This window comes from Mesorhizobium ventifaucium, from assembly GCF_935822925.1.
GTDB classification, from domain to species: domain Bacteria; phylum Pseudomonadota; class Alphaproteobacteria; order Rhizobiales; family Rhizobiaceae; genus Mesorhizobium; species Mesorhizobium ventifaucium.
Genome location: NZ_CAKXZS010000012.1, coordinates 1 through 55,556 on the forward strand (window position 1 = coordinate 1; position 55,556 = coordinate 55,556).

Sequence of the window (55,556 nt, forward strand, 5' to 3'; positions counted from 1 at the left end):
ACCTATGTGTCCAGAATGGACCGTGGAAATTTGGCGCGCCCGAAGAGATTCGAACTCCTGACCCCCAGATTCGTAGTCTGGTGCTCTATCCAGCTGAGCTACGGGCGCGCAACAGGCCATGCTTTGCACGGCCCCGCGATCCGATCCTTAAACGACCGGCCGCGATGTGAGGTGTTCCCTAGCGACTGCATTTCCGAAAAGCAAGCCGATCGGCAAAAGTTTTGTTGTTCGTGCCTTTGTGAGGATCGGACGGGGCGAGGATCGGGCGGGCGAGGATCAGGCGGGACGGCGCAGGCCGTTGCGGGCCTGGTCGAGCCGGACCGGCTGGTCGGGAATGGTGACCGCGAATGTGGTGCGGCCGCCTCTGCTTTCGACAAGCTCCACCGTGCCGCCATGGGCGCGGATCAGTTCATGGGCGATGGCCAGGCCAAGGCCGGTGCCACCGCTGCGGGCCGAGCCGCGGAACGCCGCGAACAAATTCTCGCGCGCCTTCGGCGGCAGGCCGGGGCCGGTGTCGGTGACGGTGATGCGGCTGACGCTGCCGACGCGCTCGGCCGACACCTCCAGCCGGCGCACCACCGCGCTTTCCGCGTCCGCCGCCATCGCCTGGACGGCGTTGCGGCAAAGATTGGTGAGCACGCGAAAAAGCTGATCGGAATCGGCATCCACCTCGAAAGCCAGATCGACGGCGTTGACGAATTCTATGCCGCCTTCGGTGTCGAGCAGGCCGTGGACGTCGTCGACCAGCTGGCGCAGCCTGAGCCTGCGGCGCGAGGGCGGCGGCTCCTGGGTGCGGCCATAGGCGAGCACACCTTCCGAATAGGATACGGCACGATCGAGCGCGCGCAGCAGTTTTGGCGCGAAGGCCTGCACGGTCGGGTCCTTGACCTGGCGCAGGCGGTCCGACATCAGCTGCGCCGACGCCAGGATATTGCGCATGTCATGGTTGATCTTCGACACGGCGAGGCCAAGGTCGGCGAGATGCTTCTGCTCGGAGAGCATCTTTTGCAGCCGCTCCTGCATCTGCGAGAGCTCGCGCTCGGCAACGCCGATCTCGTCGGCGCGGGCAGCAGGGCGGATGATCCGCCCGGGGTCGTCGGGAGCCTCGGAGAAGGCCAGCATCGAGCGCGTCATCGTCCGTATCGGACCGATCATGATCAGGTCTATGGCGGCATAGACCAGCATGGCGGTGAACAGCGAGATCAGCAGCGAGACGAAGGCGACATTGCGCGAATAGATGAGCATGGCATTGCGCAGGGAGTAGTCGGGCATGATCAGCTCGAATTCCTTGTCGCTGTCGCCGACCGGCCCGAAAACGCGCAGCATCCGCTCGCCGCCGAAAAGCAGCGTGTCCAAAGCGCCGGTCATGCCCTCGATCAGGCCGACATTGGCAATGTCGATATGCTCGTCGACATGCGGCGGCATCTCAGCCACGACCAGAAGCCGCGAGACACCGCCGTCGCGCACGGCGATCGCCTTGGCGCCGATGGCCATCAGCACGTCGTTCTGGGCGGCGCGCGACAGCGAGGCGGGCTCTCCCTGCACCAGCACGATCGAGACGGCCGCGGCGGTGCTCAGCCTCTCTTTAAGCCAGCTCAGCCGGTAGCTGGCGATCCAGGGCAGAAAGATGAGGATCTCGGCCAGGAGCACGAAGACGATGGTGAGCAGCAGGAGCTTTGTCGACAATCCACGCGACAAGGGCACCCTGCGGGCGGCTGCGGTCGCCCGATCGGTCCTTTCCTCCGCGGATGGGATTTCAGTCATGCTGCTTTTTCTTCACGATCACTTGATCAGCCAAGATTAGGCCATTGCGGCTTTTTTGCCAATTTCATCCTTCGTCCCAATACTGGGCAAGACCGCCCAGACTTCGGCCATCACTCCCGCGTTGGCCAGAGGCGCTGGAATGTCGAGGCCGGATATCGGGGCCGGATTGACTTCCAAAACCCTTCTTTCTATAAGCCCGCTCACGCTCGGGCCATTCGTCCCGGCGCGGTTTCGATCGCGCCAAAGCCGGCCGGGCAAAGCTCCTGTTACAGAGTGACAGAATCAAGAAGGGCCGCACCCCGCGGTATTAAAACAAATGAAGCGTACCTACCAACCGTCCAAACTCGTCCGCAAACGCCGGCACGGTTTTCGTGCCCGCATGGCCACCAACGGTGGTCGTGGCGTCGTCGCAGCCCGCCGCAACCGCGGCCGCAAGCGGCTCAGCGCCTGAACGGAAGACGAGATCGTTGCCCGCAACCGGCAAGCCAGTGGGAGCACATCCCAAGCGGCTTCTGAAGCGCGCGGAATTCCTGGCCGTCCGGCGTGGCGAAAAGCGGCGCGGGCGGCTTTTTCTCGTCGAGGTTCTAGACCGCAGCGACGCAGAGGCGCCTCGCGTCGGCTACACGGTCACCAAGAAGGTCGGCAACGCAGTCATCCGCAACCGCATCCGGCGGCGGCTGAGAGAAGCCGTGCGCACGCATGCCGCGGGTGACATGAAGCCAGGCAATGACTATGTCATCGTCGGGCGCGAAGATGTGCTTGCCATTCCGTTCGGTCAGTTGAAGGCCGAACTCTCACGCCGACTGCGCGGAACACGATAGGCCAAGGCTTTCGATGGAAAACAACCGGAACTTCTTCATCACCATCGCGCTGTCGGTGCTGATCCTGTCGCTTTGGCAGTATTTTTACGTGCTGCCGCACAGCGAGGCGCAACGCGAGGCGGCCCGTATAGAAGAGCAGCGGCTAGCGGAGCAGAAGAAGGCGGCCGAAGCCGCCAGTCCGGGCGGCAGCGAAACGCCGGTGCCGCAGCAAGGCGCCATTCCTAATGCACCGGGAACCGAAGGCACGACCCCGGCCGGCCGCGAGCAGGCGGTGGCGTCGACGAAGCGCGTCAGGATCGATACGCCAAGCCTGGAGGGCTCGATCAACCTCACCGGCGCGCGTCTCGACGACCTCAAGCTCAAGCACTACACGCTGACGGTCGACAAGAACTCGCCCGAGATCGAGCTGCTCAACCCGGCGGCGCTGCCTACCGGCTACTATGCCGAGATCGGCTTTGTCGGCAGCGACAAGACCGGCACGGTGCCAGGCCCGGAAACCGTATGGACCTTCGACGGTAATGCGACGCTGACGCCGGCGACCCCGGTCACGCTGAGCTTCACCAACGACAAGGGCCTGACGTTCAAGCGCACCTTCTCCGTCGACAGCGACTACATGTTCACGGTCTCGGACACGGTGCAGAATTCGGGTTCGACCGCTGTTACGCTGTCGAACTACGGCCGTGTCACCCGCTTCGACAAGCCTGCCGTTGCCAGCATCTATGTGCTGCATGAGGGGCTGATCGGCGTCTCCGGCACGGAGGGCCTGCAGGAACACACATATTCGTCGGTCGAGGAGGACAAGCAATACACGCCGAGCAAGTCGACCGATGGCTGGCTGGGTATCACCGACAAATATTGGGCGGTGACGCTGGTGCCGACCGAGAAGCAGCCGTTCCAGCCGCGTTACGCCTATTTCGAGGATGGCCGCCCCCGCTACCAGGCCGACTTCCTCACCGACCCGATCACCGTTGATGCCGGCCAGTCGGCAACGGTAGAGACGGAGATCTTCGCCGGCGCCAAGGAAGTCGCCAAGGTCAACGCCTATGCGGAAGACCGCAACATCAGGCTGTTCGATCGTTTGATCGACTGGGGATGGTTCATCTGGATCACCAAGCCGATGTTCTATCTGATCGACACGATGTACAAATTCTTCGGCAATTTCGGCCTGGCCATCCTGGCCACCACCGTCGTCGTCAAGGCCGTCTTCTATCCGCTCGCCAACAAGTCCTACGCGTCGATGGCGAACATGAAGAAGGTGCAGCCCAAGATGCTCGAGATCCGCGAGAAATACGCGGACGACAAGATGAAGCAGCAACAGGCGATGATGGAGCTCTACAAGACCGAGAAGATCAATCCGCTCGCCGGCTGCTGGCCGGTGGCGCTGCAGATCCCGGTCTTCTTTGCGCTCTACAAGGTGCTCTACATCACCATCGAGATGCGGCACGCACCGTTCTTCGGGTGGATTCAGGATCTGGCGGCGCCTGATCCGACCTCGATCTTCAACCTGTTCGGCCTCATTCCGATCGCTTTGCCGGATATGTTGATGATCGGCGTTTGGCCGCTGATCATGGGCCTGACCATGTTCCTGCAGATGCGCATGAACCCGACGCCGCCGGACCCGACGCAGGCCATGATCTTCACCTGGATGCCGGTGGTCTTCACGTTCATGATGGCCGGTTTTCCGGCCGGCCTCGTCATCTACTGGGCCTGGAACAATTTGCTTTCGATCATCCAGCAAGGCGTGATCATGAAGCGGCAGGGCGCCAAGATCGAATTGTGGGACAATCTGGTCGCGCTGTTCCGGAAGAAACCGTCGCCGGCGGAATAGACGGAGCCCCTTTCCGCCGAATCCAGGAAGCCCTGGCGCGGCGGTAGACGCCGCCGCGACCTATAAGCTCCGCTGTCGTTTCAGGAGCGCTCCCGTCGATGAACAGGTAAGGATGGTCCGCTGCGCACGCGGTTGGTGCTGCCGGGCGGATCGCGCTATTTTGGCCTGTTATTTCGTCGCTGGAGCCAGACCATGATCGGACCCAACCCCAACATCAAGCACCCGATCCCGATGCATGCCCGCGTCGGCTTCCTGAAGGGGCTGGTCACGGCACCGAACATCGAGATCGGCGATTTCACCTATTATGACGATCCGGAGGGGCCGGACAAATTCGCCGAGCGATGCGTGCTGCATCACTACCCATTCATCGGCGACCGGCTGATCATCGGCAAGTTCTGCGCCATCGCCGAGGGCGCGCGCTTCATCATGAACGGCGCCAATCATGCCATGTCCGGCTTTTCGACCTATCCGTTCAACATCTTCGGTCATAGCTGGGAAGAGGGTTTCGATCCGGCGACCTGGTCGAGAGAATTGCGCGGCGACACAGTGATCGGCAGTGATGTATGGATCGGCATGGAAGCGGCGATCCTGCCCGGCGTGGCGATCGGCCACGGCGCCATCGTTGCGGCAAAATCGGTGGTGACGCATGATGTGGCGCCCTATGCGATCGTTGCCGGCAATGCGGCCAAGGTGGTGAAGATGCGTTTCGACGACAGGACCATCCGGCGGCTTTTGGCAGCGGCGTGGTGGGATTGGCCGGTGGAAAAGATCAGCCGCAACCTCAATGCCATTCGTGGCGCCGATATTTCTGTTCTGGAGGCAGCGGTTTGAACGCGTTGAACAAGTCCGTGATCGGCATCGAGCTGTTCACGCGGCCGTGGATCTTCATCCGCGGCGTGCCGGCGATGAAGTTCCTGCCGCCGGAAGGACCGCCGGAGATCGCCTTTGCCGGCCGCTCGAATGTCGGCAAATCGTCGCTGATCAACGCGCTGGTCAATCAGAAGGGACTGGCGCGCACGTCCAATACGCCGGGGCGGACGCAGGAACTCAACTATTTCGTTCCGGGCGGGTTTTCCGGCGAAGGCGCCGACCTGCCGCCGATGGCGCTGGTCGACATGCCGGGCTACGGCTACGCCACCGCGCCCAAGGAAAAGGTCGACGACTGGACGAAACTCGTCTTCGACTATCTCAAGGGCCGCGTCACACTGAAGCGCGTCTACGTGCTGATCGACGCCCGCCATGGCATCAAGGCCAAGGATGACGAAGTGCTGTCGCTGCTCGACAAGGCGGCGGTGTCCTATCAAATCGTGCTGACCAAGACCGACAAGATCAAGGCGGCCAGCGTGCAGCGATTGATCGAAGAGACACTGCAGAAGATCAAGAAGCGGCCGGCTGCGTTTCCGTTCGTTCTCGCCACGTCTTCGGAAAAGAGCGAGGGCCTCGAGGACTTGCGCACGGCGATCGTGCTGGCGGCCAATGGCGGCTAAACGCGTCGCGCAAAAAAGTGCAGCGGTTTTGCGAACATGCATTGCAAACCGGTCAAACGCGACGCGCTTTAGGACTTTGCCTCCAGCGCAATCGTTTGGGTGCTTTCTTCCGTGGCAAGCCTTTCGGTGCCGTAAGCCTTCAGGAACATGCCGACGCCCGACCTGACGATGTGGTCGATTTCATCCTGGCTTGGCGCCTTGGTGCGGTAGGCGAATATGCACTGACGGAAAAGACCCGCCAGGCACAGTTCGGTGAACTGATAGGCGGCAAGATCGACATCATCGATCTTGAGCAGGCCGCGCTCGATGGCGGCATTGAGAAAAGCAACGACCTTGTCGTGACCGCGTTTCGGGCCGCGTTCGTAAAAACGCGCGCCAAGTTCGGGCATCCTGTCGGACGCGCCGATTACGGTGCGCTGCGCCTGGACGACCTTGGCCGAGGTGATCTTGAGGGACAGCACCTTGCCGAACTTCACCAGCGTCTCGCGAAGGTCGTCGGCGCGGTCGAGCATATCGTACATGTTCTTGAAGATCGTGCCGCGCTCTTCCTCGATCAGCGCCTCGAACAGCTCTTCCTTGTTGGCGAAGTAGACATAGATCGTGCCCTTGGAAACGCCGGCCTCGCGGGTGATGTCATTCATCGACGCCGCTTCGAAGCCCTTGTCGATGAAGACACGACGCGCGCCCTCGATGATCTGGCTGCGCTTGACCGGGTCCTGTCCCGCCGCCGGGCGGCCGCGACGCAGGCCATCCAGCAGATCGCACTGGTCCTTGTCGGGCTCGGTCATAACGTCACACCTCGTAAAAAGTCGAACCGATCGGTTCGATCGTCCTTGATATGGCCCTCTCTCCGCGCTAAGTCAACATAAGCATCGAACCGAACGGTTCAGTCTGACCGATTTCCCGAGAGATGCCCAGTTTCCAGCGCGATGCCAAGAGAGATGCCATGTCCTCGAACGCGACCCCCACCGCCGAAGTCCGCCCCTTCCCCAACGCCAAGGTCGCGCCGGCAGCCGAAGTGCCGAACGCACCGACTGAGCCCGCAATAAGTCCTCCGGCCGAGGCGCCGGCCAAAAAGAAACGCTCGGCACGCTCCTTTCTGTTGCCGATCATTGCGCTTGGCTTGCTGGGCGCTGGCGCCTGGTATGGCTACGATTACTGGACCGACGGGCGTTTCATGATCTCCACCGACGACGCCTATGTCCAGGCCGACATGGCGTTCATTTCACCGAAAATTTCCGGCTATGTCGATCAGGTCAAGGTGACCGAGAACCAGCAGGTCAAGGCCGGCGACCCGTTGCTGGTCGTCGACAATGGCGACTACAAAATAGCGGTCGCCCAGGCCGAGGCGCAGATCGCCACCTTGAGCAAGACGCTTGACCGGATCGACGCCCAGACCGAGGCGGCGCGCGCATCGCTTGAGCAGGCGCAGGCGCAGAAGACCGCCGACCAGGCCGCCGCCGCCAATGCGGCGCGTGTCCAAGCGCGCGCCGCCCAATTGCTCAAGACACATGTCGGCACCCAGGCCCAACTGGACGATGCCCAGACCGCGGTCGAGCAGGCCAATGCCGCCCTTGTCGGTGCCGACGCCCAGATCGCGGCGGCTGAGGCCAATATCGGTGTGCTTCAGGCGCAGCGCGCGGAGACGGCAAGCACGCTGGCGTCGCTGCAGCTTGGCAGGGACAAGGCCGCGCGGGACCTGTCCTTCACCGTGCTGCGCGCCCCCTATGACGGTGTCGTCGGCAACCGCTCGGTCGAGCAGGGCGACCTGATCAGCCCGGGACAGAAGCTCGCGGTCATCGTGCCGATGGACAAGCTCTATATCGTCGCCAATTTCAAGGAGACCCAGCTTGCCCGGCTGGTGCCTGGTGAAAAGGTCAGGATTTCGGTCGACGCGATCGACGGCCAGGATTTCGAAGGCACCGTCTCGTCGCTGGCGCCGGCATCCGGCGCGGTGTTCTCGCTGCTGCCGCCGGAAAACGCCACCGGCAACTTCACCAAGGTCGTGCAGCGCGTCCCGGTTCGCATCGACGTGCCGGCGGATGTGCTGAAGACAGGCAAGCTGCGCGCCGGCCTCAGCGTCGTCGTCGCCATCGACAGCCGCACCGCACCTTCGGCATCGAAATAAGCAGGCGCCTGGAGCAACGTCATGGCGACCGCAACCCTGACCGCGGGATCGGCGACGGCCAAGCCGGTCGATTACATCGAGCCGCGCCGCATCATCGCCTTCCTGGCGATGGTGTTCGGCATGTTCATGGCGATCCTCGACATCCAGATCGTTTCGGCCTCCCTGGCCGAGATCCAGGCGGGCTTGAGCGCCAGCTCCGACGAAATTCCGTGGGTGCAGACCGCCTATCTGATCGCCGAAGTCATCATGATCCCGCTCTCCGGTTTTCTCAGCCGGATGCTGTCGACGCGTGTGCTGTTCATCGTCTCCGCGGCCGGCTTCACCGCCGCGAGCGCGCTGGCGGCGACCGCCACCAACATCGACCAGATGATCGTCTACCGCGCCGTCCAGGGCTTCATCGGCGGCGGCATGATTCCGAGCGTGTTCGCTGCCGCCTTCACCATCTTCGCGCCGTCGCGCCGCGCCATGGTGTCGCCGATGATCGGCCTGGTGGCGACGCTGGCGCCGACCATCGGCCCGACTGTCGGCGGCTATATCAGCCATGCCACGTCCTGGCACTGGCTGTTCCTGATCAATGTGGTGCCCGGCATCCTGGTGACCGCCGCGGCATGGTCGCTGATCGACTTCGACAAGCCCAATCTCAGTCTGTTCCGCAAATTCGACTGGTGGGGCCTTGCCGGCATGGCGGCCTTCCTCGGCTCCCTGGAATATGTGCTCGAGGAAGGTCCCAACAACGACTGGCTCCAAGACCAGGCCGTGTTCGTCTGCGCCATCCTGATGACGGCCGGCGCGGTGCTGTTCTTCTGGCGCGCCTTCACCGCAGAGGAGCCGATCGTCGACCTGAAAGCCTTCACCAACGCGAACTTCGCTTTCGGCTCGCTGTTCTCCTTCGTCATCGGCATCGGCCTCTATGGCCTGACCTATCTCTATCCGGTGTATCTCGGGCGCATCCGCGGCTACGACTCGCTGATGATCGGCGAGGCGCTGTTCGTCAGCGGTTTGGCGATGTTCGTCACCGCGCCGATTTCCGGCATCCTGTCGCGCAAGATGGATCCGCGGCTGATGATGATGATCGGCTTCTTCGGCTTCGCTGCCGGCACCTGGCGGATGACCTATCTGACCGCCGACTGGGATTTCTGGGAGCTTTTGGTGCCGCAGATCCTGCGCGGCGCCTCGATGATGCTGTGCATGGTGCCGATCAATAACATCGCGCTGGGAACGCTGCCGCCTGACCGGCTTAAGAATGCATCCGGCCTGTTCAACCTCACCCGCAATCTCGGTGGAGCCGTCGGCCTTGCCGTCATCAACACCGTGCTGATCGATCGCAGCGCCTTCCACTACGCAAGGCTGGCCGAGCACGTGCAATGGGGCAGCGCCGAGGCGCAGACCACGCTGCAGAACATGACGCTCGACTTCCAGCAGAATGCCGGCCTCGACGCCTCCAAGGCGGCGATCTCCAAACTGTCTGGCATGGTCCAGCAGCAGGCTTCGCTGCTGTCCTTCATGGACGTGTTCTATCTGTTGACGGCGCTGTTCGCGACGCTGGCGATCTTCACCATGGTCATCCGCAAGCCGGCCGAGCAGGCTGGCGGAGATGGCGGACACTGATCGCGCAACTTTTGCGTGTAAAAAGGGACGCGGCGCTGTGGGTCAGGCCGGGGCCGGCTTAAAAGTCAAGGCGACGCCGTTGATGCAATGACGCAAGCCGGTCGGCGGCGGGCCGTCGTCGAAGACATGGCCGAGATGACCGCCGCAACGGCGGCAATGGACCTCGGTCCGGGTCATGCCGAGCGACCTGTCCACGGTCATGCCGACGGCATTGGGAATCTCCTGCCAGAAGCTCGGCCAGCCGGTGCCGGAATCGAACTTCGTCTCGGAAGGATAGAGCGGCAGGTCGCAGCCGGCGCAGACGAAGATGCCCTTGCGGTGTTCGTTCAGCAGCGGACTGGTGCCGGGATATTCGGTGCCTTCCTTGCGCAGCACGTTGAAAGCCGCGTCGGACAGGACGGCGCGCCACTCGGCCTCGGTCTTGGTGACCTCGAAGGTTTCGGTCGCGTGTGCGTCCTGCGGCCGGCCCATGCGCAGCGCTGCTGCCGTGCCTGCCAACAATGCCACAGCAGCACCGTTCCAAAGAAAGTCGCGTCGGATCATCACCATTCCTCCTTCTGTCCGTTTGCCCAATTCGACCGTCACATGGAAATCAAAAGCCGGTGACGGCCAGTTCCCGACAACGGGCACTCCGCACCTGCCCCACGCCTACAGCGGACGGCGGACGGTGCGGAGTGTACGCCTGTCGATTGCGCGGGTCACGCCAGCAGAAATCCGCGCACTCGGCATGGGGCCTCAGCCATATCTTCGCTGGCGACGACCACTTCGTTACATCTTCGGCAGGAGAACCTTGTCGATGACGTGGATAACGCCGTTCGACTGCTCGACATCGGCGACGGTCACATTGGCGACGTTGCCGTTCTCGTCGGTCGCGGTGACCTTGCCGCCGTCGGCCTTGAGCGTCAACTCGCAGCCGCCAACCGTCTTGACCTTGTGCGCGCCACCATCGTCCATGGCCATCTTGGCGACGTCGGCGGCCATTGCCTTGGCACCGATGACGTGGCAGGTCAGGATCTTGACCAGCTTGTCCTTGTTTTCGGGCTTGAGCAGCGTGTCGACGGTGCCGGCCGGAAGTGCGGCAAAGGCCTCGTTGGTCGGCGCGAACACGGTGAAGGGGCCGGCACTCTGCAGCGTGTCGACGAGACCACCGGCCTTGACGGCCGCGACCAGCGTGGTGTGATCCTTCGAATTGACGGCGTTCTCGACGATGTTCCTGGTGGCATACATGGCGGCGCCGCCGACCATCGGATTCTGGGCATAGGCGAAGGTAGCGAGCGCGGAGACGGCGACCGTTCCGGCAAGCAAAAGGGTGGCGAATTTACGCATGATTTCAATCTCCTCAGTTTATCTTTCCCCCCTTGGGGGCGCAAGGAGATACGGGAGATAAATGCGTGAGTTTCGTCGTTCAGGAAAAATTTTGTTTTTCATAACGGCGGTTCAGAGCAGAGACCCTTCTCGGGTGCTACTCCTAAACTCACTCCACTAGAGGAGATCGATTCAAAATGTTCTCGAAAAGTGAAAAGACAGGGCGATCAGATGCTCTTCAAGTCGCCCGCAGCGACCACAGGGCCGGTCGGCTGACCGGTCGGTGAACCGCCGGCCGGCTCGAGGCTGACCGCAAGAACGGCGCCCTGCGCAAGCTTTTCCTGCACGGCCGGGGAGATAGTCATATGCGCGGTCTGACCGGCCGGGATGACGCCCATCGAGACCGGCGGGTTCTTGCCCACGATCATCCACAGCTCGAAATCCTTGCCGGCGGCGCGCTCGCCGGAGACATGCGACAGGCCGACCTCGCGACGGGCGGCGTCATAGACGGCAAGATATCTGACGTCGCTGCCGCCGGCGCTTAGCGAGGCGATGAGCCGCGGCTGTTCGACCGGCGGGTTGAGATAAGGCGCGGCGATGGTGATCGCCAGCGCCGCGACAGAAGCTGCGGCAAGACCACGCCAGAAGGCAAGGCTCGACCATAGGCCGGCGCGAGGCTCTGCCACGAACAGCCGGCGATCAATTGCCTCCTTGACCCTGATCGGCGGCTCTGTCTCGGGATAGGCGTCGGCCATCGGCGAAAGACGCACCTCCCAGGCATCAACAAGGCGCGCGAAAGCGGCGTCCGCTTCGATGCGGCGTGACGCGATCTCGCGTTCGTCCGCGGCCAGGACGCCAAGAACGTATTCGGCGGCGAACAGGTCGTCGCCTCCAGATTCCGGTCCGTCATCCTGCGCCAGCGTCATCTTTCCAGACACTCCCTGAGCTTCAACAGGCTGCGCCGCAGCCAGGTCCGCATCGTGTTGAGCGGCACGTCATGGCGCACCGCCAGTTCGGCATAGCTTTCGCCTTTCAGATAAGCGCCCCGGACGGCCGCCGCCCTGTCCTTTTCCAATTCATCGAGACAGCGATAGATGCGCTCCGATTCACCGCCCGCTACAGCCGCAGCCTCCGGTCCCGGCGCCGGATCGGCGACCTCGAGCGCAGCGTCGATATAGGCGGCAGGCTCTCGCCGCGCCCTTATCCGATCGATCGCGTGATTGCGCGCAATGGCCACCAGCCAGGAAATCGGGCTTAGCTCCGAGACGGCGAAACGGTCAGCCTTCGTCCATATCTTGACGAAGACCTCCTGCAGCGCCTCTTCCGCCTCTCCCCGGTCTTTCAGTACACGAAGGCAGGCGCCGAAAAGTTTCGCACTGGTCTGCCGGTAGAGCAGATCGAATGCAGCCCGGTCCTTCATCGAAGTCCGGACGATCAGGTTGCTGATGTCCTGCGGCGTCATCGGCTGCCAAATTAAGCAATTGCCGAAATTAGGCAATTGCCCCAAATTATTCCACTGCAATGTATTGCAACGGCGGAAGCGTTCCTTTGCACCGGGAGCGCCGTGGGCTTCCATTGACGAGCAATAGCCGACCTTTTTGAGCATCGGATTTTCCCAAAACCGGGTTTCCACTTTTGGATCCGATGCTCTAGCTTGCCGATAGTTGGGGGAGCAAGAATGTCGGTCGAACGGGCCCTGTGGGAACATGACGCTACCGGCCTGGCCGGCCTGGTGCGCAGTGGAGAAATCTCGCCGCAAGAGCTCGTCGATGCGGCGATTGCGCGGGCCGAGGCCACTCGCCCGGACATCAATGCCATCGCCGAGCCGCTTTACGAGGCGGCGCGGACGCGGGCGAAAACCATCGACCGGAACCTGCCGCTGGCCGGTGTGCCCTTTGCGCTGAAGGATCTCGGCATCGCCATGAAAGGCGTGCCGACGTACGGCGGCAGCCGCATTCCGGCTTTCGTTGCCGATTTCGACTCGGTGATGACCGAACGCCATCTGGCCGCCGGCCTTGTCCCGATCGCCACCAGCACCTCGCCCGAACATGGGCTGAGGCTGATGACCGAATCCACCGCTTTCGGCATCACCCGCAATCCGTGGAATACAGCCCATACCAGCGGCGGCTCGTCTGGAGGTGCAGCGGCGCTGGTCGCGGCCGGCGTCGTGCCGGTGGCACATGCTTCGGACGGCGGCGGCTCGATTCGCGTTCCCTCCGCCTGCACCGGGCTGGTCGGGCTGAAAACCTCGCGCGGCCGTGTACCGCTGTCGCCGCTCGTCACCGAAAGCTGGCACGGCATGGTCGTCGGCCACGCCGTTTCCCGCTCGGTCCGGGATTCGGCCTTGCTGCTCGACTTGACCCATGGACCCGATCCGCTGTCGCCCTATGCGGCGCCGCTGCCGAAAGGAACTTTCGCCGCCGCGGCAGTGCGTGACCCCGGCAAGCTGAAACTGGCCGTCTACCGGAAATCGCCGCTCGGCCTGCCGATATCGGCCGAGACGCTGGCGGCGCTGGACACTGCGACAGCATTGGCGCGCCAAGGCGGCCATACGATAGAGGAGATCGACCTGCCCTATATCGATCGCGATTTCATCGCTGATTTCGCCAGAACCGTCGCCGCAGCGGTGGCCGGCACGATGCGCGGCGAGGTCTTGCGCGTCGGCCGCTCCATTTCAGGTGATATCGAACGCGCCACACGTGTGATGAGCCGCTTCGGCGAAATCCTTTCGGCCGGCGAGATCTATGCCAGCCTGCAGCGGCTGCACGCCACGTCGCGCCGGCTTATTGCCGAAACCGCGCACTTTGATGCCGTGCTGATGCCAATTATTGCGCATCCGCCGCTCGCCTGCGGCGCGATGGACCCGAAAGGCGCAGAAGCGTTCCTGGAAGAAATGCTCGACAGGCTGCGGCTTGCCCGCCTGCTGAAATTCAAGCCGCTGTTCGGGCAGTTGATGGACAAGAGCCTGTGGTTCACCCACTGGCCGGCGATCCAGAACGTCAGCGGCCAGCCGTCGATCGCGCTGCCTGTTTATGTCACCGACGCCGGCCTGCCGCTCGGCATCCAGGCCGCCGGCCGCCCCGGCGACGAGGAGACCTTGTTGGCCCTCGCCGCGCAAATGGAAAAGATTTCGGGATGGCTGACGCGGCGGGCGCCGCTGCAGATGCCGGTATAAAAGCGGGCCGATTTCACCTGATATGACAGCAAAGCCGTTTGCCCCCTGCTCCAATTCCCGCTAAGACGCCGCCGTTCATGCCACGCTGGGAACCAAGCCGAATGACGGACGTCGCCGCCACCGCCGAAATGCAGGCCGCGCTGCTTTCGAGGGCGCTGCCCTATATGCAGCGCTACGAGAACAAGACGGTCGTGGTGAAATATGGCGGCCATGCCATGGGCGATATTGCGCTCGGCAAGGCCTTCGCGCGCGACATCGCGCTGCTCAAACAATCCGGCGTCAACCCGATCGTCGTGCATGGCGGCGGGCCGCAGATCGGCGCCATGCTGAGCAAGATGGGCATCGAATCGAAGTTCGAAGGCGGATTGCGCGTCACCGACCAGAAGACGGTCGAGATCGTCGAGATGGTGCTGGCCGGCTCGATCAACAAGGAGATCGTCGCGCTGATCAATGCCGAGGGCGAATGGGCGATCGGCCTGTGCGGCAAGGACGGCAATATGGTTTTCGCCGAAAAGGCGCGCAAGACCATGATCGACCCGGACTCCAACATCGAGCGCGTGCTCGATCTCGGCTTCGTCGGCGAGCCGGTCGAGGTAGACCGCACCCTGCTCGACCTTCTGGCGCGGTCCGAAATGATCCCGGTGCTGGCGCCGGTGGCGCCGGGCCGCGACGGCCACACCTACAACATCAATGCCGACACCTTCGCCGGCGCCATCGCCGGCGCCTGCCAGGCGACTCGCCTTCTGTTCCTCACCGACGTGCCCGGCGTGCTCGACAGGAACAAGAAGCTCATCGACGAGCTGACCGTCGCCGAGGCCAAGGCCTTGATCAAGGATGGCACGGTGTCGGGCGGCATGATCCCCAAGGTCGAGACCTGCATCGAGGCGATCGAGCGCGGCGTCGAAGGCGTCGTCATCCTCAATGGCAAGACGCCGCATTCGGTGCTGCTCGAACTGTTTACCGAACACGGCGCCGGCACACTGATCGTGCGCTAAGCGCAGGCTGCAACTTATCGGCGAGAAACCCAGGGTTGAGCAGGCCCCAGGGCGAACTTATCGCCTGAGGTGCCCAAGCGGCACGTGGCCCGGCCCCTTGATGTTCTGCAGCACGAGCTGCGTGTGGACGTCGCGCACGCCGTCGAGCCGCATCAGCCGGTGCATGACAAAGGCGTTGAGCTCGTCCACCGACGGCACCATCACATGCAGCAGGAAATCGTAGTCGCCGGTCATCGTCCAGCACGACGACACCTCGTCCATGCGCTGCACGGCAGCGATAAAGGTTTCGGGCGAACCGTCGCTGTGGGTTACCAGGCGCACCTGAATGAACACTTCGACCATCAGGCCGATGGCGCGGCGGCTGAGCACAGCGGCAAAGCCCTTGATGATGCCGGCGCTCTGAAGAGCCTCGAAGCGGCGCGCGCATGGCGTCGTCGAAAGGCCGATATCCTGGGCCAGTTCGGAAACGGGCTTGCGTCCGTCACGCTGCAAGATATCGAGCATCTTGATCTCAAAATCGTCAAACTGAGGCACTTTCACTCTCCTGCCCCTTTGCTGTGGTGTCTTTTACCTCAAATCGCCTGTTCGGGCCATCATCAAAGCGGATTCGCCTCACCGAGCCCGGCTAAACTTTTATAATGTTAGTCGTGATTTCCAGGGAGAACAGCCATGACGATGAGCGTTGCCGATTACGCCCGCGAATGCGCGGCGCAAGGCCTTCGCGGCGACTATTCGGTCTGCCGCGCCGATTTCACCGTTGAGCAGACCTACAACTACACTGCTGACGAGCAGGCGGTGTGGCGTACACTGTGCGACCGCCAGACGAAGCTGACTAAAAAGTTGGCACACCGGTCCTATCTCGACGGCGTCGCCACGCTGGGCCTGCTCGACAGGATTCCGGATTTCGGTGTGGTCAGCGAGAAGCTGCGCAAGCTTACCGGTTGGGAAATCGTCGCCGTGCCAGGCCTCATTCCCGCACCAGCCTTCTTCGTCCACCTAGCCGCCCGGCGCTTCCCGGTGACCAACTGGCTGCGGGCGAAACAAGAGCTCGACTACATCGTCGAGCCGGATATGTTCCACGACTTCTTCGGCCATGTGCCGGTGCTGACCCAGCCGGTCTTTGCCGATTTCATGCAGATGTATGGCGAGAAGGCCGAGCATCTGATCGCGCTCGGCGGCGACGAGATGATCAGCCGCCTCTACTGGTACACCGTCGAATACGGGCTGATCCAGGAAGCCGGGCAACCGTTGGAGGCTTTCGGGGCCGGGCTGATGTCGTCCTTTGCGGAACTTCAATTCGCGGTTGCAAGCAAGGACGCGCATCATGTTCCCTTCGATCTGGAAACGGTAATGCGCACCAGCTATGAGATCGACAAGTTCCAGCGCGCCTATTTCGTGCTGCCGTCATTCGACGTTTTGCGCGATGCCTTCCAGAACGTCGCCGACATGGCAGCGATCATCGGACGCCACAAGGGCAAGCCGGCGCTCGACCCGGCGAAACTTTAGACGCTGGCCAGACTCGGACGATTGCAGCCGATCGGCGCGGGCGTTATTGGGGATGGCGCGCTGTGATGACGATCCGTCGGCGGCCGGGTGAGCCGGCTTCTAGACGCCTGATGGTCGCTCGGCAGGCCGGAAGCCGAGAAGATGGGACCGCTCAGGCCGCTTCGGAAACGTCCCTGTCCAGGATGGTCCGATTGCGGCCGCGATCCTTGGCCTGGTAAAGGCGGCGGTCGGCGGCACGCATCAGATCCGATACGCCGGCATCCTCGCCGCAAGTGACACCGCCGATGCTGACGGTGAGAGGTATGACCCGCTCATCGACGGGACGGAAGCGGATCAGCTCGACTTCACGGCGAATGCGTTCAGCGACGCGTTTGGCTTCCTGTTCGGTGGCGCCGACCAGAAACGCACCGAATTCCTCGCCGCCGATGCGGCCGATCACGTCGCCGCTGCGCACGCCGCGCTCGATCGCGCTGGCAATCAGGAGCAGCGCGTCGTCGCCGGTCAGATGGCCGTAGCTGTCATTGATGAGCTTGAAGTGGTCGGCATCGATGATCAGCAAAGCACCGCGATCGGATTTACGCCGGGAGGCCTCGAGCGCCGCAAAGAAGCTCTCGCGGTTGAGCATGCCGGTCATGTCGTCGCGGCTTGCCTTCTCCGACAGACGCCGATGCGCTTCGGCGAGCTGGGCATGAGCGCGGGCGAGGTCGCGATGGGCACTTTTCAACCTCTCGCCCTGCCAGAACGTGTAGGCGCTGGCGATCCAGGCGAGCGCCAGCGGGCAGACCGTGGATGTCAGCCAGATCGTGCGGTTGATCGGAAAGCCCATTGCCGGAACGACGATCAGCGTCAACAAAAGCGAGACTGCGAGGGAGGCGAAAGCGACGGCGGCAGACTTCAGAAATATGCGGCTCATCGCTGGTTCCCCCTGGACCGTCTGTTTGCCAGCAAGCCCTGAATGGCACCTTTCGGCGATGCCTAAAACTTGAATCATCGCGCCATTTTCGCCACTCGTGACGCGCATAAGTTGTGGATAAAGCCTCTGCCAAAAGCATTGTTTCGTGCCATAAGAGGTTGCATGACCACGTTCCCGGATCCCGCCCGCTTTGCCCATGTCACCGACTGGGTGTTCGACCTCGACAACACGCTCTATCCGCACCATTCGAACCTGTTCTCGCAGATCGACGTAAAGATGACCGCCTATGTCGGAGAACTGCTGACGCTGCCACGCGACGATGCCCGCAAGCTGCAGAAGGAACTCTACCGGGAATATGGCACGACGCTGAACGGCCTGATGGCGCGCCACGGCATCGATCCCGACGACTTTCTCGAGAAGGTCCATGATATCGACTATTCCTGGCTGGTCCCCGATCCCGTTCTCGGCACTGCCATACGCCAGCTTCCCGGCCGCAAGTTCATCTTCACCAATGGCGACCGCAGGCATGCCGAACGCACCGCGCGCCAACTCGGCATCCTCGATCATTTCGACGACATCTTCGATATCGTCGCTGCCGGGCTGAACCCCAAGCCGGCGCGCCGCACCTACGAAAAGTTCGCGGAACTCCACGCGGTCACCGGCCACAATGCGGTGATGTTCGAGGATCTGGCCCGCAACCTGTCCGTGCCGAAATCGCTGGGCATGACCACGGTGCTGGTCGTGCCGCGCAACTTCGAGCCAACCTTCTCGGAAATCTGGGAACGTGACCCGGCCAACGAGGACGCTGTGGATTTCGTCACCGACAATCTTGCCGAATTCCTCACCGCGATCGTCGACGTCACCGCTTGAGCCGTTGCTTCGTAGAGCCGGACCGATACCGCAGTCCGCGGCCTAAAGCTGATAGAAGCGGCTGATGATCCCCCAGGCTTCATCGGCGGTGTCGACGAAATCGATGATGTCCTGGTCGCCGGGGGTGATCGTGCCTTGCTCGGCGAGGAAATCGAGATCGATCGCCCGTTTCCAGAACGCCTTGCCGAACAGGATCACCGGCACGCGCTCCATGCGGCCGGTCTGGATCAGGGTCAGCGTCTCGAAGAATTCGTCCATCGTGCCGAAGCCGCCCGGAAACACCGCGACAGCCTTGGCGCGCATGACGAAATGCATCTTGCGGACCGCGAAATAGTGGAAGTTGAAACAGAGCTCCGGCGTCACGTAGGCATTCGGCGCCTGCTCGTGCGGCAACACGATGTTGAGGCCGATCGACGGGGCGCCGACATCGTCGGCGCCCCGGTTGCCGGCTTCCATCACGCCGGGCCCGCCGCCTGTCACCACGACGAATTCGCGATAATATGAGGTGGCCGACTGCTGCGAGCAGAGGCGGGCGAATTTTCGTGCTTCCTCGTAATATTTACTGTTTTTCTCGAGGTTCTTCTTCTGCGTCTCGTTCTTGGCCGCCCAGGCTTCACCGCCCGGCTCGGGGATGCGCGCCCCGCCGAACAGGATGACGGTCGAGCGGATGCCGCGCTCGGCCAGGATCATCTCCGGCTTCAACAGTTCCAGCTGCAGCCTGACCGCGCGCAATTCGCGCCGTGTCATGAAGTCGGGATCGTTCCAGGCCAACCGGTAGGTCTCGGCACGCGTCTGTGGCGTGTCCGGCACGCTTTTCGACCGCTCCAGATCCTCGTCCGAATGCGGCAGCGGCGTCCACCCCGCCTTTTCCATAGGAGTCATATTGCCTACCCGTCCAATTATTCACTTGCCCAATTATTCACTTGCCCAATTATTCACTTGCGCCGTCCCGTGACGCAGCCGCGATTGACCCTCACCAAGCCTTCACATAGGGTCCGGCGACTTTCAAAACAGGTTAAGGTGCGGCCCCTTAACAGCTTGGTAATGGAGCGAATTCATGTCGAAGCCCGATCTGGCGAGCCTCGAAAAGACCATCGAAACCGCCTTCGAGGAACGCGAGACGATTTCGACGGCAACCCGCGGCGCGACCCGCGACGCCATCCAGTCGGCGCTCGACCTGCTCGACCGGGGTGTCGCCCGCGTTGCCGAGCGCCAGGCCGACGGCACATGGCATGTCAACCAGTGGCTGAAGCAAGCGGTGCTGCTGTCGTTCCGGCTCAACCCGATGGAGATCATCAAGGGTGGTCCGGGCCAGGCCGTGTGGTGGGACAAGGTGCCGTCGAAATTCGACGGCTGGAGCGCCATCGATTTCGAGAAGGCAGGTTTCCGCGCCGTGCCGTCATCGATCGTGCGGCGCTCCGCCTACGTCGCGCCAGGTGCCGTGCTGATGCCGTCCTTCGTCAATGTCGGAGCCTATGTCGACAGCGGCACCATGGTCGACACATGGGCCTCGGTCGGTTCGTGTGCCCAGATCGGCAAGAATGTGCATCTGTCGGGCGGCGTCGGCATCGGCGGCGTGCTGGAGCCGATGCAGGCCGGCCCCACCATCATCGAGGACAATTGCTTCATCGGCGCACGCTCCGAAGTGGTCGAAGGCTGCATCGTGCGCGAGGGCTCGGTTCTCGGCATGGGCGTCTTCATCGGCCAGTCGACCAAGATTGTCGACCGTGCCACCGGCGAGGTTTTCTACGGCGAAGTGCCGGCCAATTCAGTGGTGGTGGCGGGCACGATGCCGGGCAAGAACGTGCCATGTGAAAACTGGGGTCCCAGCCTCTACTGCGCCGTCATCGTCAAGCGGGTCGATGCCAGGACCCGTTCCAAAACCTCGATCAATGAACTGCTTCGCGATTGATCTTTTCAAAGAAACGGACGTACCCGCTTGCTCGACAGACCTCGATTTCTATGGCTTTTCTTCAGCCTTTCCGGGCGAGTGAACCCCAGTGCCTATGTTTTGGCGGGTCTTTTGCCGCTCCTCGTTCAGCTTTTTCTGCTCTACCAGTTCTCGCGGGCGCCGCAGGGCACTGCTGCAAGTCAGTACTGGGCGCTCGCCTGGTGGATCGCTGTGGTTGTCTCGACATGGTCGACCTTTGCGCTAACTGCGAAGCGGTTCCATGATTTCGGCAAGCCCACCTACTACGCATTGATCTCTCTCATCGTCGGCGCCATTCTGCTTGTCATTTTGGCCTTTTTCAAAAGTGATCCCGGACCCAACCGCTACGGCAAACACACCAATGCGCCGGCCGAATCCTGAGCGCCGGGCGGGTATCTAGCCATGCGCTACCGCACGCTTGATGCGAAACTGATCATCGAAACCGCCGAGCGACTGGAAAAACGCGTCGCCGAGCGGTTTCCCGATGCAGGCTTGCGTGGCGTCGCCATCGAACTTGTGTCGCTGTCGCGTGATCTGGCCAAGGCGGCGAAGGCGCTGGAAGCGCCGATCTGGTGGCTGCGCGGCGTCGTCATCACCGCCATTGCCGCCGGCGCGCTGACGTTCCTGTTCGTCGGCACCATTCTGCCGCTCGGCCGTATCTCCGGCACCCAGGATGCCATCCAGTCGGTGCAAGGCATCGAATCCTTGATCAACATGATCATCCTCGCGATGCTCGGCTTCCTGGCCCTGATCCGGACCGAGGAGCGCATCAAGCGCAAGCAGGTGTTTCGCAAGCTTCATGGCTTGCGATCGCTGATCCATGTCATCGACATGCATCAGCTGACCAAGGATCCGGCAGCCCTTTCAGCCGATTTCAAGCCGACATCGCATTCACCGGCACGCATAACCGACCGTGCCGATCTCGCCCGCTATCTCGACTATTGCTCCGAAATGCTGTCGATCACCGGCAAGATCGCCGCGCTGTTCGCGCAATCGGTCAACGACGATGTGGTCGTCGATGGCGTCAACGACATCGAGTCCCTGGGCTCCAATCTGTCGCGGAAGATCTGGCAAAAGATCACGCTGATCGACGGTCCGTTGCGGTCGGCTCGTCCAGGTACCTAAGCTAATCTTAATCACCTTGGTCCAGCATGCCCCGTGAAGACTGTGTCGACCGGCACGGAGCACTCGACCGGCACACGACGAACCCCTGGCCAACCCGAAACCGCGCGGAAAGCGAAGTGCCGGCGCGCGGCTGTTCGCCTGGTTTTCTTCACCGATCAGAGCGGAACCGGAAGCGGTCCGCGCGCGGCTTCTCGACACCACTTTCGACCGCAAATTCGCTGTCCTGTTCGGCACCATCAGCGTCCTGGTGCTGGCAGTCGGCGCCGCGGTCGTCACCGGCGATCGGTGGCCCTACGCCTGGATGGCGGCCGACCTCGTCCTGTTTGCCGTCCGCTTCCTGCTCATGCGGGAATGTGAGCGGGCCCGCAAGCTCGGGGGAACGGGGCCGCTGGCAGGCCTCATGGCCGCCGGTGGGTCATGGTCGGTGATTTTCGGCCTCGGCTGCTATGGCTGCGTCGTCAGGGGGGATATGGCGCTCGCCGTGCTGGCTGCCTTGAACGTCGCAGGCGTCGTGGGAGTGGTTTCGTCGCGCAACGCAGCGACGCCGCGCTACGCCATATTCGTCATGCTGGCCGTAAGTCTGCCTTTCCTGGTTGGCGCGCTGTTATCTCCGGCGCCCGGAATGTCGATCGTCGGATTTCAAGCGCCTTTCTATGTGGCCGGCGTCATCATCGTGCTGCTTCAAAATCATGCGATCAACGCGCGCATGATCCGCGCCGAACTGGACAATCGCGATCTGGCGATCAAGGACGCGCTGACCGGCCTGCCAAACCGCATCTTCCTTCAGGAGAAACTGCGCGGCATGTGCAGCGAGCTTGCGGCGCCGGCAGCAAACGGCGGCAGGCCGTTTGCCGTTCTCAGCATGGACCTCGACGGCTTCAAACACGTCAATGACCGCTTCGGCCACGCGGTCGGCGACATGCTGCTGCGCAAGGTGGCCGAACGATTGCAACGCGCTTTCCGACCGGGGGATGTGGTCTTTCGCATCGGCGGTGACGAATTCGTCATCCTGCTGCCCGACACATCCGAGATCGAAGCCAACTACCTGGCAAAGCGCGCCATTGAGAAGATTTCGGTACCTTTCGAACTTGGCGTGGGCGCCGCAATACCCATCGGGTTGAGCATTGGAAGTGCCTTCGCGCCTGCCGACGGCGGCGAGCCGGAACTTCTTCTCACCTGCTCCGATCACGCGCTCTATGAAGCCAAACGCACCGGCAAGGGCCGTTACTGGGCGCATGCCCGGGCCGCGAACTGACGACCACCACAGCGGTTATTGGGGCCTTTTGCCGCATCCGGCCATCCAATATCCCGCCTAAGTGTCGCGTCTGAAGCGACTCCTGCGACGCCACTTTACGCCTTTGTTTGCTTTATGCGTATTTGCCCAAAACCGCTGCGCCCGCACGGGTCAAGTCCGAGGCAATTGCCTTTGGGCGACATGCAGCAGGCCTGCGACAATACGACATGAAAACCATAATGTCGGCGGGATGGCTGGACCTTATGTCTGGTCGTGACAGGCCTTGCGCTTTCGACTAACGCTTTTGCCCATGACGTTGCCGACCGATCCCGCTGGAAATCTCGCCGCCCTCATCCGCTGCCCCTCGGTGACACCCATTGAGGGCGGGGCACTGAGCACGCTGGAAACAATGCTGAAACCACTCGGTTTTTCCGTCGAGCGCCCGGTGTTTTCGGAGGACGGCACGCCCGATATCGAAAATCTCTATGCGCGGCGCTCCGGCAACGGTCCGCACCTGATGTTCGCCGGGCATACCGACGTGGTGCCGGTCGGCGACGAGACCTCATGGACGCATCCGCCTTTCGCTGCCGAGATCGCCAAGGGCGAGATGTTCGGTCGCGGTGCCGTCGACATGAAGGGGGGCATCGCCTGTTTCATCGCCGCCGTGGCGCGCCATCTCGAGTCGAAAGGCGGCCTGAAAGGCTCGGTCTCGCTGCTGATCACCGGCGACGAAGAAGGGCCGGCCATCAACGGCACGACAAAGCTGCTCGAATGGGCGGTCGCCAAGGGCGAGAAATGGGATGCGTCTATCGTCGGCGAGCCGACCAATCCCGATGCGCTGGGCGACATGATCAAGATCGGCCGGCGTGGCTCTTTGTCCGGCAGCATCATCGTCAACGGCCGCCAAGGCCACGCCGCCTACCCGCAGCTTGCCGACAATCCGGTGCGCGGCCTGATGACGCTGGTCGAAGCCTTGCTGCACCCAGTCTTCGACAAGGGCACCAAGGACTTCCAGCCGACCAATCTGGAGGTGACCTCGATCGACGTCGGCAATCCGGCCACCAATGTTATTCCGGAAAAGGCGACCGCCACCTTCAACATCCGCTTCAACGACACATGGACCGCCGAGACCATCCAGGCGGAAATCCACAACCGTCTCGACGAGGCGGCGAAGCGAAAGAAATACCGGGCCGGCAAGACGACGCCGGTCGATTACGAACTGGTCTGGCGCGACCGGCCGAGCCACGTCTTCCTCACCCGCGACGAGCGGCTGATCGAAGCGCTCATCGGTTCGGTCAAGGCGGTGATCGGCAGGAAGCCGGCGCTTTCCACCTCCGGCGGCACCTCCGACGCCCGCTTCATCAAGGATTATTGTCCGGTGGTCGAGTTCGGGCTGGTTGGTAAGACCATGCACATGGTCGATGAACGCGTCGCGCTTGCCGACCTCGAGACGCTGACGCAGATCTATCAGCACTTCATCGAAGACTGGTTCGAGCAAGGCGCATCGTAATCATGCTTTCGTCGGATGAAACCTATGCTTCGCTGAACGGCGCCTGGCGACTGATGCTCGGCAAGGCCGATGGGCTGCGCCAGTTCGACCTTTCGGCCGACGGTTTCTGGAATTCCTTCTTCGCCATCGTCGTCGCGGCACCGGCACTGATCGTCGGTTGGGTCGGCCTTGCCAACGAGATCGGCGATCCGAATGCATTCGCCGGACGCTTCAGCATGCTGATCCGTCTGGCGACGGTCGACATCGCCGTCTGGGTGTTGCCGCTTGTCGGCCTTGCCCTCGTCGCGCCGCGCGCCGGCATTGGCGGGCGTTTCGTCCACTATGTCGTCGCCAGCAACTGGGCGTCGGCGATCATCGCCTGGATAATGCTGCCAGCGGCGTTGATCAGGCTTTTCCTGCCGTCCACCAACGAGTTCGCCGCACTGGCGTCGCTGCTTTTGTTTGCGCTGTCGATGATCCTGACCTGGCGGATGACAAACCTCGCCATCGGCAGGGGCGCGGCTGTCGGCAGCGCTGTCTTCGCCGGAATGTTCGTGGCGTCGCTGGTCGTTCTGTTCGGCCTGCAGGCGCTGCTCGGCATCGGTGCGCCGAGCGCGACCGGGACTTGAAGCATCTAAGTGAATTTATCCGAATTCCTGGTGTGGTTTCGCTTGCTGACGTTGGCGCTGCCCCTCACCTGCCTGCCGGCATCCTCTCCCCGTACAGTGACGGGGAGAGGGAAGTTTTCATCAACGATTTTGCCAACCACCAGCGTTGCAAGCAGGATGCCGCGGCCAGCCTCTCCCCGTCACTATACGGGGAGAAGTGCCCGGCAGGGCGATGAGGGGCAGCGCCAACTCCCATAATGGTCGAAGGGGACGAGAACTGATTTTTTACTCATCCGAGGCCTGCGGGTAGTCCACAGCAACGAGGAAAAGTCCGTCGGGCGGCGCCACCTGGCCGCAGGCTGCACGGTCGCGCGCGTCGAGCGCCGCCTTCAGGTCGGCAATTGTCCAGCCGCCTTCGCCGATGCGCTTCAGCGAGCCGACCATCGAGCGCACCTGATTGTGCAGGAACGAGCGCGCCGAGGCTCGCACTTCGATCACATCACCCAGCCGACTGACATCCAGCCGGTCGAGCGTCCGGACCGGGCTGTCGGCCTGGCACTGGGTCGAGCGGAACGTGGTGAAATCATGCCGCCCCAGCAGCACCTTTGCCGCCTCGTGCATGGCCTCGGCGTCGAGCCGCTTCGGCACCCACCAGATCTTGCCCTTGTCGAGCGCCGCCGGCGCGCGCCGGTTGACGATGCGGTAGAGATAGTGGCGGCCGATCGCCGAGAAACGCGCATCGAAGCTATCCGGCACCACAGCCGCCCTGAGGATGGCGATGCGTGCCTTGGCCGCTTGCAGATGAGCGTTGACGGCATCGCGCACCTTGTCGTCAGGCCATGCCCTGACGAGATCGACATGCGCCACCTGACCGGTCGCGTGGACGCCGGCATCGGTGCGGCCGGCGCCGCGCAGCGAGACCTGTTCGCCGCAGAATTTCTCGATCGCCTGCTCGATCGCCTGCTGCACCGAAGGCTGGTCCGCCTGGCGCTGCCAGCCGGCATAGAGGCTGCCGTCATATTCGATGTCGAGGCGAAAACGCGGCATTCCTAAGCAGGATGAGGTTAGGCGGCGAGCGCGGTGCCGAAAGCCGAAGCATAGAGCAGCTTGCCAGTCTCAGGCGCTTCGCCCCACGCGAGCGCCTGCAGCGCGTCGCCCTGGTACTCGCTTTCGAAGTTTTCGGCGCGCGCGTGACTGTAGCCGAAGCGGCCATAATAGGCGGGATCGCCAAGCACAACCGCCAGCACCTCGCCGGCGTCCTTCAGGCGGATATGCGCCTCGCGGACCAGCGCACCGCCGATGCCGGTGCCATGGAATGACGGCTCGACCGCCAGAGGCGCGAGCGCCACCGCGGGAAAGTTCTTGCCGCCGTTATGCACGAAAAGCCGCGAAAACAGGATATGGCCGACCACCTGTCCATCTTCTTCCGCCACCAGTTCGACGACGGCATCGCCGCCGCTGACCAGCGCGTCGACCAATCCGGCCTCCGCCTGCTGGCCGAATGCGTGTTCCTCGACGAGGCGGATCGCCTCGCGGTCCCGCGGTGTTGCCGCGCGTATTGACATCATGCTCATGAGAATTTCATTCCTTTTTCGAGCTTGGCCCCGCGCAGAAACTCCTGCGCGGCAATGGGCCTTCCGCCCGCACGTTGAACTTCGACCAACCTGATCGCGCCTGACCCGCAGGCGACCGTCAGCCGGTCATCGAGAATTCCTCCCGGCTCGCCGGCGCCATCTGAAAGCGTCGAGCGAAGCAGTTTCAGCCGCTCCAAGCGGCCGCCAATTTCGATCTCGCACCATGCGCCGGGAAAGGGCGACAGGCCGCGAATATGATCGTGGACTTCGCCAGCAGGCCGCCTCCAGTCCACGCGCGTCTCCGCTTTATCGATCTTTTCGGCGTAGGTCACCCCCTCCGTCGCCTGTGCAGTAAATGTCAGGGCATCCCGTTCCATTCGTGCCAGCGCTTCCGCTATCAGCGCGGCACCAATGTGCATCAACCGATCGTGCAGTTCGCCGGCCGTCATATCGGGGCCGATGGCGCATTTTTCGACCATCGCCACCGGGCCGGTGTCCAGGCCTTCTTCCATCCGCATCACCATCATGCCTGTCTCGGTATCGCCGGCCATGATCGCACGCTGGATGGGAGCGGCGCCGCGCCAGCGCGGCAGCAGCGACGCGTGACCATTGAGGCAGCCGAGCCGCGGCGCCTCGAGAATCGGTTTGGGCAATAGCAATCCATAGGCGACGACCACGGCGACATCGGCCCGCAAGGCGCGGAACGCCTGCTGCTCGGCCTCGCTTTTCAGCGACACCGGCGACCGCACCTCGATGCCCAGCCGCTCCGCCTCGCGCTGCACCGGCGACGGCGTCAGTTCCAGCCCGCGGCGGCCGGCGGCGCGCGGCGGCTGGGTGTAGACGGCTTCTATCTCATGTCCGGCATCCGCGATCGCCCGCAGCGTCGGCACGGAGAATTCGGGCGTACCCATGAAGATGACGCGCAAGGGCATTTTTGAGCCCTATCCCACCAACTTGCCCGGCGCCTTGTTGCCGGACTTGTCCCTGGCGAGCTTCTTGAATTTCTTCACCACCATGTCGCGCTTCAGCTTCGAGATGTGGTCGATGAACAGAACGCCGTTGAGATGGTCGATCTCATGCTGCAGGCAGGTCGCCATCAGCCCTTCGGCCTCGATCTCCTGCAGCTTGCCGTCGCGATCGAGATATTTCACCCGCACGGCGGCAGGGCGCTCGACCTCGGCATAGTAGTCCGGGATCGACAGGCAACCCTCCTCGTAGACCGAGCGCTGATCGGCGTTCTCAATGATCTCGGGATTGATGAAGACATGCGGCGCCGGCGTCTCGTCTTCCTTGGCGAGGTCGATCACCAGCATGCGCAGCGGTTCGCCGATCTGGATCGCCGCCAGGCCGATGCCCGGCGCATCATACATGGTGTCCAGCATGTCATCGGCGAGCTTGCGCAAAGCGCCGTCGACGCGCTCGACCGGTTTCGAAACCTGGCGCAGGACGGGATCGGGAAGGATGATGAGCGGCTTGATCGGCATGGCGTCTCACCTAAGACCTCGCACGAAAAGCGTCAACCGGGGCAGTTGCAGCACCGTTCACGTTTTGATCTGTGCCGTCAGACCGAATCATCTATGCTGTCTGATATGAACGACCTGACCACCATCCTATCCGAACCGATTGCCCGGCTCGGTGCCACCACGATCACCCTCGGCCACGCACTGACATTCGGCGCGGTCCTGTTCCTGGGCCTGTTCGTGGCGCTCGTCGTCGCGCTCTGGCGCTCGGCCAAGGCGCGTGCGGTGGCTGCCGCGGAAGCCGCCGACCACGCCCGCGACGCCGAGGCGCGGATGGCCGGCATCTTGGCAAGCCAGGCCGAGATGCAGGGCCGCATGGGCGCCATCGCCGAAGTGTTCGGGGCGCGGCAGGCCGAACTCACGCAGTCGATCGGCCAGCGTCTCGACGCGATGACCGGCCGTCTCGGCCAGACCATGACCGAGCAGACGAAATCGACGCATGAGAGCCTCGCCAAACTGCAGGAGCGGCTGGCGGTCATCGATACAGCGCAAGGGAACATCCAGTCGCTCGCCAGCCAGGTCGTGCAACTTCAGGCAATCCTCTCCAACAAGCAGACGCGCGGCGCCTTCGGCCAGTCGCGCATGGAGGCGATCGTCGCCGATGGCCTGCCGCACGGCGCCTATGAATTCCAGGCGACCCTGTCGAACGGCAGCCGGCCCGACTGCCTGGTGAAGATGCCGAACGGCGCGCCCGCACTTGCCATCGACGCCAAATTTCCGCTGGAAGCCTGGAATGGCATCCGTGCCGCCGAAGGCGCCGATTTGCAGAAGGTCGCCGCACAAGCGTTCCGGCGCGATATCGAGGTGCATGTCCGCGATATTTCCGAAAAATACCTGATCCAGGGCGAGACGCAGGACACCGCCTTTATGTTCGTCCCGTCGGAATCGGTATTCGCCGAGATCCACGAGAATTTCGAGGGAATTGTCCACAAGGCGCACCGCGCCCGCATCGTCATCGTCTCGCCGTCGCTGCTGATGCTGTCGATCCAGGTCATCCAGGCGATTCTCAAGGACGCCCGCATGCGCGAGCAGGCGCATTTGATCCAGGGCGAAGTCATCCGGCTGATGGAGGACGTCTCTCGCCTTGACGAGCGGGTGCGCAAGCTGCAGAGCCATTTCGGCCAGTCGGCCAAGGATATCGACGATATTCTGGTCTCGACATCGAAGGTGACCAAGCGCGGCCAGAAGATCGAGGCGCTGGAGTTCGGCGCGCAGCCGACGGAGGGCGACGCCGGATCGGCCGAGACGACACACGGGGCCGGCGCCAGGGCAGAAGCGGGTGCGCGCGTCGCCGACTCCAAGACAGGTCAGCTGAGACTAAGGGTGGTCGAAGGCGACGACTGAAAGGCTACTGCTCCTCGACGATCATCGTGCCTTCGAACTCCGGCAGCCAAGGCAGCGCCGAGCGGTGCCAGATCTGTTTTCTCGGGATCAGTTGTTCGCGCTGCCGCGCCGTGCCGACCCTGATGCCGTAGACTTTCGGGCCGTCGCCAACCGACGTGGCATAGAGGTGCGAACCGCACTCGCCGCAAAAGGCCTGGGCGCGCCTGGCGCCGCTCGATGCTATCTTTATGTAGATCTTCGGCGTGCCCTTGGTGATCCGGTAGTGGTCCTCCGGCGCCGGCACGGTCACGCGGAAGGCCGTGCCCGTCAGTTGCTGGCAATCGGTGCAGTGGCAGATACTGGTCTTTTCCGAATCGACTTCCGCCTCGTAAGTGATGGCGCCGCAATGGCACCCGCCGTCGATCTTCATCTTCATTCCTCCCAAAACCCGTTCGGCAATGCTAGAGCGAGGTGCGCCCGTTTGGACACATAGTATGGTGCGGCGAGCGCCGCGTAGATCACTTTTCGGGACCCGCCATGGTGTGCTGCCTCGTTTCAATGCGCTGTGAGCCTATCGATCCATGCGCCGAAACTCCACACGCAGCACAACGCACGAGCTCTCCAGTCGTTCAAAGCGATACGCCAAAGCCCTAGAGAGTCGGACAGTGGCTTTGGGCGTTCCTTCTCCCCGCGGGAGAACAGTCCGCAGTTGGCCGGGCGCCGAAGGACACGCTTCGCGGGACACTTTCTTTTCCGACGCGCTCTCCGGCCGCAGAAGCCTCAACCTTGCCAGAGGTGAACTTCTGACCCCTGAGCGGCTATCGCGGAGCGCATTCCGGGCCACTTTGCTACATCCCCTTCACTGATTCACTGCCCGTCTAGCGCCAGAATGCGAAATCCGCTGTGAGGGTGGGGCTTAGCAACAATCGCTCAAGGTCGGTGCGCCGTTGCAGGGCTGACGTGTTTTCATCGAGCCAAGACTGACGCTGGTACCGTGCCGGGAATGAGCTATAGTTCAGATACCAATCACTGCCGGGCGCTTGCACAATGGCTGGACTGGGTGAACAGATTGCGCGTGAGCAGCGCACCATGGGACCGCTCCTGGTGGCGGCAGTGGTCATCGGCCTTATAGGTCTGCCCGTCGCAGCCTGGCTCGATCTCCGAGACCTATCGGAACGGATGCTGCGCACGCAAGCCAGCGAAATCAGCCGGATCATCGACGAAATGCGCGGATTCTACGGCAGCGAAGTCGTGGGGCGCGTGCTGCAAGCAGACGACGCCGTGACCGCGACGCACAACTACCGGGACGTGCCAGGCGCGATCCCTATTCCAGCAACCCTCTCGATCGAACTCGGCAAGCGCATCAGCGCTCACGACGGGTCGGTCAAATATCGGTTCGTCTCGGATCTACCTTTCAAAGGTCGCGACCCCCACCAGCTCGATGTATTCGAGCGGAATGCAATCTTTGCTTTGCGCGCCAACCCGAGGGAGCCGATCATCGAAGTCTCGGGTTCGCTGTTTGACCGGCACGTCCGCGCCGCCGCCCCGGTTGTAATGGGACAAGTCTGCGTAACCTGCCATAACTCCCACCCGGACAGCCCCAAGACGGACTGGAAGGTAGGGGACGTCCGAGGGATCCAGGAGATATCAGTCAAGCAGCCCATCGCTGCGAACGTCCTCGCTTTCAAGTATCTGCTCCTATATTTCGGCTTCGCGGCGGCGGCGGGCCTGACGTTCATTCTCCTGCAGCGTCGGCAGTCCGCCTTGGTTCAGGGCATCAATAAGGAGCTTTCCGAGGCAAACGACTTCCTGGCCGCGATCTCATTGAAGATCGCCAAATACCTCTCGCCTCAAATTTACAAAAGCATCTTCAGCGGCCAGAAAGACGTCACCATCGCGACCGAGCGCAAGAAGCTCACGATCTTTTTCTCCGACGTCAAGGATTTCACGGCGATCGTGGAACGGCTCCAGCCCGAGGACCTGACGGTTCTCCTCAACGAGTTTTTCACCGAGATGTCGACGATCGCGCTCAAACACGGCGCCACCGTCGACAAGTTCATCGGCGACGCGCTTCTTGTGTTCTTCGGAGACCCCGAGACGCAAGGCGTCGAGGAAGACGCGAGAGCCTGCTTGCGCATGGCTGTCGACATGCAGCGTCGGCTGGAGCAGTTGAACAGGGTGTGGCGTGACCGCGGAGTTGAACGGCCCTTCCAAGCTCGCATGGGCATCAACACGGGCTATTGCAATGTTGGGAACTTCGGTTCCGATGATCGGATGGACTACACGATCATCGGAGCCGAAGCGAACTTGGCGGCCCGTCTGCAGTCGATTGCCGAGCCCGGCGGCATCTGCCTCAGCTATGAGACTTACGCGCTCGTCCGCGACCTTGTCCGAGCGCGTCCGTTAGCACCGATTGCCATGAAGGGGATCAGCCGGGAGGTCGTCCCCTACGAAGTCGAGGGCCTCCTGGGTGAACTGGCCCAGCGCCCTCAGGTCATCAGCGAGCACGCGACCGGCCTCGACCTGTTCCTCGATGTTGAAGCAATCGACGAGAACGGGGTCGAGCGGGCGAAGAAACGACTTTCGGAGGCGCTCCTGGCCTTAACCATCCGAAGCAAGCCCGCCGCTTTTTAGGTTCTTGAACGTCTGACCGCATTTGAGACTTTGGCAAGCGCCACTACAGTGCAAGCTAATCTATGTAGGCCGCCTCTAAAAACTGTCCCCCTGTCAGGGCGCCTCTATGCGCAGCGTCATCTCGTCGAGTGCTGCTTCTCCAAACTCAAGCAGTTCCGGCGGGTCGCAACACGCTTCGAGAAAACCGCTCGCAATTACCGCGCGTTGTCACTCTCGCGGCTATGCCTTGTGATTGCGCTAACTCTCCACACGGCCTAGTCGACGATCTCGTTCGTCCAGACCTTGAAACCGGCCAGCGTGCCGGGCCCAAAAATATGGGTCAGCGGCACATCGGCAGCATCGCGGCCGGAGGCGATCAGGATACGGCCGATGCGCGGCGCATTGTTGCGCGGATCGAAGGCATGCCAGCGGCCGCCGAGATAGACCTCCATCCAGGCGGCGAAATCCATGTCCGACCAGGGTTTCGGCAGGCCGATGTCACTGATGTAGCCGGTGCAGTAGCGCGTTGGGATGTTCAAGGCGCGGCAGAAGGCGACGGCGAGATGGGCGAAGTCCCGGCAGACGCCGCTTTGCTCACGGTAGGCCTCAGCTGCCGTGCGCGTCGGCCGCGCGTTGCCGTAATTGAAGCTGATGTGGTTGTGGACGAAATCGCAAACCGCCTGCACGCGTGGAATGCCGAGCGGCGTGTGGCCGAACAGCCGCCACGCCTCGTTCGCCAGCACGTCGCTCTCGCAATAGCGGCTCGGCAGCAAGAACAGCAGCGTCTCGGACGGCAGGTCGCGCACCTCGTGCTGCCACGCCATCAGATCGCCAATCTCGAAGCTTCCGGGATCGCGGATCACCGCGTCCGTGCCGAAGGTAAAGCGTCCGGGCGGGGCGACAAGACGATTGCACCAATTGCCGAAACTGTCGCGGTAGCTCTCGATCGGCACCGGTGGATTCGAAGTCAGGAAATCCGGCCGCTCGAGATCGGACGCGCGGGAATAGTGAACGTTGAGCATCGCAATCAGCGGCGTTTCCTGCGGAAAGTCGAAGCTCATCTCGCAGCCGATATGGATTCGCATTGTCGTCCTGACCGGCCTGCCGGATCATCACCCGGCGAAGGCGCGGGCTGTTGCTGCAGTGCAAAAAAGATCATCGCACGGACCGGCGCGGTTTACGAGCGAATTAGAAACGATTGACAGCCGACGGCTGGCGCCGGCGCCAGATAATGCCTCTTGCGGTCGGGCGTTTCTCTTGGTTCATTCGCTTGCCACAATTGGAGGAACGAATCATGGCTAAAGGTGCGATGAAGGCGGGCAAAGAAGCCCGCAAGCCGAAGAAGGACGCGAAGAAACCTGCCGCTGCCCCGACCCTGAAAGCGCCGCCCGTCAAGGCGACCAAACTCAAAGACAAGTGAGCCTCGGCGTTTCGGCGCAAGGTCATGACCGACGGCATTTCAGGGCCATCGACATTCAGCGATTGGTCGGTCCTGAAGTGCCGTCGGCGCTGGTGTTGATTGAGCACCCGAAATTTCCATATCAATGCGGCGAAGACGACTTCGCGCTTTGCGAAAAGACCGGGACGACCCGCAATCCAAAGGAGCGTTCCGATGTCGTGGATTCTTCTCTTCTTCGCTGGGCTGTTCGAGATCGGCTGGGCGATCGGCCTCAAATACACTGACGGCTTTTCGAAGCCGCTTCCGACCGTCCTGACGGTTGTTTCGATGGTCGTCAGTCTCGCCTTGCTCGGACTGGCGCTAAAGACGCTGCCGGTCGGCACGGCCTACGCGGTGTGGACCGGCATCGGCACCGTCGGCACGGCGCTGCTCGGCATCTGGCTGCTCGGTGAGCCTGCGACCGCGATCAGGCTGGCCTGCATCGCACTCATCGTCTGCGGCATCATGGGATTGAAGCTCGCGACCTAACGCGCCGAATACATGCGACGCGCTTCCGGTTCCTGTTTCAAGGCATGTCGTTATCGCAAAACCGCTGCGCACTCCCTGGTCAGGCCCGAGCGCATGCTTTTGCGCGACATGCATTAGTTTGCTGCAAGGCCGCAACCCAAACGCCTTCGGGGCCGCTGCAAGGCGGCCCTGAATTTGATTAGTGAATCGCGCTGTAGGAGCGCTAGCGAGCGGAAAAGCCTGGAGGCGCCCTGCCGGTGCGCTGCTTGCGCGCCGCATAGCGCGCGTCGCGCTTGGCTTTGCGCTCGGCCTCGTCGGCAAGCAAACGAGCGATGCGCTCGTTCTCTTCGGCTTCCCGGATCTTCGCTTCCGCCTGTGCCGCTTCTTCCGCAGCGATACGCGCCGCTTCGGCAGCAGCTTCGCGCTCGGCCTTTTCGGCCGCTTCGCGCGCCAGCTTCTCCTGCTTCAGCCTGGCCTTTTCGGCCTCACGTATCGCACGAGCTTCGAGGATCGCCTTGCGTTCGGCCTGTCGTGCCAGCACTGCCGGATCGTCTGCTGCCGGCTTTGCCTTGAAGCGCTCGAGAAGCGCCTTCTTTGCCTCGTTTGCGGCATTGCGCCGCTCGAAAACGTCTTTTTCCCTATAGATAGCCAAGTCCACTTCCCTGAAGTCAATTTGCGAGGCTTACATACGCGTGAAAACCCAGAGTTCAAGCGCCAAAACGGTATGCCAGCCATGAAATTCTGAGCTGTTGCAGTCGGGAGACGCCTTTTCGGCTGAATTCGGCCGAAACGGACATGCACTGTTCACCATCCGACCCTCTGGCGGTGCGGCGGACTGGTCGCTACCTGTAGCGCGAAAAACAAAACACCAGGATGACACATAATGGAACTCGGTCTCTACACCTTCGCCGACGTCAGCCCGGAACCAGGCCTAGGCGCCATCGGTGCGCATGAGCGTCTGCGCAACCTGATCGAGGAGATCGAGCTGGCCGACCAGGTCGGCCTCGACGTGTTTGGGTTGGGCGAGCATCACCGTCCCGATTATGCGGCTTCAGCGCCGGTCGTAGCCTTGGCCGCGGCGGCCGAGCGCACCCGGCGCATAAAGCTGACCAGCGCGGTCACCGTGCTATCCTCCGACGATCCGGTCCGCGTGTTCCAGCAGTTTGCGACACTCGACCTTCTATCCAGTGGCCGGGCCGAGATCATGGCTGGGCGCGGCTCGTTCATCGAATCCTTTCCGCTGTTCGGCTACAATCTCGAAGACTATGACGAGCTCTTTGCCGAAAAGCTCGATCTGCTGCTTGCCGTTCGCGATCATGTCAAGGTGAGCTGGTCGGGCAGGCTGCGCGCTGCGATCAACGATCGCGGCGTCTATCCCCGCCCGTTCCAGGACAAATTGCCGATCTGGATCGCGATCGGCGGCACCCCGCAATCCGCCGCGCGGGCCGGCGCGCTCGGCCTGCCGCTGGCGCTGGCCATCATCGGCGGCGAGCCGGCGCGGTTCGCGCCGCTGTTCGATATTTACAGGGAGGCGGCCAAACGGGCGGGCAACGATCCGGCGGGTCTCGCCACCAGCCTCAACGTGCACGGCTTCATCGCCGCGACCACCGACCAGGCGGCTAACGATTTTTATGGGCCGCAGGCCGAGGTGATGAACCGCATCGGGCGCGAGCGCGGCTGGGGCCCGACGTCAAGAGCGCATTTCGACCAATCGCGCGGCCCGAACGGCGCGCTGTTCGTCGGCAATCCCGAACAGGTGGCCGAAAAGATCGTTGCCCAGCACAGGATATTCGGCAACGACCGCTTCCTGCTGCAAATGGCGATCGGCACCATGGCGCACGCCAAGATCATGAAGGCGATCGAGCTCTACGGTACCAAGGTGGCGCCGATCGTGCGCAAGGAAACGGCGAAGGCAATCCCTGCCGTGGCAGCGCAGGCCTGATTCTCCGACCAGGCCGTAGGGCTAAGGTCATCATCGACGCCGGCTAACGCATCGGCCCGAAAATCGGGATCGATTTTCGGAAAGCACGATGCGTAGACATAAGTGTTAGAGCGCACGTTGTGCCTCCAAGTGGACGCACGTCGCTCTAACGGAACTTTGAAGCCGTGAAGGCGTTTCCGCCCACGGTCTACGCCAATCGCGGTGTGCCGCCGAGGGCCAGAATGAAAGCCGAACCAGCCGCTCCGGGCGCAGGCGATGCCGATAGCCCGGATCCGTTCGCCGAGGCGCGTGCGGATACCCATCTGATGCGGTCGCTGCTCGTTGGCATCTTCATCCTCATGGCGATCTACGCGCTCTACTTCGCCCGTGCCTTCTTCATGCCGGTCATTCTGGCTTTCCTGCTGGCACTGACGCTGACGCCGATCGTCCGCTTCCTGCGCAAGCATGGCATGCCCGATGTGATGTCGGCGACGTTGCTGGTGCTGCTGTCGTTCTGCGTCATCGCCGTCGCAGGGTATCTGCTCAGCGGCCCGGTCATCGACCTCATCAACAACACTTCGGTGATCGGCCAGCAGCTTGCGGAACGTCTGGCGCAACTGCGGCGTCCGTTCGAAAGGATCATTGAGATTGCGCGGCAGATAGAGGGACTGACGCAGACCTCCCAGCAGCCCGGCATTCAGAGGGTAGCCATGGCGCCATCGGGCATTCTCTCGCAAGCCGCCGGCAATGTGCTGTCGGCCGGCACCAGCATCACCATCGTCTTCGTCCTGTCGCTTTTCCTGCTCGCCTCCGGCACGATGTTCTATGAGAAGATTGTCCAGTCCTTCCCCAGTCTCAGCGAAAAGAAGCGGGCGCTGCGCGTCGTCTACGACGTCGAACGTGAAATCTCGCACTATCTGCTTACCGTCACTGTCATCAACGCGAGTCTCGGCACGGTTATCGGGCTCGGCCTGTGGGCCCTCGGCGTGCCCAACGCCCAGGTCTGGGGCGCGGCAGCGGCTCTGCTTAATTTCCTGCCCTATATCGGTGCGCTGATTACGATCACGCTGGTCACCGTCATCGCGCTGATCAGCTTCGAGACGATCTCCTATGCGCTGCTGGCGCCAGCCTTCGTCATTTTGTGCGACGTCATCGAAGGCCAGTTCGTGACGCCGACGGTGGTTGGCCGCCGCCTCGAGATCAATGCAGTGGCAATTCTTATCGCCATCGCCTTCTGGTCCTGGTTGTGGGGTTTCGTCGGCGCACTGATGGCGGTGCCGCTGCTGGTCGTCATCAAGGTGTTCTGCGACCACTTCGACGGGCTCAGCCATGTCGGCAATTTCCTGGCCGCGCAACATACGGCGGTTGAGGACGAAGAGATCTCAGAAACCGGCACGGCTGCGGGCGTATGATCCGAGAAGCGGGACAGGCTCCGGAGGGGGTCCCTCGGATTCAAAATGCCAGAGCGTCCTTTGCGCCTGGTTTGACGCGCGGCGTCTGTTCAATTTTTTGAATTTGCGGCCGTCGCGGTCGGTTCCTACATCCCTCCCGTCCACAGGATCCCCGCCCATGACCGCTCTTTCCGTTCTCGACCTGTCGCCGATCGTCGAAGGCAGCAACGCCTCGCGATCGCTCGCCAATTCGCTCGATCTCGCCCGCCATGCCGAGCGGCTGGGATACAGGCGCTATTGGCTGGCCGAGCACCACAACATGCCGGGCATCGCCAGCGCCGCCACCTCCGTCGTCATTGCCCACGTCGCTGGCGGCACCAGGACGATACGCGTCGGCGCCGGCGGCATCATGCTGCCGAACCATTCGCCGCTGGTCATCGCCGAGCAGTTCGGCACACTTAACGCGTTGCATCCAGGCCGTATCGACCTGGGCCTCGGCCGGGCGCCGGGCACCGACATGGGCACGGCGCGCGCGCTGCGCCGCAACCTCGAGGCAGGCGCCGACAGTTTCCCGCAGGATGTCGTCGAGCTGATGGGCTATTTCCAGCCGGCAGAAGACGGTCAGCGTATCCGCGCCGTGCCCGGCGAGGGCGAGCAGGTGCCTATCTGGATTCTGGGCTCAAGCCTCTATGGCGCGCAGCTAGCCGCCATGCTCGGCCTGCCTTACGCTTTCGCCTCGCATTTCGCACCGGCCGAACTCGACCACGCACTGGATATCTATCGCTCGCGCTTTCAGCCGTCGAAGCAGCTCGACAAGCCCTATGTCATGCTCGGCCTCAACGTGTTCGCTGCACCCTCCGACGCCGAGGCGCGGCTGCTGTTCACTTCGCTGCAGCAGGCCTTCGTCAATCTGCGCACCGGCCGACCCGGCCGACTGCCGCCGCCGGTCGAGGGATATGAGCGCGACCTCGACCCGATGGCCAAAACCATGCTTGGCCAGGCGCTGTCCTGCGCCGTCGTCGGCGCTCCTGGAACGGTCAGGCAAGGCATCGAGGCGTTCGTGCAGCGCACCGGCGCCGACGAACTGATGGTTACCGCGCAGATTTTCGAGCACGCAGCGCGGGTGCGATCCTTCGAGATCCTGGCCGACGTCCACAAATCGCTGTCGGAAGCGGCCTGATGGTCTTTGCGAGACTGCGAAGGCGCGTCACGCGCTGATGCTCTGTGCGATCGCCCCCAAGGGCGCCCCCAGTGGCCGGCATGAATTGCGGATCATCAAGCGTCCCTTGAGCGTCAGCTTGCGCGGCGGCGCGTCCCTGTTTCCGGCGAGCCGGTCGAGCAGCAGATTGGCCGCCTGCTCGCCGATCGCCTGCACCGGCTGGGCGACCGTGGTCAGTTGCGGCTGGAACACGTCCGACCACGGAAAATCGTCGAAGCAGGCAATCGAAATGTCCTCAGGGCAGGACAGTCCGATATCGCGGATCGCCTTCATGGTGCCGATCACCATCGGGTTGTTGGCCGAGAAGATCGCGCTCGGGCGGTCGTGCAGCGAAAGCAACTGCATCGTCGCGTTATAGCCGTCGACCTCGTGGAAATTGCCGAAGCGAACAAGCTCGTTCTCGACCGGCAGGCCGGCGGCCTGGAGCGCCTCGCGATATCCCGTCACGCGGTCATGCATGGGCGAGATGTCGAACGATCCGGAGATGTAGCCGATCCGCCGATGGCCGAGATCGACCAGATAGGTGATGGCGTCGAACACCGCGCTCTGGTTGTCGAGGACGACGGTGTCGGTATCGACGCCTTCGCAGACGCGGTCGAGCAGCACCACCGGCACGTTGGCGTCGTCGACAATTCTCTTCAGAATCGCGCCGTCGCCGACGCGCGCAACGATCAGGCCGTCGACCATCCGGTCGAGCAGCAGCCTGATCTGGTCGTCCTGCGTGTTCAGGTCCTCGTCCGTGCAGCACAGCATGACGGCATAGCCGGCGCGGTCGAATGCCTGCTGGATGATCGAAACGACATCGGTGAAGAACGGGTTGGTGATGTGTGGAACGGTCAGCCCGATGGTGCGGGTCGTGCCCATCTTCAGGCTGCGGGCGATCGCGTTGCGCTTGTAGCCGATGTCGAGGATCGCCTGTTCGATGCGCTGGCTGAGCTCGGGACTGACGGTTGCGGTGCCGTTGATCAGCGCCGAGACGGTGGCGACCGAAACACGCGCCGCTTCAGCGACGTGCAGCATGGTCGGGGCCGTGGACTTTCGCTGCTTTTTTCGCCCTGACGCCATCATTTTCGAAACGTTTCATCGTCCTCTGGCTGCAGTACCTACGGAATCCTGCAGATTTGCGCAAGAATTGAAATGCATCAATCCCGCCTCGCCAGATAGCGACTTGACATGTTCGAAACGTTTAGATTAGCGTTTGAGATGTTCGACGACAACGGAAGGGAGGCCGTTCTTGTCATGGAGCATGGCAATTCCATCACGTGCGGAGATGCCGCCGACCGCTCGGCTGTCGTTCTGAGCGCCGAGCACATCTCCAAGGCGTTCGGTGGCATCGCCGCACTTGTCGATGTCGGCTTCGACCTGCGGCGCGGCGAGGTCCATGCGCTGATGGGGGAAAACGGCGCCGGCAAGTCGACGCTGATGAAAATCCTCTCCGGCATCTATACGGATTACGACGGGACGGTGAACGTCGATGCCCATTCGGTCCGTTTCGCCGGGGTCCGCGACGCCGAGTATGCCGGCATCGCCATCATCCACCAGGAGCTCAATCTCGTCCCCGAGCTCAGCGTTGCGGATAATATCTTCCTGGGGCGCGAGAAGCTGATCGCCGGACTTATCGTCGACCGCAAGGCAAGCAGCCATGCCGCCGGCGCGCTGCTGCAGAGGCTCGGCATCGAGCTCAACCCGGAGGCGCGGGTCGGCAGCCTGCGCGTCGGCGAGCAGCAGCTGGTCGAGATCGCCAAGGCACTGTCGATGTCGGCGCGCATCCTGATCATGGACGAGCCGACGTCCGCGCTTTCGCCGGCCGAATGCCAAAGGCTGTTCCGGATCATCCGCCAGCTCGCCGACAGCGGGGTGGCGATCGTCTACATCTCCCACCGCATCGACGAGGTCATGCATCTGGCCGGCCGGGTCACCGTGTTTCGCGATGGACGCCACGTGCTGACCGAGGCGATGGCAAAGCTCGACGAAGATACCATCATTTCGGCGATGGTCGGGCGAAATCTGCTTGCCTCTTCCCAGGAAGAGCGTGGCCCCGGCGGCAAGGTCGTCCTCTCCGTAAGCGGCCTATCGCTGTCGAAACCAGACCGCCACGGCTGGCGCACCGCGCTCGACGGCGTCGGCTTCGATCTTGCCGCCGGGGAAATTCTGGGGATAGGCGGGCTGCTGGGCTCGGGACGCACCGAAATCCTGGAGACCATCTTCGGCTCCAGCGGCGGACGTGCCGGCGGCGAAATCCGGCTCGATGGCGAGCCGGTGGAAATCCGATCACCGCGCGACGCCCGCCGGCTCGGCATCGCCCTGGTGACGGAGGACCGCAAGACGCAAGGCCTGCATCTTCAGGCCTCGATTACCGACAATGTCGCGCTGCCGCTGGTCGGCGCGCTGGCGCGGTTCGGCCTTCGCTCGCGGGCCGCCGAGCAAGGCTTGGCGCGGCACGCGGTCAAGGCGCTCGGCATTCGCTGCGGGACCATCGAGCAGCCGGCCGGCACACTGTCCGGCGGCAACCAGCAGAAGGTCGTCATCGGCAAATGGCTGGCAACGCGGCCGCGGGTGCTGTTGCTGGACGAGCCGACACGCGGCATCGATGTCGGCGCCAAGCGGGAAATCTACGATCTCATCTTCAAGCTGGCGCGAGATGGCCTCGCCATCGCCGTCATCAGCTCGGAATTGCCGGAGCTGCTGCATCTTTCCGATCGCATCCTGGTCATGGCCGACGGTTGCCAGACGGGAATCCTGTCGCGCGCGCAAGCCAGCGAGGAGGCCATCATGCGGCTCGCGGCGCCGCGCCGGACCATGACGAGGCCTGCCGCATGAGCATCTTGAACATCCTGTCCCGGACGAAGCTCTATTGGGGCCTGATCGCCATCTTCCTGATCGGCGTGCTGGGCTCGCCGATCAGCTCCAAGGGCAACAACATCTTTCTGTCCTACGGCAATCTGCTCGATGTGCTGCGCCAGGTGTCGACCACCGGCCTGATCGCCACCGGCATGACGGCGGTGATCATCACCGGCGGCATCGATCTTTCCGTCGGCTCGCTGATGGCGATCTGCACCGTGGTCTGCGCCATGCTGCTGACGGTTCCGGGCGTCACGCCGGCGGTGGTGCTGGGGGTGCCGATAGTTGCGGTGGTCGCCCTTTGCCTCGGCATCCTGGTCACCCGCTTCATCTTCCTGAACATCAGAAAATCCCACGCCGGCTCACAGGCCACCCACGCCATCAGGCTGGATAGCGTTCGTGGGCTGGTCACGCCCGGCATTGTCGGAGTGATTCTCTGCAGTCTCGTGCTGTGGTACCTGCTGCCGCAGGTCGGCTCGAAATTCGGCGTGCTCGGCGTGTTGCTGGTGGCGCCTTGCGTCGGCTTGCTGTTCGGCGCGCTCAACGGCTTCATCATCGTTGCCGGGCGGCTGCAACCTTTCATCGTCACCCTGGCGATGATGGTGACAGCGCTCGGCATCGCCCGGCTGACCGCCGGTCAGAACAATGCGGTCCTGCCGGTCTACACCGGGTCGAACGCCACCGCCGATTTCGAAATCCTGCGCTCGCTGGTGTTCGGCGTGATCCCGATGCCGGGCCTGTTCTTCCTCGGAGCGATCCTGATCTACGGCGCAGTGCTGCGTTTCACCCCGTTCGGCCGCTATGTCTACGCAATCGGCGGCAATGAAGAGGCGGCGCGGCTGTCCGGCATTGCCGCCGGCCGCGTCAAGATCGCCACCTACGCCGTATCCGGGCTGCTGGCCGGCGTGGCGGCGGTGCTTTATGTCGCGCAATACAGGCAAGGCAAGCCGGATGCCGGCGCCGGGCTGGAACTCGATGCCATCGCCGCCGTGGTCATCGGCGGCACCAGCCTGATGGGCGGGCGCGGCAGCCTCACCGGCACATTCTGCGGCGTGCTGATCTTCGGACTGCTCTCGAATATCCTGCAATTGCACAACATCAATTCAAACCTTCAGCTCGTGCTTAAGGGGATGATCATCATCGGCACCGTGCTCGCCCAGGAGCGCAATGCCGTTGATCTTCTCTTCTATCTGCGCCTGGTATTTGCGCCTCTCTGGGGCGGGCAGGCGCACAAGGAAACGACCGCGGCAAAGCGGCCGTCAAAAGAGACCCCGTCTCTAAATCTTGGAGGAAACAAGAAATGAAACGACGTGAATTGTTGAAGCTTGCCGCTGTCACCGCGGCGCTGCTGACCACGACCGCCCTTTTAACCAGCGGCAACGCCTACGCGCAGGACAAGAAGTGGAAGATCGGCTTCTCGCAGGTGACGACCATCGAGCCGTGGCGCGCCCAGTTCAACAAGGACATCCTGGCTGAGGCCGCCAAGCATCCGGAAGTCGAGCTGATCATCACCGACGGCGAGGACAAGACGGAAAAGCAGGTCGCCGATGTCGAGAACCTGATCCGTCAGGAGGTCGATGCGCTGCTGGTGTCGCCGAAAGAATCCGCGGGGTTGACCGGCGTCGTGCAGCAGGCGATCGACGCCAAGATCCCGGTCTTCGTGCTCGACCGCAACGTCGAGACCAAGGACTATACGCAGTTCGTCGGCGGCGATAACAAGCTGATCGGTCGGGCTGCCGGTGAATACGCCGTCGAACTGCTCGGCGGCAAGGGCAAGGCCGCCGGCAATGTCGTCGAGATATGGGGCGGCATGGGTACCCAGCCGGCGCATGACCGCCATGACGGCTTCCATGAATTCACCGACAAGGAGCCGGGCATCAAGTACCTGCTCGACAAGCAGTCGGGCGACTGGAAACAGGACCAGGCCTACAACATCATGGCCACGGCACTGCGCAACAACGAGAAGATCGACCTCGTCTATGGCCACAACGATCCGATGGCCTACGGCGCCTACCTTGCCGCCAAGGATGTCGGCCGCGAGAAGGACATCAAGTTCATCGGGATCGACGGCCTGCCCAATGAAGGCGTGCAGCTTGTTGCCAATGGTGAACTGACGGCGACGTTCACCTATGTGACGCCGGGTGCCGAAGGGCTGCGGCAGGCGATCAAGTTCCTGAACGGCGAGAAGGTCGAAAAAACCATCACGCTGCCTACGCAGAAGATCACCAAGGAAAATGCCGCCCAGATCCTGAAGGAGCATGGGCTCTGAGACACCGGAGACGGTGGCATGAGGGCATAGCGTAGCGCCGCCCCCCATCCGCCTGCCGGCACCTTCTCCCCGTATAGTGACGGGGAGAAGGGACTAGTCTAGCCGCTGCGCCGGCACCCTTTTGCAACGCTGGCGATTGGCGAAACCGTCGATGACAGCGCCCCCTCTCCCCGTTCTACGGGGAGAGGATGCCGGCAGGCAGGTGAGGGGCAGCGCTGACCAAGGCCGCTCACGCCAGCTTGGCCAAAAGCCTCATGAAAATCGCGACCTCCTTCGCGGAAAGCGGCGCCAGCGTTTCCTGCGTGATGTCGCGGGCGATCGGGATCAGCCGCGCGACGGCATCGCGGCCTTCAGCGGTCAGATTGACCAGCAGGCGCCTTTTGTCGACCTCATGCTTGGAAAGCTCGACCAGGCCGCGCGCCTTGAGCCGGTCGATGACGCCTTTCACCGTCGCCGCGTCCATGGCGATCAGGCTGCCAAGTTGGTTCTGCGAAGTCTCGCCGACATCGTGCAATTTGGCCAGGGCGGCGAATTGCGGCGGCGTCAGGTCGGCAATGTGCGCGGCGAAGATCGAGACATGGCGCTGGTGCGCCTTGCGCAGGATGAAGCCGACCTGATCCTGCAAGCGGTAATCGTTTTCGTCGGGTTCCTCGGCCTCGACCAGCTTGAGCTTGACGTCTTCGGCGCTCACCGCAGTCCGTCCCATGCCTTGATGTCTTTTGCCGCGAGGCCGCCCATGCGGTCGTGCACGCGCGGGCCGCAGGACATGGCGAGGCAGAACAGGATCTCGTCGGGACGAGGCCCATCGCTGATGCCGACCTCCATGGCATCGAAATGGCTGCGCACATAGGCGGCGTTGATGTGGCCGAGCGGCACGTCGAGCCGCGAGCCGAAGGCGCCGACCTTCTTTGCCGATGGCACGATCGCCTTGGCGTCGCCGAGCCGCTCGCGCATGGCATAGCCGCCAGGCACATGCCACAGCGCGCCATGCTCCAGCTCACCCGCTATACCGACGATGGCGCCCTTGCCGTAGCCGTCGATCTGTTTTACGTCGCCACCCAATGCGGTGATGAGCTTGTCGGAGAGCAGCAGGCCGAGCGGCTTCAGATCGTCCATGGCGCTCTGGAGATCTTCCGCGTAACGGCCGGCGAATGGGTTGTTCACCACCGCCATGGCGGCGGCGCGACGGCGCGGCATCTTTGCCACCGGCCCGCCTTCGTGAAATATCTCTTCGGTCAGCACCGCAACCTTCCGGATCGCAAACTCAGGCATGGGCAATTTCCTTCCTTGATTTCTCGTTGGGCGCAACGAGCGCCATGTGGCCGGCGATCCGTGCCTGACCGGCAAGGAACAAGGCTGAAGCGGCTATCAGGCCATGTCGCCGAAAATCTTCGGCGACGGCGATCCCACTGTCGAGCGCGGCGGCGATTTCGCTGGCGGAAAGCGCGCCGACGGCTTGGGTGACCAAACGATCGCCGAGATCGCTGTCCGGCGCCAGATCGCGCGCCGGCACGCGCTCGATGGCGGGGTGACCGGGCAGGTCGACGGCGTTGGCGATCAGGGTCGCAGCGGCGTCGGCTTGAGCACCGGTCCGCGCCAGTACGGTGACAGCGTCGGCGATACCGAGCGAGAAGGAACGGCCGCGCCGGCCGCTTGTCGCGATCCCGCGGATCCCGTCTTCGGCGCGGATCGTGATCCGGTCTGCCAGTCCATGGCCTGTCCCGGCAATGGCAAGCGTCATGGACCAGCCATTGCCGAGATGGATCGCGCTGTCGCCGCCATTGTTGACATAGGCGTGATCGAGCCAGCGCCCGGCCAGCAGCGCACCAAGCATTTCGTCGGCTACCGAACCGGCAACTGCAGCCATCGGCGTGATGAATTGTTTCGCCAGCGGAACAACCGCCGCCTCCATGCGTCGCGCCGTCAGTCCAGCGAAAGCACGGGGCCGCGACGAGGCCGGCCGGCGCAGTTCCGGGAGTTCGTCGACGAGCTCCTGCAGGATTGTTTGAAACCGCGCCACCGCCTGGCCATAGGCGGCGCGGCATTCGTCCGCATCGCCAAATGCCTCAATGATCAGGTCGATCGGGCCATGATTGAGATGCAGCCGCCTGCCGTCCTCAAGCCAATGCGCCTGCGGGCTGTTCATCACTTGGCCCCGTCTGCCGCTGCACGCCGCAACTGCGCCAGAGGCGGCCATGGGTTGCGGGCCGGCGCAGCCGTGCCGCGGCGCGGGTTGAGATACTCGCCGCCTTTGGCAAGAATGTCGTCAACGCTGCGGATCTCGGCTTCGTAGCCGCCGAGCCTGATGTAATCGTCGCGCCGCAGGGTGAACTCGATCGGCGCCACCAGCGCCGGCGTTGGCACATAGCCGAAGGCGCCTTCCGGCACACGGGTGACGTCGACCATCAGCGTGATGCCGCCGCCCGGCCAGACATAGACCGGCGCGCCGCCGACCGTCACATACGTCGTCAGGCCCTGCACCGAGCGGGTCAGATTGACCGGGTTCTCGGTGACGCCGGCGCGCAGCGAGCCGCCGGCGCCGCCGACGAACAGCACGGTGCACAGCGCCGGCTCGCAATTGTCCTCGATAAGGCCGACGGATTTCTGCAGCCGCTCGGGGAACGGTTTCTGCACCGGCTTCAACGCGTCGTCGAGCTCGTAATAGGCGAACTGCTCGCCGGTGGTCGAGACCATTAGCAGCGACAGGCCCGGTCGCGCGCCCTTCTTCGCATTCCACTCACCAAGGATCGACAGCGGGTCGGAAATGCTGGTGCCGCCCCAGCCGAGGCCGGGTTCCGACACCTTGAAATAGCGGCCCGGCGTCGAACGGCGGCCGATGATTTTTATGCCGGTGTCCTGCCAACCGAGCACCTTGCCCGCCTGATGCTCGGAAACGACGCCGGTGATGTGGTCGTCGACCACAACCACCTCGTCGACCAGGCCGCGCCACTGGGTGGCGAACATGCCGATGGTGGCCGAGCCGCAGCCGACGCGCATCCGCTGTTCGAGCTTGCCGTCGATGACCGGCGGCTTGCCGGCCTCGACTACGACCGTGGCACCGCCGTCGATGGCGAGTTCGACCGGCTTGCGGTTGCACAAATTGAGCAGCGCATCACAGGTGGCGCGACCTTCGGCCTTGGAACCGCCGGTCAGATGATGCACGCCGCCCAGCGACAGCATCTGCGAACCATATTCGCCTGTCGTGACATGGCCGATCGCCTCGCCCGCCGCGCGGACCGTCGCCGTTTCGGGGCCGATATGACGGTCGGTATCGATCTTCACCTTGACGCCGCAGTAGGAGAAGATGCCCTCGGTGACCACGGTGACGAGATCGACGCCTTCGACCTCCTGGCTGACGATGAAGGGGGCCGGCTTGTAGTCGGGATAGGTAGTGCCGGCGCCGATCGCGGTGACGAAGCGGCGGCCGGTGTTGACCAGCTCGCCGTCCCAGGCCTCGCCTTCGGCGACAAACGGCACGACCGCGCCACCGGTCTCGGCCGCATGGTCGAGGATGGTCAGCGGATCCATCCGCACGATCCTGCCGCCGACATTGCCGTAGCGATCACAGGCGCCGGTGCGGCCATCTGATATGTAGCACATGACCGGGCAGGCGTCGCAGCGGATCTTTTCCGCCACCTGCTTCTCGCCGGGATCATGCGTCTCAAAGCGTTCGGCAAGCTCGCTCATCGGCATGCCTCCTTGTCGCGGATCGCGGCACGGATGCGGCTCGGCGTCGCCGGAATTTTGCTGACCAGGACTCCGGTGGCATGACGGATGGCGTTGAGGATCGCGGGTGCCGTCGGGATCAGCACATGCTCGCCCAGGCCCTTGGCGCCAAAGGGTCCTTCCGGATCCGGAACTTCTATCAGGATAGTCTCGATCGACGGCACGTCGCCGATCGTGGGGATCAGATAGTCGTGCAGATTCTCGGTGCGGCCGGGAATGTACTCCTCCATCAGCGCCATGCCGATGCCTTGTGCGATGCCGCCCTCGATCTGGCCTTCGGCGAGCAGCGGATTGATCGCCTTGCCGACATCATGCGCGGCGGTGATCTTGATCAGCTTGACCGTGCCGAGCTTGAGGTCGACCTCAAGTTCGGCGATCTGCGCGCCGTAGCCATAGACGCCATAGGGCTTGCCCTGGCCCTTGGCATCGAGCGGCAGCGTCGGCGGGTCATAGCTTTCCTCGGCGCGAAAGACCAAGCCGTCGGCGTCGGCCTTCAGCGTGGACAAATCGATATGGCGTGTCGCTTCGCCCTCGCGGATGACCAGGCTTGTGCCATCGAGAGCGACCGCCGCTTTCTCCGACACATTGGCGAAGCGCAGCATCGTCTCGCGCAAGGCGCGGCCGGCCTTTTCGGCGGCCTTGCCGGTTACAAAAGTCTGGCGCGAGGCTGACGTCTTGCCGGCGTCCGGCGTGATCGCCGTGTCGGCGCTTTTCAGCGTGAATTTTTCGAGCGGCAGGCCGAGCGCGTCGGCGCAGATCTGGCTAATGACCGTGTTCGAGCCTTGCCCGATATCGACCGCACCCTGATGCAGGACGACATCGCCACAGGCGGAGATGCCGACCCTGATGGTCGACGGATTGGGCAGCGAGGTGTTGCCGCAGCCATACCAGCAGGAGGCGACACCAACGCCGCGCTTCCTGCTGTCATTGGCACTGTTGAATGTATCGGCATCGACAAGCGCACGCATCCAATGCGGCCGCAGCGCTTCGAGGCAGTCGGCGATGCCGACGCCCGATTCAAGCCTCTGGCCGGTAACTGTTTCGGAGCCGTTTCGAAGGCAATTTTTCACTCGAAAATCTAGCCGATCCAGCGCAAGCTTTTCGGCCAGCTCGTCATAGAGCGTTTCCTGCATGATCGTCGCCTGCGGCACGCCGAAACCGCGGAAGGCGCCGGAGATCGGGCCATTTGTGTGAATGGCGCGGCCCTCGGCGCGATAGTTCGGCGTCGCATAGGGACCGGAAGCATGCACCGGCACGCGGTTGGCGACGGTCGGTCCCCAGCTCGCATAGGCGCCGGTGTTGAAATCGCCGGCAAAAACCATGCCGATGACGCGGCCATCGGCATCGGCGCCGATGGTCGCCTTCATCTCGGCGGGATGGCGCTTGGTGGTCGAGATCATCGATTCATGACGGGTATAGGCGAGCGCTGCCGGCCGCCCGGTCTTCAACGCGACCAGACCGATCAGTGGCTGCAACGAAACGTCGAGCTTGGAGCCAAAACCGCCGCCGGTGGCGGTCGGCACGATACGCACCTTGTCGACGGCAAGGCCAAGCACCTTGGCGACGTCGTCGCGGTCCATGTAGGGCGCCTGCGTGCAGGCGACGACGACGAGCGTATCGCCGTCCATATAGGCATAGCCGGCCTCGGGCTCAATATAGGCGTGCTCGACATAGGAGGTGTCGATGGCGCCGGAAACGATGAAGGCAGCGGCGGCAAGCGCGGCTTCGGGGTCACCGCGCTCGACAAAGCCTGATGTGAGCAGGTTTGCCGGCCGGTTCTCGTGGATCAGCTGCGCGCCGCCGGCCTGCGCCTGGCAGGGCTGCAGGACATGCGGCAACTCGGTCCAACGAACAGGGAAATCCGCAAGATCGAGATCGAGGATGGCCTCGCGCTCGCCGGCAACCAGCGCCACCGCCTCGCCGCGAAAGCGCGAAAAATTTTCGGCCAGCGCCGGCTGGTCGGCGAAAGGCGCAATGACACCGAAGCAGTTCTTTCCCGGAATGTCTGCTGCGGTGAAGACGCCGACGATGCCGGGATGGGCTTTCACCCAGGCGTCGAGATCGCCGAAGGCGAAACGGGCGTGATAATGCGGCGAGCGGACCACCAGCACCGCCAGCGCATCGGCCGGAAAGGAATCGCCGCCGAATTTTTCGCCGCCGGTAACTTTCGGCAGGCCGTCGAGCCTGATCGGAGAGGAACCGACGGCGTGGCCTGAGATTGGCATTCTGCGGTCAAGATCGAGATCCAGCCGCTGAAGTTGGTGCTGCCCCTCACCCTTACCCCGTGAAAGACGGGGAGAGGGGGACGCCGGCGCTGGAGCTTGTCCCTTCTCCCCGTCACTATACGGCGGGAAGGTGCCGGCAGACGGATGAGGGGCGGCGCCGTCGGTCGAGAGTTCGCTCGCGAACCGTCCAGCATCCATCACCGCGGCGACGATCTTGCGATAGCCGGTGCAGCGGCAGAGGACGCCGCCCAGCGCATCTTGGGTTTCGGCCTCGGTTGGATTGGGAGTCCTCTCCAGAAGCGCTGTCGCCGCGATTAGCAGGCCGGGGGTGCAGATGCCGCATTGCGCCGCGCCATGGTCGAGGAACGAGGCCTGCAGCGCCGACAATCTGCCGTTGGCGAGACCCTCGACCGTGGTCACCACGGTGCCAGCGGCAGAAGCCGCTGACATGAGGCAGGCGCAGACGGGCTCGCCGTCGACAAGCACCGTGCAGGCGCCGCAGTCGCCGGCGTCGCAGCCGACCTTGGTGCCGGTCAGCTGCAGTTCGTCACGCAGCACCGAAGAGAGACGGCGGATCGGCGGCACGCAGACAGAGACGCCGGCGCCGTTGACTTCGAAGGCAATGTCGACGCGCTCCATGCTCATGCCAGGCTGAGCTCCCGTCGTCCCAGGCTGAGCTTCGGTCATGTCAGGCTGAGCTTTGCTCATGCCGGGTTGAGCTTGGTTCATGCCGCCGCCACCTTCTCGACCGAAGCGTGACCCGCGGCACCGAGAACGGCGCGGGCGACGATCTCGCGCGCTGCGTCCATCCGGTATTCGGCGCTGCCGCGCACGTCGTCGATCGGCGAAAGCTCGTCCATCGGTGCGGACTGGATCGCAGCGACGAGAGCGTCATCGACCGGGAGGCCGCGCAAAGCTGCTTCGACACTTGCAAGACGCCTGGCGACTGCCGAACAGGAGCCGACAGCGACGGCAGCGTTGCCGACGATGCCATCCTCAATGGTCAAGCGGGCGGCCGCCATGGCTATGGAAATGACGAGATAGCGGCGCGCGCCGAGTTTTACGAATGCCGACGTGCCGGTGGCCGCTTCTTTCGGCACGCGGACGGCGGTGACCATTTCGCCCGGCTGCAATTCCGTGCGCCGGTTCCCCAGGATGAATTTTTCCAGCGACAGATGGCGGACCATCGCCAGCGAGCGCAGCTCGACCTCGGCGTCGAGAACCAGCAGCGCCGGCACGCCGTCGGCCGCCGGCGAGGCGTTGCAGAGATTGCCGGCGATGGAGGCGACGTTCTGGATCTGGACGGAGCCGACTTCCCGCGCCGCCTGTTTCAGCGCATCGAAAGCCGTCGGCAGCGGATGACGGACAAGATCGGTCCAGGTCGTGCGCGCGCCGATGAGCCAATGGCTGTCGGTCTCAGCAATACCGCGCAGCGTCGCCAGGCCGTTGATGTCGAGGACGTTTTCGCGGAAAGGCTTGGCTCCTTGTGCCGGGTAGAAATCGGTGCCGCCGGCAAGGATGCGCCACCGAGCCTCGCCAAGCAAAGCGAGCGCCTCGTCGACCGTGGTGGGTTTCGCGTAACGGATCACGCTTTGCCTTCCCAGAAACAATGGCCTTCCCAGAAAAAAGGGCCTTCCCAAAAATGGGCCTTCCCAGAAAAGGGTTCCAGACGGATGCTACCGGCATCCGAAACCGGTCAAATTCATTCGTATGCAAATGATATCAAGCCAGCAGGAATTGTCAAAGCCGGAGTTTTGGCGCCAGCGCCGGCATCGGCGTGACGGCACGCATTTGTTACGCCCTTGGAGTTGACGCAGCCGGCCATCTGGTCAAGTTTCGGCATCGGTCGCGCCAGCGGCATTTTCGGCAGGATCGAACACCGGAGATTTTCGGTTCGGGTCATGCCTCCGCGACAAACAAAAGGGAGGCTGCATGGCCGACGAAGCGCTTGTCATCATCGACCTGCAGAACGATTTCTGCCCGGGCGGCGCGCTGGCGGTGGCCGGCGGCGACGAGATCGTGCCGCTGGTCAACGACCTGATCCGGCGGACCGAACATGTCGTGCTGACGCAGGACTGGCATCCCGCCGGCCATTCGAGCTTTGCCTCCAGTCATCCCGGCAAGCAGCCGTTCGAAACCGTTGAAATGCCCTACGGCCCGCAGACGCTGTGGCCCGACCACTGCATCCAGGGCAGCCTGGGTTCGGATTTCCATTCGGGCCTGGCCTGGACCAAGGCCGAACTGGTGATCCGCAAGGGCTTCCGCCCGGAGATCGACAGTTATTCGGCTTTCTTCGAAAACGACCATGCGACGCCGACTGGCCTTGCCGGCTATCTCCAGGAGCGCGGCATCGACACGCTCACCCTGGTCGGCCTGGCGACCGATTACTGCGTCGCCTTTTCGGCGCTCGACGCGGTCAAGCACGGCTTTCACACAACAGTGCGGCTCGACGCCTGCCGCGGCATCGATCTCAATGGCTCCGTCGAGACGATGCTGAACCGAATGCGCGATGCCGGCGTGACGCTGGCTTGAACGTCACCAATCGCATTCGACACACTTCCAGAGGGGGCTTTATGCGGTTTGCGGCGGCTTTGACGGCGGGCGCCGGGATGGCAGTCGCCACCCTGTTTCCAGGAATGGCGCTCGCAGCCGAGGCCCACGAGTTGCCGGGCGAAACAATGTCGCTGTGGTGGGCGCTGCCCTTTGCCGGCCTGCTTCTGTCGATCGCCACCGGGCCACTGCTCTTCCACCGTGTCTGGGAGCATCACTACGGCAAGGTCACCCTTCTCTGGGCGGCCCTTACGGTCGTGCCACTGGCTGTTGCGTTCGGCATGCCTTCGGCCACGGAGGCGGTATTGCATGCGCTGCTCACCGAATACATGTCGTTCATCATTCTTCTGTTTGCGCTGTTCACCATTTCGGGCGGCATCCTTGTCGCCGGCAACATCCATGGCACGCCGCTGGTGAATGCCGGACTGCTGCTGATCGGGGCGATGCTCGCCTCGGTCATCGGCACGACCGGCGCCTCGATGATCCTGATCCGGCCGATCCTGCGTGCCAACGACAACCGGCCTTTCAACGCCCATGTCGTCATCTTCTTCATTTTCCTGGTGTCCAACATCGGCGGCTCACTGACGCCGCTCGGCGACCCGCCGCTGTTCGTCGGCTTCCTGCGCGGCATCGATTTCTTCTGGACCGCTGCCAACCTCCATCAGGAGACATTGTTCGTCGGCGGCCTGGTGCTGGCAGTCTTCCTGGTCATGGACATCATCCTGCATCGCCGCGAGGCCGGCGCGCCGAAGATCAAGGATCCGACGCCGGACACGAAGGTGCGCATCCGAGGCCTGGCCAACGTTCCGCTGCTGGCCGGGCTGATCGGCGCGATCCTGCTTTCTGCGACCTGGAAGCCGGGCGTGGCTTTCTCCGTCCAGGGCGTGAGCCTTGAATTGCAGAACCTGGTGCGCGATGCCATCATCCTGGCGCTTGCCTTGCTTTCGCTCGGCGTCTCGCACAAGAGCCACAGGCAGGCGAACAACTTCCACTGGGAGCCGATAGCCGAGGTGGCGAAACTGTTCGCCGGCATCTTCATCTGCATCGTGCCGGTCATCGCCATTCTCAGGGCCGGTGCCGACGGCGCGCTGGCGCCGCTGGTCTCGCTTGTTACTTCGCCCACGGGCGAGCCCAACGACCTGGCGTATTTCTGGATGACCGGAGCGCTGTCATCCTTCCTCGACAATGCGCCGACCTATCTGGTGTTCTTCGAGCTCGCCGGCGGCAATCCGCAGCATCTGATGACCACCCTCGCCTCGACGCTGGCGGCGATCTCGGCCGGCGCGGTGTTCATGGGCGCCAACACCTATATCGGCAATGCGCCGAATTTCATGGTTTACGCCATTGCCAGGCATCGCGGCGTGAAAATGCCGGGCTTCTTCGGCTACATGGCGTGGTCGGGCGCGGTGCTGATCCCGATATTCCTGATCGCCGGTATTTTGTTCTTTCGCTGATCAGCCGACGCCGACATAGCGGCGGACCGCCGAAGGATCGGCACGAAGCTCCTCGACATCGACGGTCTCGCGGTTGCGGCCGTTCTCGATGAACGAGACACGGTCGGCGACGGACAGCACGGCATCGACGCGCTGCTCGACCAGGATCGTCGAGACGCCAAGATCGCGCAGCTTCGATACCGTCTCGCGGATTTTCGCGATCATCGACGGCATCAGCCCTTCGGTCGGCTCGTCGAGTAGAAGCACCTGCGGTTCGACACACAGAGCCCGCGCCATGGCCAGCATCTGCTGCTCGCCGCCCGACAGCGTGCCGGAGCGCTGCCTCAGCCGCTGGCGCAGCAGCGGGAAAAGCTCGAGCACGTTTTCGCGCGTCGTCTTGCCCTTGCCGCGGGCCATCAGGCCGATCTCGATGTTTTCGGCCACCGTCATCTCGGCGAACAGCCGCCGGCCCTGCGGCACATAGGCGACGCCAGCCTTTGGCACGTCAGGCGCAGGCAGGCCGGTCAACTCCTTGCCGTCGAGCCTGATCGAGCCGGCGCGTGAGGGAACGAGGCCCATGATCGCTTTCAGCGTCGTCGTCTTGCCGGCGCCGTTGCGGCCGAACAGGCAAAGCACCTCGCCCTTGTTCAGCACGAGGTCGAGGCCGTAGAGCACCTGGACCTCGCCGTAGAAGCAATCGAGCCCGGAGATGGTCAGGGCTTCAGCCCGCGGTTGCGTCATGGGGTCGTCCCCAAATAGGCGTCCTGCACCTCGGAATTGGCGCGGACCTGCTCGGGCGTTCCTTCGGCCAGGATCTTGCCGGCGTTGAAGACGGTGATGCGGTCGGCAAGCTGCATGACCACCGGCATATTGTGTTCGATCAGAAGCACGGTGGCGGTTTTGGCGATCTCGCGCACCAGCCCGATGAAATTGTCGATCTCGCTGTCGGCCAGCCCCTGCGTCGGCTCGTCGAGGATCAGCAGGCGCGGTTTTAGCGCCAGCCCCATCGCCACTTCAAGCAGGCGCTGATGGCCATAGGACAATTGCCCGGCCGGCATGTGGGCGCGGTCGGCAAGGCCGGTGCGCTCAAGCGCCGCCAGGACGCCGACATGCACGGCACCTTTCGAGCGGCCATCGGTCAGCGTGCGCTGCACCGGCAGTGCGACGTTGTCGTAAGCGGTGAGGTTGGCAAAGACGCTGGTGATCTGGAAGGTATAGGCGATGCCAAGGCGGACCCTGGCGTAGGCCGGCAGGTTGGTGATGTCGGCGCCGTCGAAGACGATCATGCCCGACGACGGCTGGATGCGGCCGCTGATCAGGCTGACAAAGGTGGTCTTGCCGGCGCCATTGGGGCCGATGACGGCGCGGATCTCGCCCGGCATGAGGGCGAAATCGACACCGTCGACGGCGCGCAGGCCGCCGAAATTGCGGGACAGGCCCTTGGTCGTCAGCAGCGGCATCATGGCAGCCATCCGAGCCAGCGCTGGCGAATGGTGCCGAGAATGCCCCTGGGGAAGAAAAGCACCAGCAGGATGAGGGCAATGCCGACGATCAGCAGATAGGCCGAGGTGTAGCCGCTGGTGATGTCGACGACATAGTACATGAACAGCGTGCCGATCAGCGGACCGAGCGTGGTGGCAGCACCGCCGAGCAGTACCCAGAGCAGCGGCAGGATGGAATATTGCACCGAGGCGAAGGTCGAGCCGACATAACCGAACAGCAGCGCGTAGGCGGCGCCCGAAGCCGCGCAGATTGTGCCGGAGACGACGACCGCGACAAGCTTGTTGGAAAAAATGTCGTAGCCGAGCATTTTGGTCCGCTCCTCGTTTTCGCGAATGGCGACCAGCACACGGCCATATCTGGAGCGGACTATGCCGAGCGCCGCCAGCAGCACGATCGAGAACAGGACCAGCGCGCTCATGTAGCGCACGGTCGGATCGGTGAGGCCGAGTGAGGTGTCGCCCAAAACAAGCACACGTGCCGACTGCGGCACCACCAGGCCCTGATCGCCGCCGGTCCAGGCCGCGAAATAGAGGATTATGAGATAGAACACCTGCGCGAACATCATGGTGACGATCATGAAGGCGACGCCGGAAGTGCGCAGCGCCAGCAGACCGATCACCAGCGCGAGAAGCGCGCCGCAGGCAAGGCCGGCGGCGAAGGCGGCCGGCACGCTCCAGCCGAGATGGATGACGGCAAGGCCTGCGCCATAGAGCCCCGCCGAAAAGAACATGGCATGGCCGAGGCTGAGCAGCCCGA

55 protein-coding genes, 1 tRNA gene and 1 pseudogene (1 of these 57 running past the window's edge) are annotated in these 55,556 nt (G+C 63.1%); 30 read left to right on the forward strand and 27 right to left on the reverse strand.

The annotated features are described in order from the left end of the window. Positions 1 to 31: 31 nt before the first annotated feature. Together NMG70_RS10990 and NMG70_RS10995 are read right to left on the reverse strand one after the other, a co-directional pair. Positions 32 to 108: transfer RNA gene (locus tag NMG70_RS10990), tRNA-Arg, on the reverse strand. 168 nt (positions 109 to 276) lie between these two features. Beyond that, the gene (locus NMG70_RS10995; RefSeq protein ID WP_254024536.1) at positions 277 to 1,764 is read right to left on the reverse strand and encodes a sensor histidine kinase; all 1,488 of its coding nucleotides are present in this window, start codon (positions 1,762 to 1,764) and stop codon (positions 277 to 279) included. Positions 1,765 to 2,080: 316 nt separating this feature from the next. Here NMG70_RS10995 and rpmH point away from each other — a divergent pair, with 316 nt between their 5' ends. The 5 genes from rpmH (at position 2,081) to yihA (ending at position 5,900) form a co-directional block, all read left to right on the forward strand. Continuing rightward, the gene (gene rpmH / locus NMG70_RS11000; RefSeq protein ID WP_254024537.1) at positions 2,081 to 2,215 is read left to right on the forward strand and encodes a 50S ribosomal protein L34; all 135 of its coding nucleotides are present in this window, start codon (positions 2,081 to 2,083) and stop codon (positions 2,213 to 2,215) included. Positions 2,216 to 2,231: 16 nt separating this feature from the next. Beyond that, entirely contained in the window at positions 2,232 to 2,585 is a 354-nt protein-coding gene (gene rnpA, locus NMG70_RS11005) for a ribonuclease P protein component (protein ID WP_254024538.1), read from the forward strand. A gap of 13 nt (positions 2,586 to 2,598) precedes the next feature. Beyond that, positions 2,599 to 4,413 carry a membrane protein insertase YidC gene (gene yidC / locus NMG70_RS11010; RefSeq protein WP_254024539.1) on the forward strand — a complete coding sequence of 605 codons (1,815 nt, stop codon included), beginning with the start codon at positions 2,599 to 2,601 and terminating at the stop codon, positions 4,411 to 4,413. Positions 4,414 to 4,605: 192 nt separating this feature from the next. Further along, positions 4,606 to 5,244: a CatB-related O-acetyltransferase gene (locus tag NMG70_RS11015; RefSeq protein WP_254024540.1), complete on the forward strand. Its 639-nt coding sequence runs from the start codon at positions 4,606 to 4,608 to the stop codon at positions 5,242 to 5,244. Beyond that, positions 5,241 to 5,900: a ribosome biogenesis GTP-binding protein YihA/YsxC gene (gene yihA / locus NMG70_RS11020; RefSeq protein WP_254024541.1), complete on the forward strand. Its 660-nt coding sequence runs from the start codon at positions 5,241 to 5,243 to the stop codon at positions 5,898 to 5,900. Before NMG70_RS11015 ends, yihA begins: the two co-directional genes overlap by 4 nt. Positions 5,901 to 5,968: 68 nt before the next feature. On the opposite strand, the gene NMG70_RS11025 is transcribed toward yihA, so the two are convergent. Next, complete coding sequence (locus tag NMG70_RS11025) at positions 5,969 to 6,688, reverse strand: TetR/AcrR family transcriptional regulator (protein WP_254024542.1); 720 nt, start codon at positions 6,686 to 6,688, stop codon at positions 5,969 to 5,971. Between the two features lie 158 nt (positions 6,689 to 6,846). On the opposite strand from NMG70_RS11025, the gene NMG70_RS11030 reads away from it, so the two are divergent. After that, a complete protein-coding gene (locus NMG70_RS11030; protein ID WP_254024543.1) occupies positions 6,847 to 8,028 on the forward strand; it encodes an HlyD family secretion protein in 1,182 nt (393 codons plus the stop codon). A gap of 21 nt (positions 8,029 to 8,049) precedes the next feature. Beyond that, a complete protein-coding gene (locus NMG70_RS11035; RefSeq protein ID WP_254024544.1) occupies positions 8,050 to 9,636 on the forward strand; it encodes a DHA2 family efflux MFS transporter permease subunit in 1,587 nt (528 codons plus the stop codon). Between the two features lie 42 nt (positions 9,637 to 9,678). On the opposite strand, the gene msrB is transcribed toward NMG70_RS11035, so the two are convergent. The 4 genes from msrB to NMG70_RS11055 form a co-directional block, all read right to left on the reverse strand. Next, a complete protein-coding gene (gene msrB / locus NMG70_RS11040; RefSeq protein ID WP_254024545.1) occupies positions 9,679 to 10,179 on the reverse strand; it encodes a peptide-methionine (R)-S-oxide reductase MsrB in 501 nt (166 codons plus the stop codon). Positions 10,180 to 10,404: 225 nt separating this feature from the next. Then, positions 10,405 to 10,962 (reverse strand): fasciclin domain-containing protein, encoded by a 558-nt coding sequence (locus NMG70_RS11045; protein ID WP_254024546.1) that lies wholly within the window; start codon positions 10,960 to 10,962, stop codon positions 10,405 to 10,407. A 206-nt stretch (positions 10,963 to 11,168) separates the two neighbouring features. Continuing rightward, positions 11,169 to 11,867, reverse strand: a complete 699-nt coding sequence (locus NMG70_RS11050; RefSeq protein WP_254024809.1) for an anti-sigma factor — start codon at positions 11,865 to 11,867, stop codon at positions 11,169 to 11,171. Beyond that, positions 11,864 to 12,403, reverse strand: a complete 540-nt coding sequence (locus NMG70_RS11055; RefSeq protein WP_254024810.1) for a sigma-70 family RNA polymerase sigma factor — start codon at positions 12,401 to 12,403, stop codon at positions 11,864 to 11,866. Before NMG70_RS11055 ends, NMG70_RS11050 begins: the two co-directional genes overlap by 4 nt. 216 nt (positions 12,404 to 12,619) lie before the next feature. Here NMG70_RS11055 and NMG70_RS11060 point away from each other — a divergent pair, with 216 nt between their 5' ends. Together NMG70_RS11060 and argB are read left to right on the forward strand one after the other, a co-directional pair. Beyond that, a complete protein-coding gene (locus NMG70_RS11060; protein ID WP_254024547.1) occupies positions 12,620 to 14,116 on the forward strand; it encodes an amidase in 1,497 nt (498 codons plus the stop codon). A 101-nt stretch (positions 14,117 to 14,217) separates the two neighbouring features. Further along, complete coding sequence (argB, locus tag NMG70_RS11065) at positions 14,218 to 15,111, forward strand: acetylglutamate kinase (protein ID WP_254024548.1); 894 nt, start codon at positions 14,218 to 14,220, stop codon at positions 15,109 to 15,111. A 57-nt stretch (positions 15,112 to 15,168) separates the two neighbouring features. Here argB and NMG70_RS11070 read toward each other — a convergent pair whose 3' ends face one another. Next, positions 15,169 to 15,645: an Lrp/AsnC family transcriptional regulator gene (locus NMG70_RS11070; protein WP_254024549.1), complete on the reverse strand. Its 477-nt coding sequence runs from the start codon at positions 15,643 to 15,645 to the stop codon at positions 15,169 to 15,171. Between the two features lie 135 nt (positions 15,646 to 15,780). Here NMG70_RS11070 and phhA point away from each other — a divergent pair, with 135 nt between their 5' ends. Beyond that, the gene (phhA, locus tag NMG70_RS11075) at positions 15,781 to 16,617 is read left to right on the forward strand and encodes a phenylalanine 4-monooxygenase (protein WP_254024550.1); all 837 of its coding nucleotides are present in this window, start codon (positions 15,781 to 15,783) and stop codon (positions 16,615 to 16,617) included. A 151-nt stretch (positions 16,618 to 16,768) separates the two neighbouring features. On the opposite strand, the gene NMG70_RS11080 is transcribed toward phhA, so the two are convergent. Then, positions 16,769 to 17,530 carry a GGDEF domain-containing protein gene (locus NMG70_RS11080; RefSeq protein WP_254024551.1) on the reverse strand — a complete coding sequence of 254 codons (762 nt, stop codon included), beginning with the start codon at positions 17,528 to 17,530 and terminating at the stop codon, positions 16,769 to 16,771. 162 nt (positions 17,531 to 17,692) lie between these two features. Here NMG70_RS11080 and NMG70_RS11085 point away from each other — a divergent pair, with 162 nt between their 5' ends. Continuing rightward, positions 17,693 to 18,400: a pyrimidine 5'-nucleotidase gene (locus NMG70_RS11085; RefSeq protein WP_254024552.1), complete on the forward strand. Its 708-nt coding sequence runs from the start codon at positions 17,693 to 17,695 to the stop codon at positions 18,398 to 18,400. Between the two features lie 42 nt (positions 18,401 to 18,442). Here the strand turns inward: NMG70_RS11085 and NMG70_RS11090 are convergent, their stop codons facing one another. Then, entirely contained in the window at positions 18,443 to 19,282 is an 840-nt protein-coding gene (locus tag NMG70_RS11090) for an LOG family protein (protein WP_254024553.1), read from the reverse strand. Positions 19,283 to 19,457: 175 nt separating this feature from the next. On the opposite strand from NMG70_RS11090, the gene dapD reads away from it, so the two are divergent. The 6 genes from dapD (at position 19,458) to NMG70_RS11120 (ending at position 24,807) form a co-directional block, all read left to right on the forward strand. Next, positions 19,458 to 20,312, forward strand: coding sequence for a 2,3,4,5-tetrahydropyridine-2,6-dicarboxylate N-succinyltransferase (gene dapD, locus NMG70_RS11095; RefSeq protein ID WP_254024554.1), 855 nt, complete (start codon positions 19,458 to 19,460; stop codon positions 20,310 to 20,312). Between the two features lie 27 nt (positions 20,313 to 20,339). Next, on the forward strand, positions 20,340 to 20,711 hold the full coding sequence (locus NMG70_RS11100; protein ID WP_301555147.1) for a DUF805 domain-containing protein: 372 nt from the start codon (positions 20,340 to 20,342) through the stop codon (positions 20,709 to 20,711). A gap of 21 nt (positions 20,712 to 20,732) precedes the next feature. After that, the gene (locus tag NMG70_RS11105) at positions 20,733 to 21,455 is read left to right on the forward strand and encodes a hypothetical protein (RefSeq protein ID WP_254024556.1); all 723 of its coding nucleotides are present in this window, start codon (positions 20,733 to 20,735) and stop codon (positions 21,453 to 21,455) included. Between the two features lie 247 nt (positions 21,456 to 21,702). Beyond that, on the forward strand, positions 21,703 to 22,710 hold the full coding sequence (locus NMG70_RS11110; RefSeq protein ID WP_254024557.1) for a GGDEF domain-containing protein: 1,008 nt from the start codon (positions 21,703 to 21,705) through the stop codon (positions 22,708 to 22,710). Between the two features lie 289 nt (positions 22,711 to 22,999). Further along, on the forward strand, positions 23,000 to 24,199 hold the full coding sequence (gene dapE, locus NMG70_RS11115; RefSeq protein ID WP_254024558.1) for a succinyl-diaminopimelate desuccinylase: 1,200 nt from the start codon (positions 23,000 to 23,002) through the stop codon (positions 24,197 to 24,199). Between the two features lie 2 nt (positions 24,200 to 24,201). Further along, positions 24,202 to 24,807, forward strand: a complete 606-nt coding sequence (locus tag NMG70_RS11120; RefSeq protein WP_254024559.1) for a transporter — start codon at positions 24,202 to 24,204, stop codon at positions 24,805 to 24,807. 264 nt (positions 24,808 to 25,071) lie between these two features. Here the strand turns inward: NMG70_RS11120 and truA are convergent, their stop codons facing one another. From truA to def, 4 genes are read right to left on the reverse strand one after another with little or no spacing between them, the layout of a single operon-like run. Then, entirely contained in the window at positions 25,072 to 25,833 is a 762-nt protein-coding gene (gene truA / locus NMG70_RS11125) for a tRNA pseudouridine(38-40) synthase TruA (RefSeq protein WP_254024560.1), read from the reverse strand. 17 nt (positions 25,834 to 25,850) lie between these two features. Then, a complete protein-coding gene (locus NMG70_RS11130) occupies positions 25,851 to 26,360 on the reverse strand; it encodes a GNAT family N-acetyltransferase (protein WP_254024561.1) in 510 nt (169 codons plus the stop codon). After that, the gene (gene fmt, locus NMG70_RS11135) at positions 26,357 to 27,292 is read right to left on the reverse strand and encodes a methionyl-tRNA formyltransferase (protein ID WP_254024562.1); all 936 of its coding nucleotides are present in this window, start codon (positions 27,290 to 27,292) and stop codon (positions 26,357 to 26,359) included. The genes NMG70_RS11130 and fmt overlap by 4 nt, the downstream gene beginning before the upstream one ends. Positions 27,293 to 27,301: 9 nt before the next feature. Beyond that, positions 27,302 to 27,844: a peptide deformylase gene (gene def, locus NMG70_RS11140; protein WP_254024563.1), complete on the reverse strand. Its 543-nt coding sequence runs from the start codon at positions 27,842 to 27,844 to the stop codon at positions 27,302 to 27,304. Positions 27,845 to 27,949: 105 nt separating this feature from the next. Here def and NMG70_RS11145 point away from each other — a divergent pair, with 105 nt between their 5' ends. Further along, on the forward strand, positions 27,950 to 29,224 hold the full coding sequence (locus tag NMG70_RS11145) for a DNA recombination protein RmuC (protein WP_254024811.1): 1,275 nt from the start codon (positions 27,950 to 27,952) through the stop codon (positions 29,222 to 29,224). 4 nt (positions 29,225 to 29,228) lie between these two features. Here NMG70_RS11145 and NMG70_RS11150 read toward each other — a convergent pair whose 3' ends face one another. Next, positions 29,229 to 29,633 carry a GFA family protein gene (locus NMG70_RS11150; protein WP_254024564.1) on the reverse strand — a complete coding sequence of 135 codons (405 nt, stop codon included), beginning with the start codon at positions 29,631 to 29,633 and terminating at the stop codon, positions 29,229 to 29,231. Between the two features lie 617 nt (positions 29,634 to 30,250). Between NMG70_RS11150 and NMG70_RS11155 the strand changes: the two genes are divergently transcribed. Next, entirely contained in the window at positions 30,251 to 31,837 is a 1,587-nt protein-coding gene (locus NMG70_RS11155) for an adenylate/guanylate cyclase domain-containing protein (RefSeq protein ID WP_254024565.1), read from the forward strand. 87 nt (positions 31,838 to 31,924) lie between these two features. Then, positions 31,925 to 32,095: pseudogene (locus NMG70_RS11160) on the forward strand (hypothetical protein); the annotation flags it as partial. Here NMG70_RS11160 and NMG70_RS11165 read toward each other — a convergent pair. Beyond that, on the reverse strand, positions 32,092 to 32,901 hold the full coding sequence (locus tag NMG70_RS11165; protein WP_254024566.1) for a transglutaminase-like domain-containing protein: 810 nt from the start codon (positions 32,899 to 32,901) through the stop codon (positions 32,092 to 32,094). The pseudogene NMG70_RS11160 and the gene NMG70_RS11165 sit on opposite strands and share 4 nt — an antisense overlap. Before the next feature lie 209 nt (positions 32,902 to 33,110). Between NMG70_RS11165 and NMG70_RS32650 the strand changes: the two genes are divergently transcribed. After that, complete coding sequence (locus tag NMG70_RS32650; RefSeq protein ID WP_023801558.1) at positions 33,111 to 33,236, forward strand: hypothetical protein; 126 nt, start codon at positions 33,111 to 33,113, stop codon at positions 33,234 to 33,236. Positions 33,237 to 33,428: 192 nt separating this feature from the next. Then, on the forward strand, positions 33,429 to 33,743 hold the full coding sequence (gene sugE, locus NMG70_RS11170; protein WP_254022176.1) for a quaternary ammonium compound efflux SMR transporter SugE: 315 nt from the start codon (positions 33,429 to 33,431) through the stop codon (positions 33,741 to 33,743). A gap of 202 nt (positions 33,744 to 33,945) precedes the next feature. Here sugE and NMG70_RS11175 read toward each other — a convergent pair whose 3' ends face one another. Next, a complete protein-coding gene (locus tag NMG70_RS11175) occupies positions 33,946 to 34,374 on the reverse strand; it encodes a DUF6481 family protein (protein WP_236368518.1) in 429 nt (142 codons plus the stop codon). A 231-nt stretch (positions 34,375 to 34,605) separates the two neighbouring features. On the opposite strand from NMG70_RS11175, the gene NMG70_RS11180 reads away from it, so the two are divergent. The 3 genes from NMG70_RS11180 (at position 34,606) to NMG70_RS11190 (ending at position 38,214) form a co-directional block, all read left to right on the forward strand. After that, entirely contained in the window at positions 34,606 to 35,664 is a 1,059-nt protein-coding gene (locus NMG70_RS11180; RefSeq protein WP_254024567.1) for an LLM class flavin-dependent oxidoreductase, read from the forward strand. A 221-nt stretch (positions 35,665 to 35,885) separates the two neighbouring features. Then, positions 35,886 to 37,055 carry an AI-2E family transporter gene (locus NMG70_RS11185; protein WP_254024568.1) on the forward strand — a complete coding sequence of 390 codons (1,170 nt, stop codon included), beginning with the start codon at positions 35,886 to 35,888 and terminating at the stop codon, positions 37,053 to 37,055. A 157-nt stretch (positions 37,056 to 37,212) separates the two neighbouring features. Beyond that, the gene (locus NMG70_RS11190) at positions 37,213 to 38,214 is read left to right on the forward strand and encodes an LLM class flavin-dependent oxidoreductase (RefSeq protein ID WP_254024569.1); all 1,002 of its coding nucleotides are present in this window, start codon (positions 37,213 to 37,215) and stop codon (positions 38,212 to 38,214) included. Between the two features lie 27 nt (positions 38,215 to 38,241). Here NMG70_RS11190 and NMG70_RS11195 read toward each other — a convergent pair whose 3' ends face one another. Further along, positions 38,242 to 39,273, reverse strand: coding sequence for a LacI family DNA-binding transcriptional regulator (locus NMG70_RS11195; RefSeq protein ID WP_254024570.1), 1,032 nt, complete (start codon positions 39,271 to 39,273; stop codon positions 38,242 to 38,244). 219 nt (positions 39,274 to 39,492) lie between these two features. Between NMG70_RS11195 and NMG70_RS11200 the strand changes: the two genes are divergently transcribed. Genes NMG70_RS11200 through NMG70_RS11210 form a run of 3 tightly spaced genes read left to right on the forward strand, consistent with a single transcriptional unit; the run spans position 39,493 to position 43,363 of the window. Continuing rightward, positions 39,493 to 41,073, forward strand: coding sequence for a sugar ABC transporter ATP-binding protein (locus NMG70_RS11200; protein WP_254024812.1), 1,581 nt, complete (start codon positions 39,493 to 39,495; stop codon positions 41,071 to 41,073). Further along, positions 41,070 to 42,398 (forward strand): ABC transporter permease, encoded by a 1,329-nt coding sequence (locus tag NMG70_RS11205; RefSeq protein ID WP_254024571.1) that lies wholly within the window; start codon positions 41,070 to 41,072, stop codon positions 42,396 to 42,398. Before NMG70_RS11200 ends, NMG70_RS11205 begins: the two co-directional genes overlap by 4 nt. Beyond that, positions 42,395 to 43,363: a substrate-binding domain-containing protein gene (locus tag NMG70_RS11210; RefSeq protein WP_254024572.1), complete on the forward strand. Its 969-nt coding sequence runs from the start codon at positions 42,395 to 42,397 to the stop codon at positions 43,361 to 43,363. The genes NMG70_RS11205 and NMG70_RS11210 overlap by 4 nt, the downstream gene beginning before the upstream one ends. A 229-nt stretch (positions 43,364 to 43,592) precedes the next feature. On the opposite strand, the gene NMG70_RS11215 is transcribed toward NMG70_RS11210, so the two are convergent. From NMG70_RS11215 to NMG70_RS11240, 6 genes are all read right to left on the reverse strand, one after another. Next, the gene (locus NMG70_RS11215; RefSeq protein ID WP_254024573.1) at positions 43,593 to 44,054 is read right to left on the reverse strand and encodes a MarR family winged helix-turn-helix transcriptional regulator; all 462 of its coding nucleotides are present in this window, start codon (positions 44,052 to 44,054) and stop codon (positions 43,593 to 43,595) included. Beyond that, entirely contained in the window at positions 44,051 to 44,635 is a 585-nt protein-coding gene (locus NMG70_RS11220) for an amino acid synthesis family protein (protein WP_254024574.1), read from the reverse strand. Before NMG70_RS11220 ends, NMG70_RS11215 begins: the two co-directional genes overlap by 4 nt. Continuing rightward, positions 44,628 to 45,509 (reverse strand): UPF0280 family protein, encoded by an 882-nt coding sequence (locus NMG70_RS11225; RefSeq protein WP_254024575.1) that lies wholly within the window; start codon positions 45,507 to 45,509, stop codon positions 44,628 to 44,630. The genes NMG70_RS11220 and NMG70_RS11225 overlap by 8 nt, the downstream gene beginning before the upstream one ends. After that, entirely contained in the window at positions 45,509 to 47,050 is a 1,542-nt protein-coding gene (locus tag NMG70_RS11230; protein WP_254024576.1) for a 6-hydroxynicotinate reductase, read from the reverse strand. Before NMG70_RS11230 ends, NMG70_RS11225 begins: the two co-directional genes overlap by 1 nt. Further along, complete coding sequence (locus NMG70_RS11235) at positions 47,047 to 49,959, reverse strand: molybdopterin-dependent oxidoreductase (RefSeq protein WP_254024577.1); 2,913 nt, start codon at positions 49,957 to 49,959, stop codon at positions 47,047 to 47,049. The genes NMG70_RS11230 and NMG70_RS11235 overlap by 4 nt, the downstream gene beginning before the upstream one ends. Before the next feature lie 80 nt (positions 49,960 to 50,039). Then, on the reverse strand, positions 50,040 to 50,903 hold the full coding sequence (locus NMG70_RS11240; protein ID WP_254024578.1) for an FAD binding domain-containing protein: 864 nt from the start codon (positions 50,901 to 50,903) through the stop codon (positions 50,040 to 50,042). A gap of 343 nt (positions 50,904 to 51,246) precedes the next feature. On the opposite strand from NMG70_RS11240, the gene pncA reads away from it, so the two are divergent. Both pncA and NMG70_RS11250 read left to right on the forward strand, forming a co-directional pair. Continuing rightward, entirely contained in the window at positions 51,247 to 51,846 is a 600-nt protein-coding gene (gene pncA, locus NMG70_RS11245) for a bifunctional nicotinamidase/pyrazinamidase (RefSeq protein ID WP_254024579.1), read from the forward strand. Between the two features lie 77 nt (positions 51,847 to 51,923). Continuing rightward, positions 51,924 to 53,318, forward strand: a complete 1,395-nt coding sequence (locus tag NMG70_RS11250; RefSeq protein ID WP_254024580.1) for a sodium:proton antiporter — start codon at positions 51,924 to 51,926, stop codon at positions 53,316 to 53,318. On the opposite strand, the gene NMG70_RS11255 is transcribed toward NMG70_RS11250, so the two are convergent. The 3 genes in view from NMG70_RS11255 to NMG70_RS11265 are tightly spaced (each overlapping or abutting the next) and all read right to left on the reverse strand, a layout consistent with a single transcriptional unit that may run on beyond the window. Next, positions 53,319 to 54,038, reverse strand: coding sequence for an ABC transporter ATP-binding protein (locus NMG70_RS11255; protein ID WP_254024581.1), 720 nt, complete (start codon positions 54,036 to 54,038; stop codon positions 53,319 to 53,321). After that, complete coding sequence (locus NMG70_RS11260) at positions 54,035 to 54,760, reverse strand: ABC transporter ATP-binding protein (RefSeq protein WP_254024582.1); 726 nt, start codon at positions 54,758 to 54,760, stop codon at positions 54,035 to 54,037. Before NMG70_RS11260 ends, NMG70_RS11255 begins: the two co-directional genes overlap by 4 nt. Next, positions 54,757 to 55,556, reverse strand: partial view of a branched-chain amino acid ABC transporter permease gene (locus tag NMG70_RS11265; RefSeq protein WP_254024583.1) — the 3' portion only. 163 nt of this gene lie beyond the right edge of the window; only the last 800 of its 963 coding nucleotides appear in the window; its start codon lies off the right edge, out of view; the stop codon is at positions 54,757 to 54,759. The genes NMG70_RS11260 and NMG70_RS11265 overlap by 4 nt, the downstream gene beginning before the upstream one ends.

Excerpts from the sequence above, each read along its gene's own strand:
- NMG70_RS10995 (WP_254024536.1), bottom strand. The coding sequence starts at position 1,764 with ATGACTGAAATCCCATCCGCGGAGGAAAGGACCGATCGGGCGACCGCA.
- rpmH (WP_254024537.1), top strand. The coding sequence starts at position 2,081 with ATGAAGCGTACCTACCAACCGTCCAAACTCGTCCGCAAACGCCGGCAC.
- yidC (WP_254024539.1), top strand. The coding sequence starts at position 2,599 with ATGGAAAACAACCGGAACTTCTTCATCACCATCGCGCTGTCGGTGCTG.
- NMG70_RS11015 (WP_254024540.1), top strand. The coding sequence starts at position 4,606 with ATGATCGGACCCAACCCCAACATCAAGCACCCGATCCCGATGCATGCC.
- NMG70_RS11025 (WP_254024542.1), bottom strand. The coding sequence starts at position 6,688 with ATGACCGAGCCCGACAAGGACCAGTGCGATCTGCTGGATGGCCTGCGT.
- NMG70_RS11030 (WP_254024543.1), top strand. The coding sequence starts at position 6,847 with ATGTCCTCGAACGCGACCCCCACCGCCGAAGTCCGCCCCTTCCCCAAC.
- NMG70_RS11035 (WP_254024544.1), top strand. The coding sequence starts at position 8,050 with ATGGCGACCGCAACCCTGACCGCGGGATCGGCGACGGCCAAGCCGGTC.
- msrB (WP_254024545.1), bottom strand. The coding sequence starts at position 10,179 with ATGATCCGACGCGACTTTCTTTGGAACGGTGCTGCTGTGGCATTGTTG.
- NMG70_RS11045 (WP_254024546.1), bottom strand. The coding sequence starts at position 10,962 with ATGCGTAAATTCGCCACCCTTTTGCTTGCCGGAACGGTCGCCGTCTCC.
- NMG70_RS11050 (WP_254024809.1), bottom strand. The coding sequence starts at position 11,867 with ATGACGCTGGCGCAGGATGACGGACCGGAATCTGGAGGCGACGACCTG.
- NMG70_RS11055 (WP_254024810.1), bottom strand. The coding sequence starts at position 12,403 with ATGACGCCGCAGGACATCAGCAACCTGATCGTCCGGACTTCGATGAAG.
- NMG70_RS11060 (WP_254024547.1), top strand. The coding sequence starts at position 12,620 with ATGTCGGTCGAACGGGCCCTGTGGGAACATGACGCTACCGGCCTGGCC.
- argB (WP_254024548.1), top strand. The coding sequence starts at position 14,218 with ATGACGGACGTCGCCGCCACCGCCGAAATGCAGGCCGCGCTGCTTTCG.
- phhA (WP_254024550.1), top strand. The coding sequence starts at position 15,781 with ATGACGATGAGCGTTGCCGATTACGCCCGCGAATGCGCGGCGCAAGGC.
- NMG70_RS11080 (WP_254024551.1), bottom strand. The coding sequence starts at position 17,530 with ATGAGCCGCATATTTCTGAAGTCTGCCGCCGTCGCTTTCGCCTCCCTC.
- NMG70_RS11085 (WP_254024552.1), top strand. The coding sequence starts at position 17,693 with ATGACCACGTTCCCGGATCCCGCCCGCTTTGCCCATGTCACCGACTGG.
- NMG70_RS11090 (WP_254024553.1), bottom strand. The coding sequence starts at position 19,282 with ATGACTCCTATGGAAAAGGCGGGGTGGACGCCGCTGCCGCATTCGGAC.
- dapD (WP_254024554.1), top strand. The coding sequence starts at position 19,458 with ATGTCGAAGCCCGATCTGGCGAGCCTCGAAAAGACCATCGAAACCGCC.
- NMG70_RS11105 (WP_254024556.1), top strand. The coding sequence starts at position 20,733 with ATGCGCTACCGCACGCTTGATGCGAAACTGATCATCGAAACCGCCGAG.
- dapE (WP_254024558.1), top strand. The coding sequence starts at position 23,000 with ATGACGTTGCCGACCGATCCCGCTGGAAATCTCGCCGCCCTCATCCGC.
- NMG70_RS11120 (WP_254024559.1), top strand. The coding sequence starts at position 24,202 with ATGCTTTCGTCGGATGAAACCTATGCTTCGCTGAACGGCGCCTGGCGA.
- truA (WP_254024560.1), bottom strand. The coding sequence starts at position 25,833 with ATGCCGCGTTTTCGCCTCGACATCGAATATGACGGCAGCCTCTATGCC.
- NMG70_RS11130 (WP_254024561.1), bottom strand. The coding sequence starts at position 26,360 with ATGAGCATGATGTCAATACGCGCGGCAACACCGCGGGACCGCGAGGCG.
- fmt (WP_254024562.1), bottom strand. The coding sequence starts at position 27,292 with ATGCCCTTGCGCGTCATCTTCATGGGTACGCCCGAATTCTCCGTGCCG.
- def (WP_254024563.1), bottom strand. The coding sequence starts at position 27,844 with ATGCCGATCAAGCCGCTCATCATCCTTCCCGATCCCGTCCTGCGCCAG.
- NMG70_RS11145 (WP_254024811.1), top strand. The coding sequence starts at position 27,950 with ATGAACGACCTGACCACCATCCTATCCGAACCGATTGCCCGGCTCGGT.
- NMG70_RS11150 (WP_254024564.1), bottom strand. The coding sequence starts at position 29,633 with ATGAAGATCGACGGCGGGTGCCATTGCGGCGCCATCACTTACGAGGCG.
- NMG70_RS11155 (WP_254024565.1), top strand. The coding sequence starts at position 30,251 with ATGGCTGGACTGGGTGAACAGATTGCGCGTGAGCAGCGCACCATGGGA.
- NMG70_RS11165 (WP_254024566.1), bottom strand. The coding sequence starts at position 32,901 with ATGCGAATCCATATCGGCTGCGAGATGAGCTTCGACTTTCCGCAGGAA.
- NMG70_RS32650 (WP_023801558.1), top strand. The coding sequence starts at position 33,111 with ATGGCTAAAGGTGCGATGAAGGCGGGCAAAGAAGCCCGCAAGCCGAAG.
- sugE (WP_254022176.1), top strand. The coding sequence starts at position 33,429 with ATGTCGTGGATTCTTCTCTTCTTCGCTGGGCTGTTCGAGATCGGCTGG.
- NMG70_RS11180 (WP_254024567.1), top strand. The coding sequence starts at position 34,606 with ATGGAACTCGGTCTCTACACCTTCGCCGACGTCAGCCCGGAACCAGGC.
- NMG70_RS11185 (WP_254024568.1), top strand. The coding sequence starts at position 35,886 with ATGAAAGCCGAACCAGCCGCTCCGGGCGCAGGCGATGCCGATAGCCCG.
- NMG70_RS11190 (WP_254024569.1), top strand. The coding sequence starts at position 37,213 with ATGACCGCTCTTTCCGTTCTCGACCTGTCGCCGATCGTCGAAGGCAGC.
- NMG70_RS11195 (WP_254024570.1), bottom strand. The coding sequence starts at position 39,273 with ATGCTGCACGTCGCTGAAGCGGCGCGTGTTTCGGTCGCCACCGTCTCG.
- NMG70_RS11200 (WP_254024812.1), top strand. The coding sequence starts at position 39,493 with ATGGAGCATGGCAATTCCATCACGTGCGGAGATGCCGCCGACCGCTCG.
- NMG70_RS11205 (WP_254024571.1), top strand. The coding sequence starts at position 41,070 with ATGAGCATCTTGAACATCCTGTCCCGGACGAAGCTCTATTGGGGCCTG.
- NMG70_RS11210 (WP_254024572.1), top strand. The coding sequence starts at position 42,395 with ATGAAACGACGTGAATTGTTGAAGCTTGCCGCTGTCACCGCGGCGCTG.
- NMG70_RS11220 (WP_254024574.1), bottom strand. The coding sequence starts at position 44,635 with ATGCCTGAGTTTGCGATCCGGAAGGTTGCGGTGCTGACCGAAGAGATA.
- NMG70_RS11225 (WP_254024575.1), bottom strand. The coding sequence starts at position 45,509 with ATGAACAGCCCGCAGGCGCATTGGCTTGAGGACGGCAGGCGGCTGCAT.
- NMG70_RS11230 (WP_254024576.1), bottom strand. The coding sequence starts at position 47,050 with ATGAGCGAGCTTGCCGAACGCTTTGAGACGCATGATCCCGGCGAGAAG.
- NMG70_RS11235 (WP_254024577.1), bottom strand. The coding sequence starts at position 49,959 with ATGAGCATGGAGCGCGTCGACATTGCCTTCGAAGTCAACGGCGCCGGC.
- pncA (WP_254024579.1), top strand. The coding sequence starts at position 51,247 with ATGGCCGACGAAGCGCTTGTCATCATCGACCTGCAGAACGATTTCTGC.
- NMG70_RS11250 (WP_254024580.1), top strand. The coding sequence starts at position 51,924 with ATGGCAGTCGCCACCCTGTTTCCAGGAATGGCGCTCGCAGCCGAGGCC.
- NMG70_RS11255 (WP_254024581.1), bottom strand. The coding sequence starts at position 54,038 with ATGACGCAACCGCGGGCTGAAGCCCTGACCATCTCCGGGCTCGATTGC.
- NMG70_RS11260 (WP_254024582.1), bottom strand. The coding sequence starts at position 54,760 with ATGATGCCGCTGCTGACGACCAAGGGCCTGTCCCGCAATTTCGGCGGC.